Source organism: Pyrococcus sp. ST04 (genome assembly GCF_000263735.1).
GTDB lineage: Archaea > Methanobacteriota_B > Thermococci > Thermococcales > Thermococcaceae > Pyrococcus.
On the sequence record NC_017946.1, the window covers coordinates 399151 to 456446 of the forward strand.

The following is a 57296-nucleotide window of genomic DNA, read 5'->3' on the forward strand; positions in this document are numbered from 1 at the left end:
AATTCATCAACGGCATTGCTTACCCTTTCAATGGCTCCTTCTGCAAAAACTCCGTGTGTTGCAGCGACGAATATCCTCTTAGCCCCTAGTTCCCTGAGAAGATTTGCAGCTTTAATCATTGTTCCGCCCGTGCTTATTATGTCATCAACAATTAGGACGTTCCTCCCCTTTACATCAACATCTACTGGAGTCATCTGAACCTCTGTGGGTGATATTCTTTTCTTCTCAAAGTGGCTGTATTCGAGGTCTAATATTTCAGCAACGCTCTTTGCTCTCTCGAGCGCTCCCTTGTCGGGTGCCATTACTACTCCATCTCCTAACTTTTCCCTGAAGTATTCCGCTATGACTTTGGCAGGGGAGACATTTTCTGCTTTCCCTGGGAAGAATTCCAATGTTTTTGGATTGTGAATGTCGAACACGTAGAGTTCATCATAATATAAGCCGAGCATCCTCATTATGGCTCTCACGCTTATTGGTTCTCCCTCTTTGGTCACCCTGTCCTGTCTGGAGTAGGCGAGATATGGGACAACTATCCTTACCCTTTTATATCCCCTTTCCCGGAGGGCATCTCCTATGAGGATTGCCTCTATTATGTGTTCATCCTGGGGTCTGTACATTGACTGGATTACGGTTGCTTCTTCTCCCTCTTCGAGTATTCTTACGTACTTTTCTCCATCTGGAAATTTCTTTATCTCGACGTTAATTATTTTTGCACTCCCCTCAATTTCCTTTTTTAAGTGTTGGGCGCCACTACCAATAACAAACACTTTACCACCTCCAATTCTTTAAATTTACCCAGATTTGAGCCCCGTTTGGGATATCAACCTCTATAGGCGGATCAAACTTTATTGGATTTGCGAGAACCCACGCGTAAAGCTTTTTTCCATTGGAGTATTTTTTAAGAAAGTCATAGCTGGCAAGATGTTTGTTCTCATGATTTGCTAGCTCCTCTGGAGTAAATGGTCCAAGAACATCAACGAGCTCAACAACTCCGAGAGCTTTTTTCTCAGAAATTATCACTATTTTCCCTCTTATTTTAGTTGGAGTTTTCCTTATTTCCCAAGTCTTTTTCCCTTCTACTATCCATTTTGCGTAGGGCTGCCTTACTATTAGCCCTTTCATTAGGTCTCCCAAGGGAGAAAAAGGAGTTTAACCTATATAAATTCAACTTTTAAAGTTAAGAAAAGAAGAGGGCAATATTCACTTTATCTGCTCCAGGGCTCCAAGAACTTCCCAAATTATTGTTCTCGTATGAAGGGGCATGTTTGGATCCTCACTAATTTCTTCAAGTATTGCAATTGCATCAGCAGCCCTTACGGCAGGTTCTTTTTCCTTGTTCATAAGGGCCTCAATAGCTTGCTCGGCGGCCCTCCTAATATTTCTTGGAACAACTGTATCTTGGACAACCTGTTCCCTAAGTACTTGGATGATTTGGTTGATCCTCTCCTCAACATCTGTCATAAATATCACCCCCAATCATTTACTCAAGGTTACTAAACCCCCAGTAGTGATTATTTGGAATAAGCTAAAAAGTTTTTCTATAATTTCCAAATTCGCAAAATAACTGAGAAGTAATCTAAGCTCACCAGAACCTTAAAGGGGATGAAACTCTAAAGAAAAGAAAATAGGAAGGAACAGTTTAGCTTTAATTGGGTTACTTTTTCAATGGTTCTGGAATTGCCTTGTTCCACTGCTCTTGAGCTAGTTTTCCTGTGTATTTGAACTTCTCTACTAGCTTTTCTGCTTTCTTTCTCTTCTTTTGGTGCTCTTTCAAAAACTCTTGAACCTTCTGGATCAGGTATCTTTTACACTCCCCACAAGTTAACTCTCCATTTTTACAAGCATAATATCTCTCCATTAACTTCTTATCATCGGGTTCAAAGAATATTTCAAGCCATTTGAATACAACACATTTTTCTGGGTTACCACCCTTTTCTCTTTGCTCTTTAAGAGTTGGTTGACCTCCTGTGAGGGCAAACTTCCATATTTTCTTTCCAGCTTCTTCTGGATCATCTGTCAGGTAAATTGCTGTCTCTGGTTTTGAGGCACTCATTTTTCCTTCCAGACCTGTTAAGGGTGGAACGAATTTTGAGTGAAGTGCGGCTGTTTTATAATAGCCAAGGCTCTCGGCAAAGTCCCTTTGGAGTCTCCAGTATGGGTCTTGGTCAATCGCGGCTGGGATTAAACATCTCTTTTTCTCAAAAAATGTTGGGGCTGCTTGTATTGCAGGGAAGAATATCATTCCGATTTTGCTCTGCTCTGTAAATCCAAAAACGGCTCTAGCCATAGAGAAGTTTATCTTCTTCGCTATTGGAATTGCCATCTCATATATTTTTGTGAACTCACTATTCTGGAAGATGAACGTTTTGTCTGGATCAAAGCCAACCGCAATTATATCAAGTATGTTCTGATATGCCCAGTACTTCGTATCCTCGAAGCTGAGCTTCTCTTTAAACAAGAATTTTTCATCATCTGTTATTTGAATATACAGGTTTACATCAAATTTCTCTTGTAGCCACTTGGTTGCGAAAAATGGGATTATATGTCCTATGTGCATTGGTCCGCTTGGCCCTCTACCCGTATATAAGAAAAAGCCTCTTCCACTTTCATAGTCATCCAAGACTTTGTCGTAGTCTCTGTGGGAGAAGAAGAACCTTCTTCTGAAGTAGATTGGCAATTCACTCCTTGTCAGCTTTGCTGTTCTTTCAAGCAAGTCATCAGTTAAGGGGCTCGTTCCGAACTGCTCTATCAGTTTGTCATAATCTACAATACCCTCTACGTCCCAGGGTGTAACTTTGAACTCATCTGCCATTAGAACACCTCCTAATAGCTTTAGCTAGCTTAAGGATTGCAGAAGAGAGGAATTTAGTGAGTCCAAAAACCACCACCGAGCATGGGAGTTTAAAGGTTTAACAAAAATTTAAACCTTTTGGTTTGCGATAGGTATTTAACCTCCAAGAATAAAATAAATATGGAGGTGGTTCTAGATGAATTCTGAAGTAGTCAAGGAGTTCTTAGAGGACATTGGCGCAGATTATATTGAGCTCGAGGGTGAGATACACCTCGAGCCTGAGGTTTTCTATGAGGTTTGGAAATATGTTGGAGAACCTGAATTAAAGACCTATGTAATTGAAGATGAAGTTGTTGAACCGGGTGAGTACGATCCGCCTGAAATGAAGTATACGGAGGCGAAGAAGATTAAGATAAAGAAGGTGTACTTTGAAACGCTCGATGGAGTTAAGGTCGTAACTGATTACTCTGAGTTCAACAAGATACTCAAAGAAAAAAGATCATCTTAGCTCTAGAATTCCAATATTGATTTGTATCCCTTTCCATCTTTTCTAACCATTCTGGAGAATCTCGTTTTCATGTGCTCATTGTTTAATTCCGCGAACATGTCCAAGTAGCCTATTGCGAGTTTCTCAACATATGGGCTAAATTCGAGGACTTTTCTTCCCAGATCTTCTTTTGAAGAGAAGAACCATTCTATGTAATACCCTTTTGGCTTTAATATTCCCAACTTTATCTCGATATCTTTAAATCTTTCCAATAGTTCTTCTATATTCGCATTGGAGGCTATTCCAATGAATGACCTGTCGTAAATTGGTTCAATGTTTTCAATGTATGCATAAAAGCCAAGAATGACGCCATCTCTAATGAGTTTGTCTATCATAAACTTTATTGTTGGTCGACTTTTTCCTAGTTTTGTCTCAAGATCTTTCATCGGTGTTCTGGCATCGACTTTCAGTATGTCAAGAAGTACTGCATATTCATAGGGATACTCCCATTTCCCAAACTCAACGTTTTCTCTTTTTCTTCCCCAAACCTCATAAAATTCGAAGTTGTCCGAGTACTTTGAGAGCATTTCAGGAATGTACTTTTCTTGATCAACTGGAATGTGCATTATAGCCTGTATTCCATTTATGAATCCAAATATCGGTGTTATATGAGCAATGAAAGGATTTTTTAGCATTTCTTTAGCTTTTGTAGTTAGTTCTACTTTTGGAACATTGAGAAATGCGACGTAACTTTTCAGTCCTAACTTGACTATATTATATACTGCACTAACAAAAACATACTTTCCGTAATACTTGTCATATATTCTCTTTATTTTATGGTAATCAATACCCTCGGAAGTCGCTATCTTTCTTAAGCTCTCCCTTGGATACTTGTTAAGAATTTCAGCCAACCACTCGACCTCATTTTTATCTATTGAGGGCATATAACATCAGTAAAAATTGGTTACCACGACTAAAAACTCTTATGGTTGGGTTTCTTTAGAACCGATAATTCTACTAGGGGAAGGAAAAAGAAATAAAAGAAGGATCCTTGCTAAAGATCAAATGGTGGTGTGGCATGGTGAGGATTGAAGTTATTGATATAGAAAAGCCAGAAGGCGTTGAGGTAATAATAGGACAAGGGAACTTCTCGATATTTACTGTCGACGACTTAGCGAGGGCACTTTTAACGGCCGTCCCTGGGATAAAGTTTGGGATAGCAATGAACGAAGCCAAGCCTCAGCTAACGAGGTACACGGGGAATGATCCAGAGTTGGAAAAACTAGCGGCTAAGAATGCCGTGAAAATTGGAGCTGGGCATGTATTTGTGATATTAATGAAGAATGCTTATCCAATTAACGTCTTGAACACCATCAAGAACCACCCAGCAGTTGCAATGGTGTATGGGGCAAGTGAAAATCCATTCCAAGTAATAGTGGCGGAAACTGAACTCGGAAGGGCTGTCATTGGGGTAGTGGATGGAAAGGCTGCGAACAAGATAGAAACTGAAGAGCAAAAGAAGGAAAGAAGGGAGCTAGTCGAGAAAATAGGATACAAAATAGACTGAGGGCTCTTCTATGAAAATATTTTTTATCACATCAAACGATGGAAAAGTCAGAGAAGCTAAGGCCCTCCTAGAACCTTTAGGCGTTGAAGTAATCAAAAAGACTATTGAGTATCCGGAGATACAGGCTGGGTCTTTGGAAGAGGTAGTTGAGTTTGGGGCAAAGTGGCTTGCTGAAATATTAGATGGGCCTTTTATGATAGAGGATTCTGGTCTGTTTATAGAAGCTCTTAATGGTTTTCCAGGGGTGTATTCGGCTTACGTTTATAAGACAATAGGCCTCGACGGGATATTGAAGCTTCTTTCTGATGTGGAAAATAGGAGAGCTTACTTTAAGAGTGTAATTGGCTATTACGATGGGAAACTCCATATATTTAAGGGAATCGTCTGGGGCAGAATAAGCACTGAGAAGAGGGGAATACATGGGTTTGGTTATGACCCAATATTCGTTCCAGATGGTTACGAGAAGACCTTCGCCGAAATGACAACTGAAGAGAAAAACGCTATCTCTCACAGGGGAAAAGCTTTAAAAGAATTTCATAGATGGTTAAAAGAAAACCTTAAATACTGAACATTCGCCAAATAACTAGAAAGGTGGTGATTATGGCTGAAATCTTAGACAGGGTAGATAGGAGATTGCTTGAAGAACTAAAGAATAATGCGAGGGAAAATATAGCCGCGTTAAGTAAAAAGCTTGGGATACCCAGGACAACTGTCCATTACAGAATCAAAAGGCTAGTTGAAGAGGGGATAATAGAGAAGTTCACTATAAAGCCGAACTACAAGAAGCTTAACCTTGGAACCACAGCATTCATCTTGATAAGATATGATCCAGATTCTGGGTTGACTCAAAGGGAAGTAGCTGAGCAGATAGCTAAAATCCCGGGAGTTTATGAAGTACACATCATCGCTGGAGAGTGGGATCTTCTATTAAAGGTTAGAGCCTCTAATGCGGAGGAAATTGGTAAGATAGTAATAGATAGGCTCAGAGAGATTAAAGGGGTTGGCCAGACTGTGACAATGGTTTCCTTTGTTACAGTGAAGGAAGAAATTTAGAGGCGATGATCGACGTTCTCCTTGCTGAGCTATGATGATGCGAGGTTAGGTGAGCCTTTTTAAATCCCCCTTTCTATTCTGCATTGGGGGTTGAGATGGCGAGGGTAGTTGTTGATGCCCAAGCTGCGAGAGCCATAGGAAAAGGTGCAATGATAGTCTTCAAGAAGGGTGTCGTTAGGGTTGAAGGTGAGGTAAAGCCAGGTGACATTGTAGAAGTTTACACACGTGGCGGAAAGTTTTTAGGAAAGGGCTTTGCGAATCCAAACTCTAACATAATGGTGAGGATAGTTACCAAGGATAAGGACGTTGAAATAAACAAGGATCTTTTTAGGGAAAGGATAAAAAAGGCAAACGACTACAGAAAGAAAGTTCTTAGGTATACAAACGTCTATAGAATGGTATACGGTGAAGCTGACTACCTTCCAGGATTGATAGTGGACAGATTTAACGACATAGCTTCTCTACAGATATCCAGTGCGGGCATGGAGAGATTTAAGATGGATGTCGCGGAGGCTATAATGGAAGTTGAGCCGGAGATTGAAACTGTATTCGAGAAGAATACTGGAAGGAGCAGAAGAAGAGAAGGATTGCCAGAAATAGAGAGGGTTCTTCTAGGGAAGGAAAAATATAGGACAATAATACAAGAAGGAAGGGCCAAGTTCATTGTAGATATGAGAGGTCAGAAGACGGGGTTCTTCTTAGATCAGAGAGAAAACAGACTTGCCCTAGAAAAATGGGTAAAACCAGGGGACAGAGTTTTGGATGTTTTCACATATACAGGTGGATTTGCAATTCATGCAGCAATTGCTGGGGCTGAAGAAGTTATAGCAATTGATAAATCTCCAAGGGCTATAGAGACCGCGAAAGAAAATGCCAAATTGAATGGCGTTGAGGACAAGGTTAAGTTTATTGTGGGGAGTGCATTTGAGGAAATGGAAAAGTTACAAAAGAGGGGAGAGAAGTTTGACATAGTCATTCTCGATCCTCCAGCATTCGTTCAGCATGAAAAAGACCTTAAAGCTGGATTGAGGGCATATTTTAACGTAAACTTCGCTGGTCTTAACTTAGTAAAGGATGGTGGGATTCTAGTTACGTGCTCATGCTCTCAGCACGTGGATCTCCAGATGTTTAAAGATATGATAATAGCAGCAGGAGCCAAGGCTGGAAAGTTCCTCAAGATGCTAGAACCTTACAGAACCCAAGCTCCAGACCACCCCATACTTATGGCGTCCAAGGATACTGAATACCTCAAATGCCTGTTCCTTTATGTTGAGAATATGCGCTAGCGGACTATCATGACCGGGACGACTATTCTTCCTACAACGTCCTCCAGTAAGGATCCTATTCTTGTCTTTCCACTCTTACCATATGCTCCCATGACAACCATATCGTAGTTTCCAGAATTTGCCTCTTCAAGCACTTTATCCTTAGCGTGGCCCTCAACTATTTTAAACGAGCAGTTTATTCCCTCCCTGTGTCCCAGCTCAAGTAAGGTTGTTATGACCTCCTTAACGCTCTTCTTCATGTCCTTCCATATTGTTTCTTCGAACTCCTGTATTTTCTCGAGACTCTCACTTCTCATGCTCAGGTGAAATGCTAGGGCCTTTGCTTCTCTTCTATCTAGAACTGAAAATAATGTTACCTTTGCGTTTTTCCTTTTAGCAACTGAAAACGCATAAAGAGCTGCTTTTTGGCTCCATTTGCTTCCATCTACAAGTACTAGTATTCTCATAGCTCCTCACCCATATCTTAGGATCAAAATTAATGAACCTACACCAACTGTTAGCATCATAACTATAAACCCGACTTTTAGGAAGTCCTTAAATGTTATTCTTATTCCCTCCCTGTATGCAATTCCAAGGACAACTATGTTGGCACTTGCACCTATCGCGGTTCCATTGCCCCCTAGGCATGCTCCCAAGCTTAATGCCCACCACAAGGGGTAGGTGTTTAATGTCGACCCCATGCTTTTTATCAGGGGGATCATGGTCGCTGTGAATGGAATGTTGTCTATTACTGCACTCAATAGTGCTGATAACCAGGAAATCAAGAGGATTGCCTCGGTTTCATTGTGTATTTGCCTAACTATCCACTCTCCAACTTGAGCAATAAAGCCCGTCTCTTCCAAGGAACCGACTATTATGAACAGGCCCCCAAAGAAGAATAGGGTCGCCCACTCGACTTTTTCTAAAGCCTTTTCTGGGGAGTATCCGCTCCATAGGAGGAGAAGTGATGCTCCTGCTAGTGCAATTACCGCAGGTTCGACACCCAGGGTATCGTGGAGGAAGAAGGAGAGCATGACGAGGGATATGACGATTATTGATCTCCTAAACAGCTTCTTATCCCTTATTGCATCTTCTTCTCTAAGGTTCATTATTGCCAGACTTACGGTTTCCCTTGCTTTTTTCAGTTGTTTTCTATATAAAACGTAGACTAGACCTATCATGAGAATTAGATCAACGAAGGCTATGGGGGTCATATTTTTTATGAACTCATTGAAGCTCAACTTTGCTGCTGATCCTATCATTATGTTTGGTGGATCACCTATTAGGGTCGCCGTTCCACCGATGTTCGAGGCAAAGATTTCTGCTAGGAGATAGGGAACGGGATTAACTTTCATCTGCCTGGTTATGTAGAGTAGCATTGGAGTTAGAAGAAGAACCGTTGTGACGTTGTCAAGAAATGCACTTACGAGGGCTGTGACAATGGAAAAGAAGAGAAGAACTTTCATGGGATCTCCTTTAGATAGCTTCGCTGTTTTTATTGCTATATACTCAAAAAGTCCGCTCTCTCTGCTAACGTTTACAACAACCATCATCCCAGCGAGGAGCAAGATCGTGTTAAGGTCTAGGTAATGAGAAACCTTTTCCCACGGAACTATTCCGAGGAGTAGGACTATCGAAGCCCCAAACATGGCTGCTACTGTTCTGTGAATTTTTTCGCTTATTATTGCTGCATATACAGCTATGAATACGCTGAGTGCAATGATTTCTGAGATTTCCATAAGTTGGACCCCCTAGTATAGCAAGACTGGAATTTTAACATTCTGGAGCACTCTAAGTACTATTGGACTAACAGGATGCGTCTTTGTTGTTTCAGCACCATAATGTTTTGATATTATTATTAAATCAAAATTATCTGCAATATTCTCAACTATTTCAGCTTTATTTCCAGTTTTCAGCTTTAGCTCGATGGAAAATTCCATATTGAGAGAAGATATAAGATTCTTAGCTTCAGCTAGAGCTTTTTCTCCTTTTTCGAGTTCTTTTTTTCTGAACAGTTCTGCTTCTTCTTCTCCAATCGTCTCTCTAATAAGCCTGCATACTTCGCCATCTATTACATACAAGATTAGTATATGGGAACCTGGATATGCGGAGACATAATCAAGAACAGTTTCGGTAGGTTTTTCTGAATATCTATCAAGGGGGAGTATTATTTCTTCAATTTTGGGTATCGTAAACTCTTCTTCCGTAAGAAGGAATTCCTTATATGCCCTAACAATTTCTTCATATCTCGGGGCTATGTTTCGGAACTTTCTCAGAATAATGTTTGAAAAGAGGCCCAATGGGGCCACCTTCACTTCTTCCACTCTGTATAGCCACACTTACCACAAGCCCACCTATCTCCATGGTCGGCCATGAATACTCCCGGCCCGCATCTTGGACAGAACTTGTTCTTTCTTATAACCTTGCCATCCTTAACGATGTAGAGCTTCCACTTCTGACCCATTTCACTCACCCTCCTCCTTCTTTTCTATTATTCCATCTCTAATCAAGATGTACTCTGGCTCGATGTAGAGCATTCTCTCTTTATCATAATAGTACTTTGCGTATCCCTTTGAAATGTAGCTTCCGAAGTAGCTCCTTATATACTGAATAACTGTAGTTTCTGGGTTTAAGTCGAGCATTGCAACGAGCTTGCCCTTGACGTCCTTTCTACTTGGCGTTGGTTCTCCTGGGTGGTATATCTCAAAGTATATCTCCTTCCTTCCTATTAGCTTGTTCTCCTTAACCTCCGTTATTCTAATCTCCATTCCTCACCACCTCCATCTTTCTCATTATCTCAGCGCACCTGCGTTTGCATTCATGAGTTACCTTTATAAGCACTATGCCTTCCCGGGGCTGGCCATAAATAACATATGAATTGTAGGGGGCATAGAGGACAGCTGGAATTGTTGCCAAATCTTCCTCTCCATTTATAATTATGTGAACATTTTTACCTCGATTAACTAATAGATAGGCCTTTTTTATTGCCTTAAGGAGGGAGAGTGTTATCATTCCAGGGGGATTTTTAACGGTTAACATTATTGCATTTGTCTTAATATCTGGGCGGTACTCCCTTCTCTCAGTTTTGTGATCGTAAATTGCTAAATTTGGAGTTAAACCAACTTTCAAAATATTTTCAGTAACAACATCACCAACAGTTATTAGGGGATTTGAAACTTTGTCCCTAATTTCTAAATACGGTCTTGGTATCTCTCCCCTTATCAGTTTACCCATTGGCTTCTTCAGCTCATGCCTTAAGGAGAGTGGAAGTTTGAAAATGACTCTCATCAGCGCACCCTTATCGCATATTTTCCTGGAACTTTTGCTCCAATCCTCTTTGCTATCTCGCTGTTCTCAACGTCAATAATTATAACTAAATCAAACCACTCCTCACTTAGATCTCTACTTCCACAAACCGGGCACACGTCTTCTGTCGTTATATAATGACAGTTCCTACAGGCTTTTTCACTCACTTCTTACCCTCCTTCTCCTTTCTCTTTTCTTTCTCTATCCATTCAAACTTTCCAAGGCCAGGTTGTCTCATTGTTAATCCTATCCTATTCTCCCTAATAATCCTGCTTTTCGGACTAATTGCGATGATTCTGGCCCTTACTGGATCACCAAGTTTGAGAAGGTACTTCTTCTCTTTGCCGACAAACTGTTTGTTCCTTTCGTCATAAACTACGTAGTCATCCATAAGCTGGCTGATGTGTACTAGGCCATCCATTGGGCCTATCCTGATGAAAGCTCCAAAGGGAACAACGTCAACGACAGTTCCTTCAACGACTTCGTGGAGCTTTGGTTCCCATACCAAAACATCAAATACTACTTCATGGTACGTTGCCCCATCTCCTGGGACTATTATTCCGTCTCCGACTTCCTTAACTTCGACTATTGATAATATTACACCTTCATCTCTATCATAAGTTCCTTCATAAGCCTCCCTGAGCACTATCATCGCGGCCTCTTTAGGATCCATTGTGAACATTCTAGGAGGAATCCTAACAACGTCCTTTACCGTGACTATTTTATACATAACTTCCTCCTCCTCGAGAAAAAAGTTTTAGATAAAGAAACTCACTCCTTCTTTCCGAATTTCTCCTTATACATCTCAATGGCCCTAAGAATTTCTCTCTTTGCTGCCTCTGCTCCTTCCCATCCCTCAACGATGATCTCCTTACCTTGAAGCTCCTTGTATCTCTTGAAGAAGTGTGCTATCTCATCTAGGAAGGCCTTTGGAACATCGTCTATGTCTTTCCAATCCTTGAAGTATGGATCCTCTACTGGGACTGCAAGAACTTTGTAATCCTTGTCTCCGCTGTCAATCATCTTGAAGAGGCCTATAGGTCTTGCCTCTATTATGGTTAGTGGATAAGTTGGTTCTCTCATTATTACCATTATGTCAAATGGGTCGTCATCGTCATACCATGTTCTTGGGATTATTCCGTAGTCTACTGGGTAGAAGAAGGGGCTGTAGAGAACTCTATCGAGCTTTAGGAGCCCGGTCTTCTTATCGAGCTCATATTTGTTTCTGCTGCCTTTTGGTATCTCTATTAGGGCATAAACTACCTCTGGAACGTTGGGTCCGGGTTCAAGGTCATGGAATGGGTTCATTCACACTCCCCCCTGCTTGGATTTTCTCCAACAGAAATATCGTGGGGTGGTGGATAGTTAATGCTTTTAAATTTTTAGCTCTTCCCACTTTTTCTTCATTAAAATTGCATCTCCCTCTATGTTTGGGCTTTCACTTATAACAACCCCTTTAACTCCAAATTCTTTTAAGATTTTCAATAAATCCTCCCATTTAAGATCGCTCTCTTGAAGGTTAAGATGTCTTTTCTCACCTTTGTCTGAATACTCTATCCCGCTTATGTGAATGTGCATATTCTTAAGTGCTTCCTTACCTAGCTCGTTCTCTATTAAGGTCAGCATTTCCCTCCATTCTTCTTCTGAATTGCATTTCCCCTTATTCCTAGCATGCGCATGTGCAAAGTCTATTGCTGGAAGAACCATGTCGAGTTCCTGGCTTAATGAGATGAGCTCCCTCAGATCCCCAAACTGAGTAGGTTTTCCGGTAAGTTCTGGCCTGATCCAGACTTTTATTCCCCTACTCTTTAGTTCCTCAACTATATCTTCCAAGGCGGATTTTATAGTTTGATATACTTTCTCGGGAGGTTGTTTTAGGTAGTAACCAGCGTGAAAAACTAGACTCCATCCTCCGGCCTCGTAAAGTCTTTCTGCACTCTGAATTATCCTCCTTTTGCTTGCCTCAATCTTTTCTCTCTCCCTGGCATTTAGATTTATATAATAAGGGGCATGAGCTGTTAGTACCACGTCATTCTTTTTTGCAACGTGCTTTATTTTCTTCGCAAGTTCGGGCTTCACGTTAATTCCTCTCACGAATTCTAGCTCCATAGCATCCAATCCTAACTCTCTCACTCTCTCAATACCGTTTATCGTGGAGGGTTTTGGGGTTGAAAGAGGAATCCCAGCCGTGCCGAATCTCAGCCTGTCAATTTTGAACATTTCACCACCTCTGTCGAAATTAGGGCTGTCTAAAATTTAAAGATGTTGGAGCACAATTTTTAAATCAACTCGTGGTAAAGTCTTTTGGGATGAAAAAATGGGTGTAATAATAGAGTTTTCCCTGATTCCCTTGGGAGAAGTGAGCGTTAGTAAGTACATAGCTAGGGCAATAAAGTTACTAGAAGAAAAAGGCGTCAAATATCAGTTAACTCCGATGGGAACAATAATCGAGGTTGATAATCTAAAAGAGGGACTAGAAGTAATTAGAGAGGCCCATGAATTAATGTTCGAGCTGGGAATTAAGAGGGTTGTCACGTATATAAAGATCGACGAAAGGAGGGACAAAGAGAGGCACATGGAAGACAAAGTTAAATCTGTGATGGAGAAGCTTTCCTCACAATAAGGTGTGAGAGATGAAAGTTCTTGTGCTGGCAATTGATAGAGACGATGACTTTGGTGTCAAGGCTGGGGTTAAAGGGCCTGTTATTGGGAGAGATAAATGTTTGGATGCCGCTATAAAGCTTAGTTTGGCTGATCCAGAAGATAGCGACGCAAATACGCTCTATGCGGCGATAAAACTTTACGATGAACTAAAGGAAAGTGGTGAGTTTGAGGACGTTGAGGTTGCCCTGATAACAGGGCATCATAACGTTGGAGTAAAGAGTGATATGGAACTCAGCAGACAGCTTGAAGAAGTCCTTAAACAGTTCCCCGCTGATGGTGTAATCCCCGTAACTGATGGTGCTGAGGACGAGCAGATATTTCCAATAATAACCTCAAAAGTTCCGATAATCAGCACTCGGAGAGTAGTTGTTAAGCAAAGCCCAGGGATAGAAACTACGTGGTACATCATTGTGAGGTACATGAAGGAGCTTCTAAACGATCCTGAAGTGTCTAAAGTTGTTTTAGGTATACCGGGATTGATAGTTCTCCTGTATGGCATCGCTAAGCTGGTCTCCATCAAGTATCCTCCAAGTGCTCAGATAGTTTCCTCAACGGTAAGTGGGATTGTTATGCTGATAGTTGGCGGTTACTTCTTCATAAAGGGGGTTAAGATAAGACCGTTAGAGCTGATAAGCAGGGGATTCATCACCTTTATTGGCCTTATCACGGGACTAATAGTTATCCTTGGAGGTGCAATTAACGTCTACTTAACTCTTGAAAGTATCTCTCAGGAGATGATAGGTGGCATTCCAAGCAGTGACCTCATAGCGGTGTTGATATACCTGAATGCTGTTAATCCTTATGCCATCTTAGGAATTGCAATAATACTTCTCAGCAAGACGATTCAGGAATACCTGCGTCGTAATACGCATATCTGGTATTATATTACCGGAATTATAATGCTCCCAGCGTTCTGGAAAGTTATAGACATGATAACAAAGTACTCAAATCCATTAATAAAAAAGACTCCAGGAGATATATTTCTGGGGATTTTCATAGTGGCTATAGATCTCGCAATTAGCGTTCTGGTCGGTATAAAGTTAAGGGAAAAAGTAAAAAGCTGGGAAGAAAAAGACTAGCTTCTCCTCCTAAAGTATATTAGTAGGGTTATTAATATCGCTAAAACTCCAGCTCCAATAGCCATCTTCTTCAGCTTCTCTTTTTCTTCAACGTTTTCATACACTGGGATCTTTATTGTATGCTCAAAGATATACACGTTATCATCTCCTTTATCCCTGTCCCCGACTGCCCTGATCCTTATCAGGATGTTGTAGGTCTTCGGAATGGCGTCTTTGTCTACTGTTAGTGTTATAACACCTTGGCCAGTTTGGTTCGGCTCAAGTGTTCCAACATAGTCAGTCCTCTTAACGACTGTGAAGGGTTGGGACGATCTAACAACTCCTTCAACCACAGCACTCTCGGCTTTTTCTCCACCAATGTTTTTGAGCGTTATATAAATGTCGACGTCTTTTCCTTGAAGGGGCTTGGGCTTGTATGTAACATTGACAACAATTATATTTGGTTTTTCTGCAATTATTATAGGAATGTCGAGTTTTATTTTCTTGAATCTTCCACTTGGATCCTTATATGTTACCTCTATTGGGATATTGTATCTTCCTGGTTTTGCATTCTTATCTACATCAACCTTAAATGAGGCCTGGGCAGAGTCTCCCTGTCTCAGAGTTCCAATATTTATTATTTGATCACTAGTTTCACTCAACTTTAGTGGGTAGCTCGGGAGTGGTTTGAGCAAGATGTATCTTGCTTCACCACTCCCAACATTTTCAACGGAAAACGATACCTCGACGTTTGATGTGCCTGGGAGAATTCTTGAGGGGGATGTAGAAACTTTGCTTATAACAAGCATCTCCGTTCCAGTAACCTCTATTCCGACTATTCTCTCATCTGAAAATGCTTCATCATTGGGGGAGGACAGGTAAGTGAGCTGTATCTTAAGAGGGTAAACATTATTTTCCAGCCTGTTGTTTGCCTTAAGTTGGAATGTTATCTTGATTGTTTGATTTGGAAGTATTATCCCATCGTACCTAACGTTGTCCTCCCCTATTGGTAGGAAAGAAAGTGCTCTTTCTACGGCCAGCCCCTGCATGAGCTGATTTATTGCTAGTTGCAAGTTCTCAGATAATTTCTCGCTTTGAGGAAGTGGGAGTGTAGCGAGCTGTGACAGGTCGACTTTTTTAATTTCTCTCTGGATTAGAACTTCCGTTGGAATTATTTTTACTTGAAGGCCCTTTGCATATCCTTCACCAACATTCTTCAGGACTAGGGTCATGTTGAATGAACTTCCGGGTTCTATTTTCTCTGGCTTTAGAGTTACGTTCTCTATTTCTATGAATGCTGCCCTTCTCCTAATCACAGTTGTTGAAAATGTAAACTCTTGCGTTACCTGTTGGAGACTATTTCCAGAGTAATAAGTTAACCTAAGCTTAAACACATAAGTTCCGGTTTTTGCACTCTCATCCACGTGAAGGAGGAAGGTTCTCGTTATGTTCATACCCGGTTCAACAAACTTAACGTAAAAGGAACTTGGGGACTTAGGGGAAAACGGTCTCCCCTTTATATCTTCAAGTATGATCTGTCCTCTTATGTCCTTAGCCGTGTCTATACCGCTATTAACGAGGGTAACTGTGACGGTGAAATCTTCTCCAGGATGAACTATTTTTGGAATTTCCTGTTTTGAGATAGTGAATGTTGCTTCGTAATCCCTGGATATTGTCACTACACTAGAATCGTAGAGGACTCTTTGATTGAGATTTTCTCCAGTAGTGTATGCAAAGTATATTACTGTCAAGTACAGCGGATAATCTCCTGGCCTAGCGTTCTCGTTGGCCTTATAAAGGAATGTTATAACTTTATCTTCTCCCGGCTCTATAAAGTCAACGTACTTCATTGTCGTTGAGACAGGGTATAGGCTACTTTGGGCGATTCCAGTTTGAGAGAGTGTCTGAGGTATTATCGAGGCGGCACTTTCTTCTTTGCTTGTGGTTTCTGGAATTACCGGGGTTGGGGAGAGTATCACCGTGACGAATCTAACTTTTCTCGACCCTATATTCTTCAAGTGAACCTTCACCTCAAAAATTTGGCCGGGCCTTACAGGGCCGTCAACATCAATTTTTGAAAGTAGTAAACCCTGAACCATTGAGACTCTCCATGTAATTGGTCCACTTATGCTGATCTTCGCTCCATTGGGATAGACAAATAAAGGAGTTATGTACAATGTTTCCCCTTTATACTTAATTTTTACAGTTTCATTTACGCCTACTGGCTGTGCATTTGGTACATAGTAGGGTTTTGCTATGTCTTCAAGCTTAATTCCAAGTTCTGGATGCTCTTCTATTGTCTTTACAATAGCATTCCAAACCTCCATTTGGGATGCAGTTGAAAGCCACCTGAGGAACTCAGCGTATTGGGCTGGATCATCCGGATTATATCCGAGAGTTTCTGCCATCGCCCTTAGGAATGTTTGATTTGAGAGTAGCTCTCTAACTTTTTCCTCGTCTGGAACATAGATTAACGTGAGGTTTGGGCCTATGGGATTTAGCTTTTCATCTAAGACGATAAATAGAACCTTCCACTCCCCGTCGTTTATGTCGTAAACGACATCCTTAATAATCAGAGTTAGTGGGCCTATTAGGAGATAGTCCCCTTTGTTAAGGTATCCCTCGTATAGTAACTCCGGTCCTTCTCCCTGACCTTGAGCGGTCACGAATGAAGCTAGAGGAGCTAGGATAACTGTCAAGATAATAAATGTGATAATTAGCCTTTTCATTTCCTCACCCCCTTAATCTTTCTTCCAAATTCAAGCTGGAGGATTGCAGGGGTTACGAGATAAGCGGAAAACATTGAGGCGAATATTCCGACAGCAAGAACTCTTCCAAAGTCATGAATTGCTGTAAGCTGGGCTGTTAAAAGAGCTAAAAATCCTCCCGCTGTCGTTAGTGCTCCGACAAGTATTCCTGGTCCTACACTTCCCATCGCTGCAATTATTGGCGTTTTGTTTCCCTCTCTTAGCTCTTCTAAGAATCTGTGTGTTATGTGCATCCCATAGTCAACACCTAGACCCACTATCATGGAAACTACTCCGGCTAGCGTTTGGGAAAATGGAATTCCAGCTAAGCCCATGTAGCCGATTGTCCACAGAGCACCGAGAAACATAGGCATTATCATTGCAATTGATACAGTTGGCCTTCTGAATATGAGGAATACAACGAGAACTACTATCATCGTTCCTATTGTTGATATTTTTCCCAGTTCCTCATTAACGAGATTGTTTAGAACGTAATTAAGGTAGGCATCTCCAGCTAGTTCTACCTTAGTGCCAGGGGGAAAACTAGCCATTTTTATCTCTTCTTCAAAATATTCCATGATTTTGTTGAACTCGCTCTGTGTTACCCCCATAAAATTACCTTTGAACTTTATTATCGTCATTGAGTAATCACTAGAAATAAGAGAAGAATCCTTGAGCGCCTCTGCTATCTTCTCTTTATCCTGGGGTATGTAGCCGTATTTCTTTAGAACTTCATCGGCAATGCTTTCGGCTTCAAAGACATTGTTTATATAAGAATCAGCCTTTACTTCCCGTTCAAACCTAAGAATTGACCTAACAAGCGTGGGATCCCTTACGTCCTCGGCCTTTATAAGAACGTACACCTCATCCTGCCCTCCAAATTCTGATCTTATATCCATGAGTGCCTTTATTTCGGGAAGATCCATAGGTATCATTTTCTCAAGCCTGACTTCTGTTGTAACCTTTGTAAGTCCATAAAAAGAGATTCCTGAGATTATTAGGGCTATTAGAAGTGCTATCCAGGGTAACTTTTTAATCCAGGCTCCCCATATTCTAAACAGCCCTGATATCTTACTTTCACCTCCACCAATTGAAATTATTTCACTTTTCTTCAAGACAATTCTCCTGAAGTCTTCTTCGAGTATCGCAAGTGCGGGGGTTACTATCACAGCATTCAGTGCCGTTAGTCCGAGCCCCATAACTAGGGTTACACTTAGCCTCTTTAGGGATGGTAGTATCGAGATTGACAACGCTAGGAATCCTGCAATAGTTGTTAGTGCTGCTCCCAAGAGGGCTTTTCCTGTCTCTGCGATAGCCTCTTCTGCTGCTATCTCCGGTGGCCTGCCCTTGGACCTCTCTTCATAGTATCTATTCGTGACGTGAACTCCATAGTCTATTCCCATTCCTATGATCATTGCTCCAATAGTGCTCGTGGCTATATCTAATGGAATTCCGAGTAGTCCCATAAACCCTAAAGTCATGACTACGCCAAATATGAGCGGGATTAGAGGAACTAGCATCCTAATTGGAGACTTGTAGAAGTAAAGGAGAATCAAAATTACTATCACTCCGGCGACCATCATCGTTCTGTTCATATCGTTTTGTAACATTTCTAGAATCCTGTACGTTATTCCCAGGTCTCCAGTCAAGACTGCTTCAACGCCCTCGGGAAAGTCAGCTCTTTTTATGTCACTCTCTATATCTCTGTATACTCTGACGAGAGCTTTCTGGTTTCTTTCCCTGTTTAGATTGACTATTATTATCGTCGATGAATAGTCTCTGCTTATGAGACCATTCCTTGCCTCTGGAGGAAGGAAATTTAGGACAAATTCAACTTCTTCTTTGTTCTTTGGTGGCCTTCCGAGAATTTGAACACACAGGTCTGCAATGCTAAAAGTACTCGTCACGTATTCTCTTTGCTTCAGTCTCTGTTCAAGGTTGTACATTGCCTGTATTACCCTAGGATCCCTTATGTCGGAAACCTCTTCGGTTGATTTTATCTTTACGTATATGAGAGCTGAACCTCCTGCTCCAAATTCGTTCTGCAGTGTGAAATAGCTTTTAACAGCTTCTAAATCGCTTGGTAGCTGCTTTGATAGATCACTTTCAAATCTAAGCTGAGTTAACCCATAAGCTGAGAGTATCAGGAGGAATAGGGTGATTACAGCCAGTGAGTGCCTATACACTACTATTACCTTAGCCACTTTCCTTAGCATTGGTACTCACCGAACTTTCGGAAATTTCCGAAAGTTTTATAATTTCCAAAATTTAAAAACATTATGGTGGTCATTTATGGGCATTGAAGAGGCAAAGAAGATAATAATGGAGACATTTGCAAACACGGCGAGGAGATTGGGTCAGAGCGAGCTCATAGGTTACATTTATGGTGCCTTGTTTTTAGCTAAAGAACCCTTAAGCTTGAGTGAAATCTCTTCAATAACGGGTTATTCTCTCTCACACGTTAGTTCTGCCATGAAAGTTCTGGAGGGAGTTGGGCTTGTTCAGAGGATTAAGAAGCCGGGTGATAGGAAAGCCTACTTCATTGCAACGAAAAACTTCGGAGAGTGGAGAAGCTCTGCGTTCTATGAAAATATACTGAGAGATATAGAGGAGACTAGAGAAAACCTTCTCAAAGCTCTGAAAGAAGTTGAGAACGATGATAGTGAGGAAGCAAAAGAAATCAGGGAAAAGATACAGATGGCGTTGAAGAGGAATGAAATAGCAAAAAAGCTATTGTCAATAGTGATGAAGTTCAAATCAGAAGAAGAGCTCCTTGAAACTCTCGAAAAGTGTTTAGAAAAAAATTAAGGTCAGCCAGGAATCCGGTCATCCCCTTTCAGTATCGGATGGCGCTCATCATTCCATTAAAAATATGGTGTTAGGACTTTAAAAGGTTTTTAATTTCCTCACTCACTTTCTCTAAGCTGATTTCCTTTTGTTCACCGCTTTCCATGTCTCTGACCGTGACAACGCCCTTCTCGAGATCCTTTTTTCCAACTATTATTGTAAGTCTTACCCCAATTCTGTTTGCATAGTCCAATGCTTTTCTCAACTTTCTTCCCATTAGCTCTACTTCTGTCTTTATGCCACTCTTTCTGAGGGAAGCTGCTATCATTATTGCCTCTTTGTTTACTCCCCCTACGGGAACAACGTAAACATCTGGACTCAGTCTAGGTTGCGGTATTAACCCCTTCCACTCGAGAATTGGGATTAGCCTTTCAATTCCAATTGCAAAACCTGTGGCGGGGGTTGGTTTTCCTCCAAAGACCTCTATAAGATTGTCATACCTTCCTCCTCCCCCTATGGAGCCTATCCCCAGTTCATTGGGAGCAATTGCTTCAAAGACTATACTGGTGTAGTAGTCAAAGCCCCTCGCTATACCAAGATCTATTCTGATCCATTTAGACACTCCATAGGCATCAAGCAGGTCTATAAGGGAATATAGTTTTTTGATTTCTTTCTTAGCTTCTTCACTTGTAAATAGCTCTTCAGCTTTTGGTAGAACTTCACTGGCCTTGCCCTTTATTTCTATAAGGCTTAGAACTTTCTCGATTTTTGCTTCATCAAGGCCAAACTTTTTGAGCTCTTCTACGAACTCTTCCCTCGTCAGCTTGTCTTTCTTATCTATTATTCTCATTAATCCTATATCGTCTTTAACTCCAAGCATCTTGGCGAATTCGTCTAAAAGTATCCTATCTCCTATGTTGACTGTGAAATCTCTAAGCCCAGTAGAGAGATAGCTTTCAACGAATAAGCTTATCACCTCTGCATCTGCCTCTATTTTTTCACTCCCTATCAGTTCTACTCCCGCCTGCCAGAACTCTCTGTACCTTCCGCTCTGGGGCTCTTCATATCGGAACATGTTTGCTATGTAGTACCATTTTATTGGCTTTGGGGCGTTCTGAAATGAGTTAACATATAATCTCGCAACGCTTGAGGTCATGTCCGGTCTTAGAGAAACGTCTCTTCCTCCTTTATCCTTAAATGCGTAAAGTTGCTTAACTACTTCCTCACCACTTCTAAGCTCGAAAAGCTTTGTGTATTCCATCACTGGAGTTAGAATTTCTTTAAAATTGTACCTCTCAAAAACCTGCCTTATTCTCTCAAATACCCATCTTCTCTTTACCATATCTTCGGGTAGGAAGTCTCGAGTTCCCTTAACCCTCTCTATCATCTTAATCTCCCGTTGCCCTTACCCAAATCTAAATAAAAATCTTCTGAATATTGTAATATGTCCGAAAACTTTTATATGCATGAAATATAAAATATTGGCTGGTGGTTCTTATGGGAAAGCTTGACTGGATAAAAGAGGAACTTGAAGAACTTAAGAAGAAAGGCCTTTATGTGACTATTAGAGTCGTACAGAGCGCTCAGGGGCCATGGATAATTGTCAACGGGAAGAAAGTTTTGAACATGTGTTCAAACAATTATCTCGGCTTAGCCGCACATCCAAAGATTAAGGAGGCAGCAATAAGGGCCATTCTGGATTATGGAGTAGGTGCTGGGGCTGTTAGAACGATAGCTGGAACAATGGATCTCCACGTTGAACTCGAGGAGAAGCTTGCGAAGTTCAAGAAGAGAGAAGCCGCGATACTCTTCCAAAGCGGTTACAATGCTAATCTTGGAGCAATAAGTGCCCTCCTAAGGAAAGGTGAGGATGGTGTATTCCTTAGTGAGGAGTTGAATCACGCAAGCATAATTGATGGAATGAGGCTTAGTGGAGCACCAAAGGTAATCTACAAGCACCTTGACATGGATGATCTGAAGAAGAAGTTAGAAGAAAACAAGGACAAAAAGAAGAAGATAATAGTTACCGATGGTGTCTTTTCAATGGATGGTGACCTTGCTCCACTCCCAGAAATAGTTGAGCTTGCCGAGCAGTATGATGCAATAGTTTATGTTGATGACGCACATGGGGAAGGAGTACTGGGGGATCATGGAAGGGGAATAGTTGACCACTTCAACCTCCACGACAAAGTTGACTTCGAAATGGGAACCCTCAGTAAGGCCTTTGGAGTAATAGGAGGGTATGTTGCCGGCCCCGAAGAAGCCATTGAGTACTTAAAGCAGAGGGCTAGGCCGTTCCTGTTCTCAAGTGCAATGAACCCACCAGACGTTGCTGCCGCGATAGCCGCTGTTGAAATCCTCCAGAAAAGTGATGATCTCGTTAAGAAGCTTTGGGACAACACTCACTACTTACAGAAAGGATTACGTGATCTTGGCTATGATCTTGGAAACACCAAGCATCCAATAACTCCTGTTATGCTTTATGATGAGAAGCTTGCCCAGGAGTTCTCAAGGAGACTGTTTGAAGAGTACAACATATTCGCACAGGCAATTGTGTATCCAACGGTTCCACTTGGCACGGCAAGAATAAGGCTCGAACCCTCTGCCGCACACACAAAGGAAGATCTTAAGCTTGTTATAGATGCCTTTGAGGATCTTGGAAAGAAGACCGGATTTTTGAAGTGACTATCCTTCTTTCTTACAAATTATTCTTTTAAACATCATCTCAGGTATTGAAAGTGCATATTCCTTTCCATTAACCTCAAGAACTACCTTAGGCTTAAACACCAATCCAGATACCTCCTTTTCTATTAGGACATATATTACAAGTATCCTCTTGCTTTTTGGAGGCATTGTTTTTGGAAGATCTCTTGGTTCTGCAGGAACACTAAAAATACTTTCATTCCAAAATCCAAAAGCAAGTATCTTTACGCCTTTTATTGGAAAAACAACATCTTTAATTTTGATTGTTTTGTTGGTTGGATTGATAATTTCGGCTGTGTATGGAATTAGGTATGGTTCATCAACATAGAGGGTTATTGATGTTGTTACGTTGTTTGTGAAAATAACTGGATAGCTACTTCCAAATTCAACTTTAATGTCGACTTTTGTTGAAGCTTTCGATGCATTTGAGACTGCAAGGATATTCCCTTGTACCTCTCCGGTGGGCTTTATTATTATACTCTTCTCCAATTCGCCAGCTTTTATATCCATGTCTGTAGGCTTTGCTATTTCTTTGATGTTTTGAAATTTTATTTCAACACTCTCTTCATTCTCTAAGCACCAGTGAACTTCTAGCCTTAGGAACTCCTCCGTGGTCAAGTACGCATACCCGATTATCTGATGTGGTTGAAGTCGATGGTTCTCCTCTTCAGTTAAGTAGGGTTGGAGGGTATGAATGAAGATAAGACCCAGGATAATAAGGAGTGATACCATGAACACCTTTAACTTCAAGGATCTTCCCTCCTTTGCGGGGTGGAAGCCTTGCCCTTTAGGGCGGGGAGGAGGTCAGCCTTTAGGAGAGATTAAAACTTCGTCCATTCAATTTTGTAATATACTATATCATTGTCCTCATCAACGATTGCCATTATCATGCTCTTCCTAACTCCGTGAGCAACTCTTGCCCTTGCCGTAATGTCGTTTGGTGAAAGTTTTTGGTTTTCCCTGAGAACCCAAATTAACCAGTCTGAATGCTCAGCTCCTTTTCTATAAACCCTAAAATGCGATCCAAACTTAAGGCCAGATTTGACAATATATCCCCTATCCCTAAGATCCTTGTAGACGAGAAACTTGATATCAAAGTCTTCATCCCTTTTCTTTCCTAGGGAAAACACTTCATCAAAGGTGAGTTCTCTTCCATTGTCTAAAACTTTAATCCATCCCCTTTCTATAAGGTATGCTGCCTCAATTAGGGATAGAAATAGCCTTTTTCCTTTTACCTCTCCATAACCTCTGTTGTTATGAAGCTGATTTATGGCCTTCTCTCTCTCGCTGTAAACTCTGTCTCCACTTAAGTAGAATTCTATGACCTTCTTCATGCAAGTTTCACCCTCTCCCAATCCTCTGGCCTTAATATCATATAATATGCATCTTCTCCGTCGGAATAGTAGCTTATTATCCTTTTGACTATTTTAAAGCCAAGCTTTTTGTAGAGGTTTATTGCTCTCTCATTACTTACTCTAACTTCAAGCCCTATCCACCTTGCTCCCTTCTTGAACAGCTTATTTATAACGGCAACCATTAGGGCCTTTCCTATTCCATTCCCTCTATAATCTGGATGAACTGCTATGCTCATTATATGACCTTCCATATCCGGCTTTAAATAGCCCATAACGTAACCTATAACCTGGCCGTTATACTCAGCTACAAGAAAAGTTTCAGGGTTTGATTCGAGGAATGTGAGGAACAGTCCTCTTGGGTATTTCTCCCTGAATGATAGATGTTCTATTCTCATGATGTATGCTATGTCAAATAACTTAGCTGGTCGTATAGTAACAAGAGCTATTGGGATTTTTCTTTTGGGTCTTGATTCTGGGGAGGCAACGTCTTCCATGTTTAAAGTTTAGTTTGGGAGACTTTTAAGTTCATCTCTTATACATCTTCTGATCCTTAATACTCACAAATATTAAAATATGAGAGCAAAAGCATAAATTTTGGCGGTGGTTGGGAATGCATGAGTTGTATACAGTCCTCGCCAGATATTATGATTCAATATATCGGAGAAGGATTGAGGAGATAAGGTTGGAGATTGACTTTCTGGAGGAGATATTTAAGAACGATGCCGAACGAGAAGTTAGGAGAGTTCTTGATCTGGCATGTGGGACAGGTATTCCGAGTCTAGAGCTAGCGAGGAGGGGATATGAGGTTGTTGGGGTTGATCTGCATGAGGAAATGCTTAAGATAGCTAGGGAAAAAGCAAAGTCATTGGGACTCAACATAAGGTTTATCAGGGAAGATGCTCTTAAGATTAGCTTTTCAGAAGAGTTTGATGCCGTGACAATGCTATTTTCAAGCATAGCATACTTCGATGAGGACAGTCTTGTTGAGTTGCTCCGCAGGGTTTACAAGGCCCTAAGAGAGGGAGGTGTATTTGTGGCAGATTTTGGTATGTGGTTCTCTGTTAAATCTAACCATCCTGTAATCTGGAGTGAGTTTCATGGAGAAGAAAAACTTATACTCATTGATTGGAGGGAAGTTTTCCCTGGAATCCAAAAGATGAGGTTTAGGAGAGTTGTTCAGATTATAAAACCTGATGGAACAACTAAATCATTTCTTGTGGATGATGAGCTTAATCTTTACACTCCTAGGGAGATGAGCCTTATAGGGAAGACGATTTTTAAAAAGGTTAGTATATATTCGGATTATCAAAGAAAGCTGTCCGAGAGACCCAGGAGGATATGGGCAGTTTTCATTAAATGATTTGTTGAACTTTACTTAAACGAAATACTTTTCAGAGCTAACTTTCTTTAAATCTCTTAGGTGGGAAGGATGATAAAAACAAGAATGTTTGAGGAGGAAGGCTGGATTAGGAAGACTTGCAAAGTTTGCGGTAAACCCTTCTGGACGCTGGATCCAGACAGGGAGACGTGTGGCGATCCTCCATGTGACGAGTACCAGTTCATAGGGAAGCCAGGAATTCCAAAGAAGTATACATTGGATGAAATGAGAGAGAAGTTCCTGAGCTTCTTTGAAAAGAAGGGGCATGGAAGAGTGAAAAGATATCCAGTACTTCCAAGGTGGAGGGATGATGTCCTTCTTGTTGGAGCTTCAATAATGGATTTTCAGCCTTGGGTCATAAGTGGGGAAGCTGACCCACCCGCTAACCCATTGACAATAAGTCAGCCTTCAATAAGATTTACCGACATAGATAACGTTGGAATAACAGGGAGGCACTTTACGATATTTGAAATGATGGCTCACCATGCATTCAACTATCCTGGGAAGCCAATATACTGGATAGATGAAACTGTGGAGCTAGCATTTGAATTCTTCACCAAGGAACTGAAGATGAAACCTGAGGACATCACGTTTAAAGAGAATCCATGGGCGGGTGGAGGAAACGCTGGACCAGCTTTTGAAGTTCTTTACAGGGGGCTTGAGGTTGCTACCCTAGTGTTTATGCAGTACAAAAAAGCTCCAGAAAACGCTCCCGAGGATCAGGTGGTTATAATAAAGGGAGAGAAGTACGTTCCAATGGAAACCAAAGTTGTCGATACTGGATATGGACTAGAAAGGCTCGTTTGGATGAGCCAGGGAACTCCAACAGCTTACGATGCCGTTCTTGGCTATGTTGTAGAACCTCTGAAGAAGATGGCAGGAGTTGAAAAAATAGATGAGCGCATTTTGATGGAGAACTCTAGACTTGCAGGAATGTTTGACATTGAAGACATGGGAGATCTAAGGTATCTCAGAGAACAAGTAGCCAAGAGGGTCGGAATAAGCGTTGACGAGCTGGAGAGACTTATAAGGCCGTATGAGCTAATATACGCCATAGCTGATCACACAAAGGCCCTAACATTCATGTTGGCCGATGGCGTCATCCCCTCCAATGTTAAGGCTGGGTATCTTGCCAGGCTACTCATAAGAAAGAGCATAAGGCATCTGAGAGAGCTTGGGCTTGAAGTTCCATTGTCGGAGATCGTTGCAATGCACATAAAGGAGCTACACAAGACCTTCCCAGAGTTCAAGGAGATGGAGGATATAATCCTTGAAATAATAGACATTGAGGAGAAAAAGTATGCTGAAACACTCAGGAGAGGTTCGGATCTTGTTAGAAGAGAGGTTGCAAAGCTGAAGAAGAGAGGGATTAATGAAATTCCTCTTGAGAAGCTGATAACGTTCTACGAAAGCCATGGCCTGACTCCGGAAATAGTCAAAGAAATAGCTGAGAAAGAAGGGGTGAATGTGAAGATTCCAGACAACTTCTACAGTCTGGTGGCAAAAGAAGCTGAAAAGCAAATAAAGGAGGAAGAGAAAGAAATCATAGACTTTGAGCTTGTAAAAGACCTTCCAGATACGAGAACACTGTATTATGAGGATCCCTTCATGAAGGAGTTTGAGGCTAAGGTTCTTAGGGTAGTAGATGACTGGGTAATCTTAGATGCGACTGCGTTCTATCCAGAGGGCGGTGGACAGCCGTATGATACTGGGGTTCTTGAGGTTAATGGAGAAGCAGTTAAGGTCGTTAATGTTCAGAAAGTCGGAAAGGTAATTCTTCACAAAGTCGAGAGGCCAGAGAAGTTCAAGGAGGGAATTAAAGTCAGGGGTAAAATTGACTGGGCCAGGAGAATACAACACATGAGGCATCACACTGGAACGCACGTTCTAATGGGAGCGTTGGTCAGGGTTCTTGGAAAGCACGTGTGGCAGGCAGGTTCACAGCTGAGCACTGACTGGGCGAGGCTGGATATAAGCCACTACAAGAGAATAACGGAAGAAGAGCTGAAGAAGATTGAGGAGCTTGCAAACAGGATCGTCATGGAGAACAGGAAGGTTACTTGGGAATGGCTTCCAAGAACCCAAGCTGAGCAGAAGTATGGATTCAGGCTTTATCAGGGTGGCGTCGTTCCTGGAAGGGAGATAAGGGTTGTGAAGATAGAGGACTGGGACGTTCAGGCCTGTGGTGGAACTCACCTGCCATATACTGGCCTTGTAGGTCCAATAAAGATCCTAAGAACTGAGAGAATTCAAGATGGCGTGGAGAGAATAATATTCGCTTGTGGAGAAGCTGCCGTAAAGGAATGGCAGAGGGAGAGAGATCTCCTTAAGAAGACCAGTCAGATACTTAGAGTTCCACCAGAAAAAGTGCCGGAAACTGCGGAGAGATTCTTCAATGAGTGGAAAGAGGCAAGAAAAGAAGTAGAAAAGCTCAGAAAGGAGCTAGCTAAATTACTAGTCTATGAGCTTGAGGGGAAGGTTGAAAGAGTTGGAGATGTTGAGTTCATAGGGGCTATTGTCGATGGAACAATGGATGATCTGAGAGAAGCTGCCAACAAGCTCAGAAAAGAGAACAGAGTTGTTGTCCTCATAGGTAACCAAGGTCACTTTGTGGTAGCTGTGGGAGATGGTGTCAATCTGAACGCTGGAGAACTTGCAAAGGTTATTACAAGTGTCGCTGGAGGGGGAGGAGGAGGTAAAAAGGAACTAGCCCAGGGAAGGGTAAAAGACATCGGAAAAGCAGAGAATGCTATAAAAGAGATAAGAAAAAGGCTTCTTTAGCTTTCTTCTTTTCTTGGTATTAGCTTTACTTTATACTCTGCATGCCATATTGGCAATTTTGTTGTTTTTATAGTTATGAAATAATCTCCTTCTCCCCTGTAGAGCTTTTCTACATCATCTCTGGGGAGAGTGAATTTCACTATCACTTCAGTATCTTTGGTTATCTCTGTTTTGAATTTCGTCGTTCCCTTGAACTCCTCTCCGTTAATTTTTATCAAGTATTCTGTACCCTCAGGGAATATTATCTCAAATGTAAATCCTGATATTTTCGGTTTTATTGTTAAGGTAAACAATCCCCAGCCGTCATTTTCCACGAAAGTTACTGTCTGATTATTCAGATAGAAGACCTCAGCTGAAGCTTCAACATTTGCTGGAGGTATTTGGGCGGTTTTTAGTGCGTACACTAAAAAAACTAGGAATATCACTAGTATTGCTACGAGCTTCTTGTCCATCTTACACCCCAAATAGACTTTATGCACTTCGCTTTTAAAAGGATAGTCATATTTTGTGGGCAACAAATAGTTTATAAAGGTTCACCACTCATAGTGACTATAGGTGGTAGGGATGGTGAACTTCATATTTGGGATTCACAATCATCAACCTCTTGGAAACTTTGGATGGGTGTTTGAGGAGGCTTATGAAAAGGCATATTGGCCTTTCCTCGAAACACTTGAGAACTATCCAAACATGAAAGTTGCGATTCATATAAGTGGCCCTCTAATAGAGTGGATACAAGAAAACAGGCCGGAATATTTTGATCTACTAAAGAGTCTTGTAAGGAAGGGACAGGTAGAACTTGTTGTCGCCGGTTTTTATGAGCCTGTTCTCGCAGCTATACCGAAGGAAGACCGACTTGAACAGATAAAGCTCATGAAGGAATGGGCAAGGGGGCTAGGATTTGAGGCTAGGGGAGTCTGGCTCACTGAAAGGGTTTGGCAACCAGAGCTAGTCAAAACCCTAAAAGAAAGCGGAATAGAGTACGTGGTGGTTGATGATTACCACTTCATGAGTGCTGGGTTAAGTAAGGAAGACCTATTCTGGCCATACTATACTGAGGATGGAGGAGAAACTATCGTTGTTTTTCCAATCGATGAAAAGCTCAGATATCTAATCCCCTTTAGGCCCGTTGAACAGGTTTTGGATTACCTTCACTCTCTCGATGACGGAGATGAGAGTAAAGTTGCGGTTTTTCATGACGATGGAGAAAAATTTGGAATATGGCCCGGTACTTACGAATGGGTTTACGAGAAGGGTTGGCTCAAGGAATTCTTTGACAAAATCTCAAGTGATGAAAAGATAAATCTCCTTTTGTACACCGAATATTTGGAAAGATTTCGACCTAGGGGCTTAGTTTACCTCCCAATAGCCTCTTATTTTGAGATGAGCGAATGGTCACTCCCAGCTAAACAAGCCCAACTGTTCGTTGAATTCGTGAATGACCTTAGGGTTAGGGGAGTTTTTGAAAAGTACAGGGTTTTCGTTAGAGGAGGAATATGGAAGAACTTCTTTTACAAGTATCCGGAAAGCAACTATATGCACAAGAGAATGTTGATGGTAAGCAAGCTTATCAGGCATCTCCCAGAGGCTAGAAAGTATCTCTTTAGGGCACAATGCAACGATGCATATTGGCATGGTCTATTCGGTGGAATATATCTCCCCCACCTTAGAAGGGCCGTTTGGAGTAATCTCATAAAGGCCAATACATATGCCAAAGTTGGAACCCTGATAAGAGATGTAGACTTTGATGGGCATGAGGAGGTATTCTTGGAAAGTGAAGGCTTTTACGCTGTGTTTAAACCGAGCTATGGAGGATCTCTGGTTGAGTTCTCTTCCAAGAGAAGGTTTGTGAATTACGTTGATGTCCTCCCCAGAAGGTGGGAGCACTACCATGGTTCGCTTGACTCAGCTTATGATGGAGGGGGTGTGGCTAGTATACATGAGCTTGAAAAGAAGCTTCCAGAACATCTCAGAGGAGAGGTCGCGTACGATAAGTTCAGGAGGTTTATGCTTCAAGATCATGTTCTTCCATTGGATATAAATTTTGACGACTTTAGAATGGCAAGATTTACTGAACTTGAGAACTTTCTTGAGGGTAAGTATGACTTTGAGATCTTTGAGAATGGCATAAACCTTTGGAAGGAAGGAGAAAATGTCAAAGTGGAGAAGAGCTTTAGGTTCCTTGAGAACGGTTTCGTCGTTGATTACTCGGTAGAGGGAAGAGAAGTCGTATTTGGCATTGAGCTTAATGTTGCTGTTCAGAGCCTCATGGAGAAACCTGAGGTCATGAAGACAAGGGAACTTCTCGTAGATGACAAGTATGCCATTGGGAAGTTCAAGCTTGAATTTGATAGAGAGGTTGAGCTGTGGAAGTTTCCAGTAAAAACACTGAGTCAAAGTGAGAGCGGTTGGGATCTAATTCAGCAAGGGGTAAGCTATACAATAATTTTAAGGCCAAGTGAGGAAGAAAAAATAAGGATAAAGTTTTTAGAGGTTTGATCCTCGGATAGGGAGGCCCTCATCACCGTTCAGTGCCCGAAAGACACCCTCATCGGATTTAAGATAAACCTTTACTTTCTTCCTTCTAGTAGTCGTGAGGTATAATATTCCCATAACCCAAGCCACCAGGGAGTAGTACCTAAGCTTTATAAATGGATCTTTGAATACCGCAGAGAACATATGCGTTCCCGCAGGCATTTCAACAACAATTAGCCCGGTTCTGTTGTCTCTGAACTTTGGGATCTCTTTTCCATCAATGTAGATGTGCCAATAGGGGTAGTAGGCTACTGAAACTAGGAGAGGAGTTCTTTTGGAGCAGTTTATCTCTGCCTTAACTATCAAATCTGTCATTGAAAAATTACTGTACGTGCATTTCGCTATATCCTCTTCTGCTTTTGAGGACAGTATCATCTCCAACTCTTCTGAAGAGTTCCAATAAAGTGCATGGAAGAGCAGATTACCGCCGAAAAAGTACAGAGTTCCGTTTCCTATCTTCCTCTCTCCTATTAGTATACCTTTTGAAGTATTAATTATTGGGGTCAGGTTGCCCTCGGCAAGGGGGCCGTACCATGCTTTTCCATAATAGTTAAACGGCATTAGTCCTGGAACCTGGGGAATTTTCCTCATCTTCAGCGTTATATTGAACGCTTTACCTCCTGTATCGGGCACCCACACAACTCTCACACCCTTTTTTAAAAGCTCTATGAGGACACTCTCCTCTTCCTTAGTGGGAATTGATGTGTACACAACAACATCCGGGTGAATATCAGCCGGAATCCTTTTGAAATACACGTACGCTTTTGTTGGGATATCATAGAATTTCCCCGCCATAACCATATTTATAGGACTAAAAAACGATGAATTGAGGATAAATATTTCAAAATCTCCAATTTTCATGTCGGGTTTTCTGTTTGGCCTATATACTTTTTCAGTAGAGACGGCTATATAGAATTTTACTGCATATGCCTTTAAATAAACTGTTGGGTCTCCTTTAAGTCCCAGGTATAACATCCTATTGTAACCGTCTTCGGCGGGATTTCCTTCATGATACCAGCCATTTAGGGAGTTCTTCTTTGCTAATATCGCTATAAATGGGAACTGAGAGGCTCCAGACTTGCCGTTAATGAAGAACCTCCAGTCCTCACCCGGTTGTCCATGGAGGTATGTTGCAAGTTCCATGTAGTCCTTATTGAGGGGAGGTACTGCTGGATAGTGGGGCACTGTAACCAGGAGCACCGCTATGAATGTGGTGATGGCTAGTGCCTCTCTAACTTCAAGAATTGCGAGTGGTAGTAGAATTATTAAAAGATCAAGCCATCTATAGGGGGGAATTAATGAAAAAGGCTTATGTGCATAGAGAAAGGAGGTTGGAGAGTAGTACCCGAGGGACAGGTAGAGGGACAGTAGTCCTACTGTTGCGAATCTAACCATCTTCCCTCTCTTCATGAACGACAGGAGTACAAAAAATCCCACAATTAATAAGGAAAATGGAAAATTCAGCATCATGCTCGGATGTATGGAATTTAACTTGAAGAGAAATGTTTTTGAGATCTCCCAGAAATGTGAATACTCTCTGTCAGCAAGGAATGGGATATAAAAGAATGCAGTTAAAGGAAAAACTGTCCCAAGAGTTCTAATCCAGCTACTGGGTTTTATAATATCCGGGAAATATAGTATGAACAGTAAAATGGTCAGGGGTATTAGGATGGAGTGGTGGGAGAGTAAAACTAAGCTAATCAGAATTGAACCTTCAATTATGTTTCTCCATGAACCATTTGCAATCTTTAGTGCTCCTATTATTGTTAGCGGGGATAGAGCTAATGCAAATGTTCTTGGAAAATTTCCTTCCACAATGTTTGAGATTGAAAACGCTACGAGTGTTATGAAAGTTAGGGAAGATAGAAGAGCCCGTGTAGTCTTTTTTCCTAGTGAATAAATCCCCATCCCACCGAGAAAGCTCGCAAATATCAGGGCAGCTCCGTATCCTTTAATGGGCGATCCAAAAAGCCTTCCAAAGAATGCTCCAACCAAATAGGAGAGTGGCGGATAAAATCTCAAGAACGGATAACCTTCGTACCATTCCTTTATCCATGGGGGCCATCCGCTTTCCATAAGTTTTGCTATCTTGAACAGGTGCCCATTTCCATCCGTGGGTAGGGCTGGCGGATAGGGTGCTCTGAGGTAGTATGCATAAACCATTATTGAATATGCAAGAATCACTACCGTTGCGATAGCATTTCTGTAAGTTCCTTTATTCCATTTATTGTGCCTGAAAAGTAGCAGCCATCCTCTCCTTTTCCTATCCACAGTTCTTCACCAGCCTCTATAAACCTTATTCGAAGTTCTGGCCGTTTTCTGAGCTCTAAACCGCTCTCAGTTTTTGTTTCTAGCTCATGTGAAAATCCAACTATTATTGCATTTTTTAGATATCTTTCGAGTCCACATAATTTTTTTAATGTTTCTAAAAACTTTTCATCATTTGCAAATATAACTATCTCTCCCGTAGAAAATTCGTAGATTATTTTGAAGAAATCGCTAACAACGACATATCTCTCCCTTCCGAGATTCTCCTTAACCTCATATTCATTTGTGAGTTCTCTTATCAAGACCATATGATGGGAGGCTCCGGTTATCTTTATTATTGCCATACATACCTTTTATATTCCAGCAAGTTTCAATAATCTATCGATAGTTTATGAGGCACTCGGTTAAAATACAGGCGGTGGTTTATCTGTACCTTTTAGTCATCATAGTCGTACTGGAAATCGTCCCCTTACCCTGGATACTCGAGGGTACGCTCCTGTTCCTCTTTTTCATGGTTTTCTCGGGTACAATATTTTACTCCCTCCTAATATTGGCAACGAGGAGAGATTATCCATTTAATGCCCATGAACTAAAACGTGAAAGGCCATCAATTTTTGACCCGTTAGTTTATGTTCTGATACCCGCTCACAATGAGGAGAGGGTGATAGGAAGAACTGTGAAATCTGTTCTTAACCAGGATTACCTTAACATGAAAATATTCCTTATCAACGACAACTCGACTGACAACACCCTTGAAGTCATGATGAAGTATGCTGAGCTAGATAAAAGAATAGTCGTGATAAACGTCCCACCCGGAAGGGGAAGGAAAAAGCCAAAGGCCCTTAATTACGCCCTCGAGATAATAAGCATAGCATTTCCGGAGCCAGAGTTCATCTTTATCCTTGATGCCGACTACATCTTGCCACCAGATGCTATTAGGACTTTAGCTAGAATCCTAGAAAATGCTCCAAATTACGTGATAGGAATTCAGGGCAATGTTAGGCCAAGGAATTGGAATAGGAACTTTATAACGAGGTTTATAACTTTGGAGAGGCTTGTTGGCTTTAATGTTGCAATTGAAGGAGACATGAAGCTCAATGAAAATGGGAAATACGGTGGAACAGTCGCGCTCCTTAGATATAGGCATCTTGCGAGTCTCGGATTTTTTAATGAAGACGTTGTCACTGAGGACACTGAGTTGTGGGCCAGGGCCCTTCTTTCTGGATACAGGTTCTGGTACTACCATGGTGTTATTGGATGGGAGGAGGCTGTAGAGGATATGAAGAGTTACATAAGACAGAGGAGCAGATGGGCCCAGGGGCACCTTCAGGTAATGCTGGACTACTACTGGTCCGTTGTTAGAGGGGCAACGAGCATTAAGGAGATGTTCATTGAGCACTTCTACTTAATGAGCTATCTAGTGCCTGTATTCTGGTTTTTATCTGTCGTTCTAAACTCGTATCTTCTGATTTCAGGAATACCTAGGGTGGGCATTTTGCCTCCAAAGGTTTCTATTATTAATGCATTGATCGCATTTCTTGTTTTCTGGTTTTCAATAGCTTATGCAAACTACGTTGAAAGTCAAAGAATAGGCTTCCATGTGGAGTGGTACTACGTTGCTCTATATCCGATGTATTTTATAATATTCGTTGGGGCCTCGGTAATCTACACATTAAGGGCACTGTTTAGACTCTTGGTTGGCAAGTTGCACTGGGAAAAGACAAGAAGGTTCACTTAGAATGTGGAAACCTTTCAATTATATCCCTAATCAGTGAATATCCACTCAACTCCCCTTGCGGACTGAAACCTTGCCCTTGAAATTTAGACTCTGTGAAAAGAGGAATCAAGGATAACTAGTCTATCCAAATTACCTCCAGTAAGCTCGAAATGCAGGTATGAAAGGGCCATTATGCTTCTAATCTCCTTTGAGAGGGCAACCTCAAATAATCCCTTTATGCCTAGAAAAACTGCGAGGGCAAAGTATCCGCCCCTCAAGAAATCTCCGATCAACAGAATTAGGCTGACTAGGATGTACATGCTACCGTATGCCCCAAAGGGGGGAGAATACTGCCTGAACATGTTCCAATAGTAGTTAAACCTGCTTTTTCTAATAGTGTCTAGAAAGTCCTTGTACATTAAATACGAGGCAAGAAAGAAGAACCCTCCAACTAGGTAGGCTAGAGATTTAATCATGACATCCTTATAGAAGAAGTAAATTACGAAATAAAAGCAGAGCCCCGAGGATATTATTAAAAACATAAGTTGTAGTTTCAAAAGCTTAAACAGTCTCTGTCTTCTCCCTGGAACGGTGGATATTACTCTCATTATCTCCTCACCTTAAAATCCAGCGGCTCTTTTAGCCCCCAGAACTTACAAAATGCACAGATTTCTCCACTTGATGGCATTCCGCATATCTTACATTCCCTCAGCTCTTGCCTTTTAATCTCAACTTCAAAAAGGTTCTTCTTCCTTAGGTAGCCCCTTACAAAGTTGAACTTTGTGCCAGGTCTCTTCTCCTCCAGCTCGTTTAAAACTGCCTTCATGTCGAGGGTCGTTGCACCTCTAGCGTGGGGACACTCATCAACTATGTATTCCAGTCCCACTGCCAGGGCATAAGCAACAACTTCCCTCTCCGTCAGCTCGTATAGGGGCTTAACTTTCTTAACGAACTTTCCTTCTCCCGGAAGTATGGGGCCGCCTTTAGCTAGGTATTCGGTGTTCCAGTGGAGTAAATTGTTCAGAAGAAAGCTGGCTTCATCATCAAGGTTGTGGCCAGTAGCAATTGCATCAAAGCCGTTGTCATATGCGAACTTATTCATTATATACCTCTTAGTGAGGCCACAGTATGAACATGTAGGTCTTCTTGTTTTGACTTCCCCTATCCCGTAGCCGAGGAGCTCCTTTATCCTCACAATATGGAGGGGTGCATCTATGAGCTCGCACTGCTTTTTGGCGTATTCCTCACTTTTCTTAGAGTATTCTCCTATGCCAAGGTTTATGTGAAGGCACTCTATATCATAGCCGAGCTTCTTAAGCACGTAAGCGGTTACTGCAGAATCCTTTCCTCCACTTATTGCAACAAGTACCTTTTCATTTCTCTTGAGCATGTTGTACCTTTCGATTGTTCTCTGAACTTTTCTCTCGAAGTATTCTTTGAAGTGATCAATACATAGATACATCTTTGGATAGTGGAGCTTTATGTAAGCTTCCTTCGAGCAGAACTTACACCTCACTCCTCTCCCCTTTCCGAGTTCGTGAAAACCCTTAAAATTTTATACTATACAAATATGTTCCGATGGATGTATTCCTTGAGCTAGCCCTAATCCTGATAGTTGCAAAAATTTTCGGATATGCCTCACTTAGGCTGGGCTTTCCTGCAGCCCTTGGTCAGCTCATAGGTGGAATAATAATAGGCCCCTCGATTTTGGATGTAGTTGCATATGGCCCGGAGGTTAGGCTTTTAGCAGAGCTTGGGGTTGTTATACTCCTATTCTTGGCTGGTCTTGAGACTGATGTTGAGGAGTTCAAGCACGTTGGCTTTTCGGCATTTATAATCGCTGTTATGGGCGTTTTCTTCCCCCTTCTCCTTGGGTATGTTCTTGGTCTGGCGTTTGGCTACAGTGACATTCAGGCTTTGTTCCTTGGTGGAGTTCTAACGGCAACTAGCGTCGGACTAACGACGAGCATTCTAATGGAGATGAAAAAGCTGAGGACAAAAGTTGGAACCGCGATACTTGCGTCAGCGGTTGTGGATGACATCCTTGGAATAATGATTCTCACTGTTCTTGTGGCGATGAACGTTAGGGGGAGTGTTAGGGTACTGGACGTTGCAATAATATTAGTAGAAGTTGTTCTATTCTTCCTCGCGGGAATTTTCGTTGGGCATCCGGCTGTTAGGGAAGCTTTGAGGATCTCCGAAAGGATAACTCTTCCTGAGACGGTTACTGCGTTTGCAATAGCTATAATGCTGTTCTTTGCTTATTTGGCCGAGAAGTTTCAGATAGCTGGAATAACAGGGGCATATCTGGCCGGGATATTAGTTGCAACTACTGAAGAAGCAAAGAAAATAACAGATAGGATGATAACCATAGGATATTCGCTTTTCATTCCGATATTTTTAGTTAGCATAGGGATTGAGAGCGACATAACGGTTCTTCTACATGCTGGAATGTTTGCAATCTTATACTCTCTCGTTGCTGTTGTCAGCAAGGTTGTTGGGTGTGGACTTGGGGCATTGCTAATGAGGTTCAAGCCCATTGAAGCCCTTCAGGTTGGAGTTGGCATGGTGCCTAGGATGGAAGTTGCCCTAATTATGGCTAACATAGCCCTCAGGGAAGGTGTCTTTGACAGAGGGCTGTTTGCCATTCCCGTGACGATGGTGGTAGTCACAACCCTTATAACTCCATTTCTCCTTAAGTGGGCCTTCTCAAGAGGTTGACTATTCTTCGGCCTCCAGAGATTCGATAACTTGTTTCCAGTTTCCGGGCTTCTTGAAATCCTTGAGATTATACAGACCTTCCTTGACGAGGATCCCACGTGCCGCCATTATGCCCGTTGCAGCAGCATTAACTATATCCCTGCTCAATCCTGCTCCATCGCCCGCAGCAAAAACGTTCTCTATGCTAGTTTCAAGGAGCTCATTTACCTCAACTTTCATAGCATAATATTTGATCTCCGGAGCGTATAGAAGTGTGTGGTCACTTGCTACTCCTGGTATCACCTTATCAAGCTTCTCTAACCCTTCGATTATGTTTGTAACGACCCTATGAGGGAGAGCCATAGCAATGTCTCCAGGGGTTACATGCTTAAGCGTTGGCTCGATGTTGCTCTTCCTAATCCTCGCCCATGTACTTCTTCTCCCCCTTCTAAGGTCGCCGAGCCTCTGAATTATGGGTTTTCCACCGCCGATTGTTGTTGCTAGTTGGGCTATGCTCCTTCCATATGCAGTAGTGTCCTCTACTGGCTCGGTTAGCTCTATCCTTGTTAGAAAGGCAAAGTTTGTGTTGTTGCTCTTTTTCTCTCTCATAGAATGCCCATTTACACCGACATAACCATCATATCTCTCCTCGACGACGAAACCGTAGGGGTTAGTACAGAACGTCCTGACGAAGTCGTCGTAAGTATCTGTGTATATGTGGAACTTTGGATCATGGTTTATGCTTGTAATTGGTTCCATTATTATCGCGGGAACTTCAACCCTTACTCCAACATCTATTGGGCCATGCCTTGCCTTGAGTCCTATCTTCTTCGCAACATCATGGAACCATTCAGCCCCTCCTCTTCCTGGAGCCACTATTATGTATTTCGCTTCAATTGTGAATACGTCCTTTCCTCTCCTAACCTTAACCCAGCCCCTGTTGAATTCTAAGGCTTTAGTCCAAAGAAGGAACTTTACCCCCTTGCTCTCAAGGTGTTGTTTTATGCTCTTTATGACACGGGGAGTGTGGTCGCTTCCAATATGCCTCTGAATTATTGGAATGAACTTAACTCCAGCTTGGGCTGCTTTTCTCTCCCAGTACCTTATCTGATCTGGATCTCCCTTGTAAAGATTCCTTGGAGCTCCATGCCTTAAGAGAATCTGATCAACCTCCCAAACAAGTTGCCAAGAATAGTTCTCATCGTTTGTTAGTTCCGTTAGATCTCCCCCAATGTCGGGCCTTAAGTTTACTGTTCCATCACTTAGACCCCCAGCACCACCAACACCACTCATTATATGGCATGGCTTACAACCGATACAGTAGCCGAGCTCATACATTGGACAAACTCTCTGGTCTACATCTCCGCCTTCATCTATTATCAGAACGCTTAAATTGCTTTTCTCGGCAAGTTCATAGGCTGCAAAAAGACCCGCGGGACCAGCACCGATTATAACAACGTCATACTTCATTATTTCCCTTACCAACGTGTGATCCAAAGATACTTATAAATCTTTTGGCATGATTAAGTACAACAACTGGTGTTTATCTGAAGTATTTTTACATAAAAATGTTAATCGATTCTCTCAAGAGTTCTTCTCAACCTTGCAATGACCTTAGGGGGTGCTGGGCCATCCAGGCTAACAATCCTAACATCTTCACCATTTTTGATCCTTTCAAGGACACTTATTGCCCATTCACAGGCCTCTGTATAGTTGTTAACTTCCGGAGTCTCATCTACTCTATACCATTCGTCCTCCCTTTTATCGTAGATTGCCAACGCAGGAGGAATTGGCTCACAGGGGCAGTCAACGTAAATAAGCTCTATCAGGAAATCCCCGAAGTCGAGGAATCCCTCACTTCTCAGTACCTCTCTCCAATCCATGTCCTCCCCCAAATTCATGAAGAAAGTTTCACCTTTTAAAGCTAAGGCTTATATTAAGGAAAGCGTAGAAATCTAGGGTGGTAAAATGAAAATTCTAGCTATAACAGATATACACGGGAATTACAAGGCAGTTAAAAGGCTGGTTGGGGAGATTTCCGAAGTTGATGCAGTTTTAATAGCGGGAGACATAACTCACTTTGGAAATGGAAGGGATGCTGAAGAAATATTGAAGCCCTTATTTGGGCTTGGGGTACCGATTTTAGCTGTCATGGGAAACTGCGATGGGAGAGATGTTTTGGATGTCCTTGAGAAACTGGGAATAAGCGTTCACAAAAGAAGGAGAGAAATAGAAGGCCTTGGAGTCGTGGGCTTCGGTGGGTCAAACATAACTCCGTTCTCGACAATATGGGAGTTCTCGGATGATGAGATATACCACTCCCTCAAGGATAACTACAGGGAAGGGGACATTGTGCTAACTCACGCTCCTCCTTACGGAACATCTCTCGACAGAACGTACTCTGGCGTTCACGCTGGGAGCAAGGGGCTTAGGAGATTTATAGAAGAATACCAGCCCCCATTCTGCATTTGCGGGCACATACACGAGGCTAGGGGCATTGAAACGCTTGGAACCACTATAGCGGTAAATCCTGGCCCTCTCTCGAGGGGGTTTTATGCTGTGATAGATACGGAGGATCGAGAGGTATTTAAGCTTAAGCTCAAATCATAAAGGCGGGAGGAGGCATGGCAATAGTTAGGGCTCACTTAAGAATATACGGAAGGGTTCAGGGGGTTGGCTTTAGATGGAGCATGCAGAGGGAGGCTAGGAAGCTTGGGGTAAACGGCTGGGTGCGAAACCTTCCAGATGGTAGTGTTGAGGCAGTCTTAGAGGGAGAAGAGGAGAGGGTTGAGGCCTTAATAGGCTGGGCCCACCAGGGACCACCGCTCGCCAGGGTAACGAGGGTTGAAATTCAGTGGGAAGAGCCTAAAGGTGAGAAAGGATTTAGGATCCTGGGCTGAACATTATCTTTCTCGGACAGTACTTTACTTCACACTTTGGACAGATCATTCTCTCCTTATTCCTCTCTGGCGTGTGTATGACTATCTTTTCAAGCGCCCCTTCACTCCTCATTGAAGCAATTACCTCAAAGGGTAGGACACCCTCAATTACTAGGTACGCCTTGCTTTTATCCTGGTAGGGGTTATTTCCAAATATCTCAACTACCCTTATCCTCCTCTCGGCGAGTATCCCAAGAACCTTTGCTAAAACTTTCTCATATGATCCTTTTTGAATCGTCAGCTCGAGCACTTCCCAGCCCATTAGCGGGGCTATGGATATTAGTGATGACCTTGGAGAGAGGTTCTCGAAGAGGATCTTTAGGGCAGGCTTTGACTCTATGTATTCAATTGTGTGATACACTATCTTCCTGTTGACCCCAGTAGCTTGGGCTATCCCAGTAATGGGAACTTCTACATCCTTCACGTAAACCCTCCCGTTCCTAACTGAAAGCCCGGCATTCCAAAGGAACTCAACGACCTTCCTTCTCGCGGGATAGTTCCTAAAGTACTCCTCAAGTATGTGAATCATTTCTGTCACCTCTTACTCATTATTGGGTAGAAATGTATATTTAAATGTTGCCCTAAAGGTTTTTATATCCATAAATTACCTCCTCAAAAAGGGTGAGGGGGTTAGAGAAGTGGGAAAGTTCACAGATAAGCTGGAAAATGCAATTAAAGGATACACTTTTGATGACGTTCTCCTGATTCCCCAAGCAACCGAAGTTGAACCAAAGGATGTCGACGTTTCTACTCAAATTACACCCAACGTGAGACTTAACATTCCTATTCTAAGTGCCGCAATGGACACAGTTACCGAGTGGGAGATGGCCGTTGCAATGGCCAGAGAAGGAGGACTTGGAGTAATACACAGAAATATGAGCATAGAGGAGCAAGTTGAGCAAGTAAAGAGAGTAAAGAAGGCGGAGAGATTTATAGTTGAAGATGTGATAACGATAAGCCCAGAAGAAACTGTTGAGTTTGCCCTCTTCTTAATGGAGAAGCATGACATTGATGGCCTACCTGTGGTTGAGGATGGCAAAGTTGTTGGAATAATAAGCAAGAAGGATATAGCCGCCAGGGAAGGAAAGCTAGTCAAAGATCTGATGACAAAAGAAGTAATTACAGTTCCAGAATGCGTAGACGTTGAAGAAGCCCTCAAAATAATGATAGAGAATAGGATAGACAGATTACCAGTCGTTAACAAAGAAGGTAAGCTTGTAGGGTTAATAACAATGAGCGACCTTGTTGCTAGAAAGAAGTACAAGAACGCCGTTAGAGATGAAAACGGAGAACTCCTAGTAGCGGCTGCAGTGAGCCCCTTCGACATAAAGAGGGCTATAGCACTAGATAAGGCGGGAGTTGACGTTATAGTAGTAGATACCGCTCACGCTCATAATCTCAAGGCCATAAAGGCTATGAAAGAAATGAGAAGTAAAGTCGATGCTGACTTCATAGTTGGAAACATAGCCAATCCAAAAGCCGTAGATGACCTAACATTTGCCGATGCAGTAAAGGTCGGAATAGGGCCAGGGAGCATCTGCACAACAAGAGTAGTTGCTGGGGTAGGAGTCCCCCAGATAACGGCGATAGCAATGGTTGCAGACAGAGCTCAGGAGTACGGCCTCTACGTGATAGCTGACGGGGGAATTAAGTATTCGGGGGACATAGTGAAGGCAATAGCTGCCGGTGCTGATGCAGTAATGCTGGGTAATCTCTTAGCCGGTACCAAAGAGGCTCCAGGAAAAGAAGTTATAATAAACGGGAGGAAATACAAGCAATATCGCGGAATGGGATCACTGGGGGCAATGATGAAAGGCGGAGCGGAGAGGTATTACCAGGGTGGTTACATGAAGACCAGAAAGTTTGTGCCGGAGGGAGTTGAAGGAGTAGTGCCATATAGGGGAACAGTAAGTGAGGTCCTTTATCAACTGGTTGGAGGTCTTAGAGCCGGAATGGGTTATGTGGGAGCTAAAAACATAAGGGAGCTTAAAGAAAAGGGAGAGTTCGTAATAATAACACATGCAGGGTTGAGAGAAAGCCATCCGCATGATATAATAATAACAAACGAGGCCCCAAATTATCCACTTGAGAAGTAGTTATTTTTTCAATTATTTTTAACGATCTAGTTAATATATTCAGACTTTGACTATTTATAATTTTAACTATTGACGTGTATTCACAATAAAAATGAAAAATTATTTAAAATTAAGATGTAGTACTAAGTTTCATGAGAAAGATTAAAGACCTCTCTAGTGATGAAATTGAAGAAATCATTAAGTATATTTCAGAACTTAGAGATGAGGGAATTAGCTACTCGGAAATCGTGAAAAAGATCAAGGAAGCATTCAATGTTAACATTTCAAAAGCCACTGTGATTAGATGGCATAAAGGAGTGCATAATCCTCTAAAAAGGATTAAGAAAGTTAGATTGGAACCCTCCCCAGAGTTATCTTATGTCATTGGCGTTTATTTTGGGGATGGGAGTGTGAGTGTTAGTGATGGGTATAAGTATAGAATCAGGTTGAAAGTTATCGATAAGGAGTTTGCAGAAGAATTTTATAGGCGCTTAAAATTATCGGGTCTCTCTCCTTCCCTATACTACGAAAACGATAGAACTAGGGCTGCTAGATGGGTAGCTGAAGCGTATAGTAAGGAATTATATAGCTTCCTGAGAGGATCTAGGGATATTCTTTTTAATATTGCATTGAGATATCCAGAAGAATTCCTTAGGGGCTTTTTTGATAGTGAGGGATATGTTTTTGTAGATCCTAAGAATCCAAGGTCTGCCTATATATCTGCAACAAACTATGATTTGGGGCTTTTAATGTTCTGTAAGAATCTTTTAGAAATTCTTGGGATCTATTCAAGAGTATGGCTGAAACGGGAGAGAGGTTCTCCTGTGAAAATCAGGGGAGTCCAATACAGCTACAAATCTAACTTATATGAACTTAGGATTTACAGAAGAGATAGTGTCAGGGCCTTTGCTGTTACTATTGGATTTACTATAAAGAGAAAGCAAGAAAAGCTAATGAACTTCTTGCAATCTTACTGAAGAATTTTCAAAATCTACAAAAAATTTCCGAAAATTCTATGGTAGCGGGGGGAGGATTTGAACCTCCGACCTCCGGGTTATGAGCCCGGCGGGCACTCCTAGCTGCCCCACCCCGCTGCGCGACCCGATATTATCTCTTTAAGGTCGGTTTATAAACTTTACTTTTCAAATTCCTTATTAATGTGGAATTTTTCAAATCATTCCAAGTCTTCTCTTGGCCTCTTCACTCATCCTATCTGGGGTCCATGGGGGATCGAATGTTAGCTCAACCTCAACATCCTTTACTCCTGGAATCTCGAGAACCTTCTCTTCAACGGCCCTCAATATCCATAGGGTTAGGGGGCATCCTGGAGTTGTCATTGTCATCTTTATATAAACGGTGTTATCGGGGTTTATCTTGAGCTCGTATATTAGGCCGAGGTTTACAACGTCTATCCCTATCTCAGGATCAATAACCTCTTTGAGCCTCTCTAGTATCATCTCTTCTGTTACCTTCACGTTTTCTCCCTCTTTAACCTCTCTTGCAAAGCTTATTTCCACCTGCTTGACACCCTCGATCTCCTTTATCCTATTGTACACCTTGAGTAGCGTTGCGTCATCAACTTTTTCTTTGAACTTAATTCTCACGGTTCCGTCTTCAACCTCAAGACTTTCTACTATGTCCTCCCTACCCGTTACCTCTTTAACGGTCTTCCAGATCTCCTCTTTTTCCACCACTTTTAACTCCCCAGCTTGAGTTTCAATAAACAAATTTAAACCTTTTGGGCCATATGTGTGTATTAAGCTTTTGACATATTTTCCCCTTATTTAAGATCTTTATGAAGAATTGACAATTATCTTGGTAATAATATGTATTTTAAGTCAATAAAATTTAATAACGTCAAAATGCACACATTTAAGCAAGGGTGAAGAAAATGAGCGATGCGCTCGAAAGGCTTAAGGATCTCCTTGAAGAGGAGCAGTTTGAAAAGCTTAAGGCAATTAATAACCCTTATCTTCACGAATTTCTTGCATACTGGATAGAATGGCTTCAGCCGAGCAAGATTTTCGTCTGTACGGACAGTGAGGAGGATGAGGAGTACGTTAGGTGGAAGGCCCTCTACTATGGGGAAGAGAGAATGCTGGAAACTCCCAGGCACACCGTTCACTATGACAACTACTATGATCAGGCAAGAGATAAGGCAAACACCAAGCTTCTGGTCCCAAAGGGAGTCTCACTTCCTTTTCTGAATACCATGGAGAGAGAGGAGGGGCTTAGAGAAATTAAGGAGATAATGAAGGGAATAATGAGAGGAAAAGAGCTGTTTATATGTTTCTTCGTTCTAGGGCTCAAAAACTCTGTTTTCACGATTCCAGCTGTGCAGCTGACTGATTCTGCCTACGTTGCACACTCAGAGTTTTTACTTTACAGGAAGGGATACGAGGAGTTTAAGAGGTTGGGTCCAACTAAGAACTTCCTAAAGTTCGTTCACTCCGCTGGAGAGCTTGATGAAAGGAAGACCAGTAAGAACCTTGACAAGAGGAGGATTTACATAGATCTAGTAGATGAGACCGTCTACTCTGCCAACACCCAGTACGGTGGGAACACCATCGGGCTGAAGAAGCTTGCATTCAGGCTGACCATTCAGAGGGCGGTTAGGGAGGGCTGGCTTAGTGAGCACATGTTCTTAATGCGCGTTAACGGTCCCAACGGCAGGAAGACTTATTTCACGGGAGCATATCCGAGCATGTGTGGTAAAACATCAACGGCAATGATTCCGTGGGAGAACATAGTAGGAGATGACCTTGTGTTCATAAAGAACCTAGATGGAACTGCAAGGGCTGTCAACGTTGAGATAGGCGTTTTTGGAATTATTGAGGGAATAAACGAGAAGGATGATCCAATAATATGGAAGGTCCTCCACTCTCCAGTAGAGATAATTTTCTCTAATGTTCTCGTCAAGGATGGTAAGCCTTACTGGAATGGCATGGGGATTCCGATACCGGACGAGGGAGAGAATCACAGTGGTAAATGGTGGAGGGGTAAGAAGGACGCTGAGGGCAGGGAAATTCCACCCAGCCACAAGAATGCCAGATTCACGGTTAGGCTGGAGGCTTTTCCAAATCTGGACAAAGAGGCCCTTGAGAACCCATGCGGTGTTGAGGTTGGCGGAATGATCTTCGGTGGCAGGGATCCCGATACGTGGCCTCCGGTGAGGGAGGCTTTCAGCTGGGAGCATGGGGTTATAACAATGGGAGCCGCGCTTGAGAGCGAGACAACGGCGGCAACGCTTGGCAAGGAGGGGGTTAGGGCTTTCAATCCAATGTCAATTCTTGACTTCTTGAGTGTTCACATTGGCGACTATCTAAGGAATTACCTTGAGTTTGGAAGGATGCTTAAGAAGAAGCCAAAGATATTTGCGGTCAACTATTTCCTCAGGGAGAATGGGCAGTGGCTTAATGAGAAGCTTGACAAGGCTGTGTGGCTGAAGTGGATGGAGCTGAGGGTTCATGGAGATGTCGAGGGGATTGAGACTCCTATAGGCTACATTCCTAAGTATGAGGACTTGAAGGTGCTGTTTAAGAAGGTTCTGAATAAGGATTATTCGAAGGAGGATTATGAGAGGCAGTTCAAGATAAGGGTTCCAGAGTTGCTTGCGAAGATAGACAGGATCTGGAAGATATATGAACCGATAGATAACATTCCTGAAGAACTGTTCAAGCAGCTTGAAGAGGAAAGAGAAAGATTAATTGAGGCTAGGAAAAAGTTTGGGGATTATATAAGCCCTTTCAGGCTTGAGAAGCCTTAGCTTTCTTTAATTCTTCTATAAGTTCTTTTAGACTTTTCTCGGCCTCTATCCTCGAATAGAACTCATACTCATCTTTCAAGAAGTTATAGTGGTCTCTTTCATCCTCGGCCAGCTTTAAGAAGAGCCTCTTATAGTCTGGTTCTTCTAGGATATCTGCTAGCATTAAGTAAACTCCTTCCGCAAGTTGCTCTGCATCCATTCCTATCTCAAGGACATCCAAGTAGTCTTTAACTTTCTCGAGCCTAAAGTCCCTCTCTTCAAAAATTTTCGGCCAGGTTTTTAGCTCTACTTTTAAGGGTTCTTCTCTGGGAAATAGGGCTTTAAATATTCTCATTACTTTCTCATCATGATCTTGTTCAATTCTCATGAACTCGAGAAACTTCATTTTCGGATATCCGTCGGGCAACTTTTTGTAGAGGAACTTGTAAAGTTTCGTGGAATCCACCTCTCCGGTTAGTGCGTAGCTCAGGATCTCTTTTAATGACTTCCCTCTAAGTTCATTGATGACTTCCTTCACTTCATCCTTGATCCCTGCCCTCTTCATGAAAAGCTCGAGTGGAGATGGCACGATCCCACCCGTTGGAAAATATGCATTTATCTTCATAACTTTTTGGACTTTGGCCTATCTAATTAGAAGAGAGTTATGTAACTTCTAATTCATAAAAACAAAATTAAGAGGAATCAGGCGAAGAAGAGGATTGTTGCATCCCTGACTATTGCGGTTTCGACTTCTTCTCCCTCGCTGAAGACGGCCCTCTTTATCATTAAGTCGTCTTTAGTAAGTTCTATCCTTGTTCCTTCAATCTCAAACTCAGCCTTTCCAGATTCTCTGATTGCTCTGGCAACTTCTTCAGCATTTTCTTGGAGGTATTTGACTATCTTTGGAACCAGCTTACCGTACCTTGGGCCTATTCTCTTGAAGTTTGGCTTTATCTCAACAACTTTCTCCTCAAGCTGGGGCTCTCCTTTCACTATCTCTAGCTTCTCTATGTTCATCGTTCCGGCTATGTCTCTCTCTATGGTCTTTAGCATTTCATAGCTGTCAGTTGCATAGATTGCCACGTGCTTGAGCTTTGCATTCAAAGGCATTCCGTGGGAGTTCTTGTATTTTCTCATTGCGCTTATTACTTCTCTTGCCAGCTCTCCTATTTTTTCTGCCTCTTCGTTGATTCTGTCTTCTCTGGCCTCTGGCCAGTTGAGAAGGTGAACGCTTTCAGCCCCAATTTTTTCCTTGAATATGTGGTGGTAGAGTTCCTCGGTTATGTGTGGGACAAAGGGTGCTAGTAGGAGGATTATGTTGTAGAGTAGCTCGTACAGGGTGACTTTGGCCTTAAGTTTTGATTCTTCATCTTCTCCATAGAGCCTGTACTTTATCATCTCTATGTAGTCGTCGGCAACTTCGTGCCAGATGAACGTCATTAGTTCTCTCGTTATGAGGTTGAACCTGTACTTCTCAAGTTCCTCAGTTGCAAACTTTATTATCCTGTGTAATCTTGAGAGTATCCATTTGTCGAGGGGCTCTAGCTCGATGTCTTTGTGCTTTTCATAGTCGAAGTCCTTTATGTGTCTCTCGGCAAAGCGGTAGATGTTCCAGAGTTTCTGGAGGAAGCGGAAGTTGTAGTCTACGGTTTCCCACTTGAATGGGTGATCCTCTCCGGGCGGTGCGAGGGCTGTCCATAGTCTGAGTGCATCTGCACCGTACTTAGGAATAACTTCGTCAGGTGCTACAACGTTTCCATAGCTCTTACTCATCTTCCTCCCGTCTGGTCCAGCTACCATTCCGTTGATCACTATGTCGTTCCAAGGTTTCTTGCCGGTGAGCATATAGGTTCTGAATATCGTGTAGAAGGCCCACGTCCTTATTATGTCTGTTCCTTGGGGTCTTAGTGCTGTTGGGAAATTATGCTCGAACCACTTCTTCGCTTCCTCGTCTCCTTTCATTGCCTCGTACCATCTCGTTATTATGAGGGGTGTTATGCTTGAATCTACCCAGCAGTCGAGGACGTCTGTCACTGGCTCGAGCTCGGCCCCGCACACGGGACACTTCTCTACGGGTGGCTTGTCGAATCTTGGGTCTACTGGCAGGTCTTCCTCTCTGGCCGGCACTATGTGGCCGTTCTTACACACCCAGAATGGGAAGGGAGTTCCAAAGACTCTCTGCCTACTTATAACCCAGTCCCAGTCCATTGACTCTGCCCAGTCCTTTAGCCTTAGGAACATGTCCTCTGGGTACCAGTTTATTTCCTTTGCAACTTTCACGATTTCGTCCGTGAAGTCCTTCACCTTTATGAACCACTGCTTCTTTGGTAGCAGTTCGATTGGGGCCATACAGGAGCTTCTCTCAGTATGCCTTAGGACTCTGTGCTTTATCTTCTCCTTCTTATAGAGCAGCCCCATCTTCTCTAGGTCTTCGGCTATTTTCTCCCTGGCTTCTTCGATTTTTAACCCGGCATAGGGTCCTGCTTTTTCATTTAAGGTTCCGTCTTCATTTATCACAATGATTACTGGGAGGTTGTACCTCTTCTGCCACACTATATCCTGCTCGTCACCGTATGTACAGTTATAAACAGCTCCAGTTCCAAAGCTTGGATCGACATCCTCATCGGCTAGGATTGGAACTTCCCTCTCGTATATTGGAAGCTTTACTTTTTTCCCGACTAAGTGTTTGTATCTTTCATCATCTGGGTGAACGAACACAGCAACGCATGCTGGCATTAGTTCTGGTCTCGTGGTTGCTATGGGTATGTAACCTGAACCATCCGCTAAGGGGAGCTTTATGTAGTAGAGGTAGCCTTCCTCTTCGACGTAACCGACTTCTGCCTTGGCGAGGCTCGTCCTACATCTGGGGCACCAGTAGACTGGGTGCTCCTCTCTGTAAAGGAGGCCCTTCTTGTAGAAGTCTAGGAGAGTCTTTTGGACTGTGGCCTTGTACTCATCGTCCATGGTGTGATATTCTAAATCCCAATCAGCTGAGTATCCTATCCTTATAAACTGGTTTCTCATAGCCTCTATAGCCTGCCATGTCCACTCTATACATTTCTGGAGGAACTTTTCAGGCTCATCTTTGCTTATTCCGAATTCCTTCTCTACCTTAAGCTCGGTTGGGAGTCCGTGGTTGTCAAAACCTTGGGGGAATAGGACGTTGTATCCCCTCATTCTCTTGTATCTAGCTATTATATCTATCCACGTGTGGCTAAGAACGTGGCCGAGGTGGAGAGTTCCGCTCGTAAATGGTGGTGGGGTGTCTATTGCGTAGCTTGGCTTCTTTTCGTCTAGTCTATACTTGTATATCTTTTTCTCGAGCCAATACTTCTGCCATTTAGGTTCTATCTCATTTGGATCGTAGTTCTTCGGTAGCATAGTTTACCACCATCCTGCCTTTTCCTAAAATAGTTTCTTTTAAAATGTTAAACTCCAAGCTAACCCAGAAAAGAACGGTCCTTATGTAGGTTTTAAGTTCGAGAGCGATGGACGATATGCACCACCAAATAGCTTAAGTCTCCTAGAGCCTTAAAAAGTTTTCTTGAAGTCGCTTTCAGATCCTTATCTTTTCTCTTGAAAACCCTACCCTTTAAGCTGGGATGCCACAATTTTAGGTCAGCCTAAAGAAAGTGTAATAAACCTCAATGATAAAAAATATTAATTTAAATGTTTGGAGGTGCAGATAGTTGGGGCGCCCCTTTTGTCTTTGTATTAGTTTTAATGTCTTTGTTAGATTGTGATTTTGAATTTTTTAGTGTTGAGAGCTCCGATGACAGTAGAGGGGGAAGTGTTTCTCTGGTTATTGAACATAAGCTCTTTAGTGGGGTGGTAAGATGGGATTTTTCAAATCCTTAAAGAAGGTAGCGACGGACTTATCGAAGCAGTTAAGGGAAAAAGAAGTTGAGATATCTGCCAGAGATCTTGCAGAGAAGTGGGATAAGATAAAGTCTTACAAGCCAAAAATAGGAATTAAAAGAGGAGGAGAGACCTACTGGTATCCTCTAGAGAGAGTGTGGACAGAAAACGTTGAGGTAGGCCTATTTAGGAAGTCTCAGAAGGAGATAGTTTTCGTTGAATATTGGGAACCGAATACTTATTATGACGAGGAAGAAGAGGAAGATAGAGGTTGGTTTGAGGAAGAAGAGTACATAAAAACTGAGCGTTTCTCCCTGGATGATAAGGTTCGTCTTCGTTTCACCCTCGCAAACTATGAGAAGCTTGTTGAGAGGGAGGGCGAAATTTTATGAGAAAGAGGTTCTCTGCTTTTCTTATTATTTTACTCACAACAATTGTCATAATTGGGGGATGTGTAGGAAATTATGGACCTCTTACGAAGACTAAAGAGGGGCAGGAAAAAACTGTGCCTAAAACATCTGAAGTTGAGGAAAATAACACTCCCTCATCCACTAAACCTGAGGAGATATCGGTTAGAAAGAAAGGAGTAATTAGGACAAACATTATGAATACTACTATTGCGGTAAATGCCTCTCTACTTCCACAAGCTACCTTTGAATGTCTGGACAGGGCTCCGGATGTTGTTCTCTCATACTATCAGAGGGTTGAAGAAGAGGGAGATGTTAGAGAGTTCTTTGATCTTGATGTTGTAGATGAGCTTTCCCTAGTAGAGCTTCATAATGCCTTATATCGGGCGATTGACTTTAAACAGCTCAATGTGAGGAATGTAACATGTGCCATCGTTAGCATTAACATGGTTGCATGTGAGTATGAGTATTCCGCTAGCATAGTCAGAAATGGGGAGGAGAAGTTAATTCAGAGGAAGTATGTAACTTTCTTGAACACGGACTCGTGTAAGATAGTGTGGACGGAGGAAGAAGGATGAAGAAGTGCATTTTCTTGTTCGTACTCCTTCTTCTCATTGCAATGTCCTTGAACTTTCCTGTCATAAGTCAGGGCAAGCCTGACATTGATACAGATGGGGATGGACTAAAAGATTATGAGGAGCGGAATATCTATGGTACTTCCCCTGTATCCTTTGACAGTGACGATGACGGTGTTGGAGATGGCTACGAGGTGATGATAGGGAGTGACCCACTTGATAGTGATACTGATTCTGACAGGTTGAGCGATGGTGAGGAGCTTGCACTTGGAACGAGCCCTCTCCTAAAGGATACGGATGGTGATGGGTTGAGTGATTACTTTGAGGTTGTTACGTTGCCAGAGGTCTATAAATTGCCTCCTTCAAATCCAACGAATCCAGACACAGATGGTGATGGGCTTAGCGACGGCTTTGAATGGGAGCATCATGGTTCAAACATGAAAAGGTATCTCAACCCAGATGAAGATGGTGATGGTATTAAGGATGGAGATGAACACTATTTTGTAAGTAGTGGATATGGGGGAGTTCACCACTACTCATGCGATTTTACGCCTGACTGCGACGGTGATTTCATTCCAGACAACGAAGAGCTCAGGCTTGGAACACTCCCCTATAACCCCGATACCGACGGAGATGGATTACCAGACAACCTTGAGCTTAAATTTGGATCCAGTCCCTTCGATGTTGACACGGATGGAGATGGCATAAGTGATTTCAATGAAGTTCTACCCGAACTGATTTATGAATTCAAAAAGACTGAAAACCTTAGTGCGTTTCTTGGGCGTTCAGTCCCGAATAGGTTGGAATATGAATGGTGGGGAGCATTTGTCTCAAACTTCCTTAACACTACAGATACCTGTGTCCCGAGTATGAGGGAATTAAGATATTACCTAGAGCTAAACTTAAAGTTGCTTAGCGTTCCTCAAAGATATATTCGTACTGGAATGCACAGCTATCTAAATCCATTATTTACAGCAGATTATGCGGAGAGATACGAGAAAGGGGAAATACATAGTGATAATGCGGTATGCTACTTTGGCATCCCAACTGATCCGACTAAGTACGATAGCGATGGCGATGGATTGAGTGATTACGAGGAGATGCACTACACCGTTATCACTAGGACAAAGCCAGGAGGAAAAATAAGGTGGATAATGAGAGTCCATGAGTCTGATGGAAGACTTGACATGACGGAAATGGATCAGTTAAGACCATTAATTCTCGATCCAAACGATCCGGACAGCGACGGTGATGGAATAATAGATTCAGAGGATCCAGTTCCAGTTAAGGATGACATAGATGGAGATCTTTTAAATGAGCAGGATGTCTGTGCCTACTACATTGATTGCGATGGAGATGAAATATCCGACTATTATGAACATATACTTGGAACTGATCCAAAGAATCCTGATACAGACGGGGATGGTTTAACAGATTATGAGGAGATGGGCCAGTTTGGAGTCATTTCGTTGTGGCAGGATTATCCTTATAATATTCCCTTGGATAACCTTACTGTTCCCACTAAAACGAAATATTGGAGGTATAGCGATCCTCTCAACCCAGACACGGATGGAGATGGGTTTACGGATTTCCAAGAGAAGGAAGCCGGAACCGACCCAACAAATCCGAAAAGCCATCCTAAGGAACTCTCTACAGTTCAAAAGCCCAAGTATGAAAAAACTCCAGAATTAAAGAAAGCTCCAAAGTACGAGGAGAGGTACAAAGTTGAGTTCATGATAAACGGAAAGAAGATAAAACCTGGAACTTCGACTATGATACTTGACACTGACAGCATTACACTCGAAATTAAAGCTCATCCAATGAAAATTATTAAAGATAATGAAACAGAGGAAATCGTCGCAAGGAAAATTGGACTTTATTCCAGGCTGACAGAGTACACAGAGGTTTCGGAGGACACCTTCACGAAAACGTTAACCCTTGAAAACTTCACCGATGTGGGACTGGCTTTTGTAGAGTTCCGGGTATCGGTTTATTATGGTGAACACAGGAGAGACTTGGAATATGATGTAATGTTCAAGTACAAAACCCTTCCTCAAGTTGAGCTTGTAAATGCTACTTGGAGCAACTATCTGGACGTTGGAAGGCTAACTCTTGAGTGCAGATTCTGCAAAAATATCACGATAATAGTTCCAGGAGCCCTCGTTAATGGTAGGAAAAAGAGAATTATTGAGTTTGGAGAGACCAAACCACTCAAATATGTTTATGCCAGAATAATTCCCCACCGCTACATCGTTGCCAGTCAGTCGGATGTGGGAACAATCTACACTAAGTACGAGGACACCGTTGAGGTACTGAAGACTGGCAAAGATATCGGCTTGCTAGCGGCCAAGGCTGTTGAAGCCAAGAGCCTGGGATCAAAGATAATTTACGGGATGGTGGCGACGGCAAAGGGCATAAAAACTATAGTTGGTGGGGTTGAAGTTTTCATACCTGAAGAGGAGGTGGAAAAGCCTGAGGGTATAGACACACCAGAATCTGCAAAGTTCGATAAAGAGGCATTCAAGGAAGGAATCCTTGATTGGGTGAAGGAGAAGATCGTCGATGCAACCTTCGACTACGTCACCGAAAAGGCAGTTGAATATGCAGATGCCAAGGAGCTCGAGGCAAGGAGGCACGAGACTACCTACAGGGTTACGGTCAAAGCGTGCAATGAATTCGGATGTAAAGCGTTTGCATTCAGCGTTAATGGATATGCTTACGACTTTGAGTAATCTTTCTTTTTTTCTCTTTCGTCATGAAAGGGGGGTTTTAAGATGAGGAAACTCCTTGTTTTGGCTTTAGCGTTTATGTTAGTTGTGGTAGTCAGCGGATGTGTGGGGAAGACCTCTCCAACAGGAAGTCCCCAGCAAGAGACATATTCAGAACAGATAGAAACATCGACTCCCACTCCCACTAGCCAGGAACAACCCAAGGAAGAGTCATTGACGCTTGAGGAAATCTTTTCACTGGTACATTTTGAAGGCATCGATAACGGGATAAAAGGGCTGAAAATATGGGTTGAGGGTGCTACCTGGGTTAGTGATAGCAACTCTTTCAAGGCTCAGTTCCCACCAGACAACTTATTTTACTCTAGAGGAGTTCTTTACGTTATCAATAACACCCCTGAGTATGGTGGGGGGTACATTGAAAGTGGAAAAGTAGGTAGGGTCTATTATATTGCCCTAAGGGTGCCCTTTGAGCTTAAGGAAGCCAGTTATTCTGGACTGCCAATGGCTATAGTGGCACTCGATGAGCGCGGTACTCTCCATTTAGTCAAGTACTCCTCAAACTACGAGTACTGGCCTAGTGAGGATAATCCACAGGTTCAGTATCTTCGTGACGTTGAGGGTGACATAACGTGGGATTTAGGAGCCAATAGACTTATCTCTGGGCCGGATTATTCAATGGAATATGCCTACTATGTTGCATGGAACAATAAAAAGTTGTACACCCTAACATTTACTGGAGAGAGTCTAAATGACCTACTTGAAGGGATTGGAGAAAAGCCGTCGCCTAAGGAGTTCCATTTTTCCGACATCAAGGACGTTGTAATAGGGTGGAATGGTATATACGTCCTTAGCGGAGAAGGATTGACTGTCATAAAGCTGGGAGACGAGCCGGAAATTAGCGAGAATTATAGAGTAACAGGCTACATGATGTCGGTTCAGCTTTCAAGAAGTGATATAGTGGCGGTCTATGACGGAAGCAAACTAACGCTAATTTGGGTTAGGGATGGAGAAGTAGAATCCTCCAAGGAATTCAGCCTTCCTGGGTATGAGAAGGTTTTCATCCATCTTCCTCAACGGGATGACTTAGAAACGGTTGAGATAAGTGGAATTAATGGAAAATTAATTGACTTCTACACAATATCAGGAAACAGAATAGAGAAAGTTTTTTCGGGAGAATTACCCGAAAGGCCTACATGGTTGGTGGCAACAAAGGAAGAGGAGAATGGGGGAATAATGGTATCTTTCTGGGGTGAAGATAAAGCCTTCTACTATCTGTGGATTAGAGAAGGAGGAGAAAAGGTGGAAGAATTTACAAAAACTGAGGCCCCAAGTGAATCAACCAAAACTAAAACAACAACGGAAACCCCGGAGGAAAATCTCTTTAGTTACTTTGAAATAAAAACTGTTCATCTGGACAATCTTGAGGGAGTTGCAATAGAGGTAAAAGATGCTCCAACTTTCAGAAATGTGAAGCCATGGTTCGTAGGAAAAGGGGGCTATGAAGTTTCAGATTTGTCCGAGGCATACTTTGCAGTTGGGAATAAGCTGTACGTATTCTCAGGGGTGGGTCTGAAAAATAAATATGTTGATGGGGAGGATGTAACGTCTTCCTTTAGCGGTGAGGTCTATATTCTGCCGGCTGGTGTCAAGGATTTGGCTTATGGAAGTAAAATATTCTTTGTATCGACGGACGGGAAATTATACCTAGCCTATGACTTTGAAAGTGACGAAGTGAACAGAGAAGATGCGACATTATACATAAGGAAATACACCAAGTGGGTGAGCTGGAGCCTAAACGTCGAGGGCGTTACGGCAATGTCCAGTGGAGATTACCACAACTATGTGGCATGGACTGGAACCAAAATCTACATCTTTGTATATTCTAACGACGATCTCTTCTACGCTGATGAAGAGGGGTTAGAAGCAGTGAAACCTAAGACATTCACATTGCCAGAAAACATAGAGGCAGTGTTTGTTGATAGGTATGGATATGGCCTTATAATAAGAACCGAGAATGCCCTCTACTTCCTGGACACAAGCGGGAGATATGGTTACGGTAAATGGCACCTCTATAAACTAGGGGAGGATCTAGAGGGAAGAATCAGTTACAACTTGGAAACGGGAATCATAACATTGTTCCATAAAGGAAAGTTCTACTGGTTGGAAGTGTACTCCGTGTATGACGAAAATGACGAGATGGTGCCCAAGCTGGAAGTTAGGGGAGAGGTGGAGTTCAAGGATGAGGTTGATGCATTCTCGCTAATGTACAATACGTACGCTTACCAGCTCATCGTTGCTACGCCTGGTGAACTAAGGATATACAATGTGACAATTGACTATGAAGAATCTAGCATTGTCCTTGATCAGAGTTTTAGCGTTCCATTCACTCCAGATGCAGTTTACGGTGAAGACTTCTGCTACTGCCACGTGAATAATTACGAGAATTACTTCTACTTATGGGCTGGAAAGACTTATTACTCCCTCATAGGGCCAAATAATGGGAGATCTGAGTAGCTCTTCTCTTTACCTAATTTTTTGTAGTAGTTATATCTCTTTCACTTAAAAGTTCCTTCAATGTCTCTATTAACACTGTGTTTTCTTCCCTCCTCCTAATGGAGAATCTAATGTACTCAGGTAGTCCAAATCCGCTACAATCCCTAACTAGAATCCCTCTTTTCTTGAGCTTTTCCATGAAGGTCTTTCCATCTCCAACTTTGAGCATGAAAAAGTTCGCATCACTCTTAACGTTCAGCTCCTTCTCGACTCTCTCTTTCTCCCTCCATATCAGTGGCATCGTCTTCCTTAAATGCTCGAAATTGTCCTTAATCACGAATTCGAGGAAGGCCAAACCAGAAGAACCTATACTCCATGGCATCCTGATGCTCTTGAAATACTCAGGAAAGCCGAGAACATAACCGACTCTTATCCCGGGAAGGCCATAGCTTTTAGTAAACGTTCTCAGCTTCACGATGTTTTCACCTTCTGAACTTTTGGCGTCTTTCACGAAATCTATGAAGGCCTCATCGAGGACTAGAAGTGCCCTTTTATCCTCGACGGCATCAAGTAGAGGTTTGAGCTCCTTTGGTTGGTAGAACCGTCCATCGGGGTTATTAGGGTTACAGAAGAAGACAATGCTTTCTTTTTCTACAAGCGTGGCCAGCTTTTTGGGCTCGTTGGGGCCTTTCACAATCCTCGCGCCAAAAATTCTGGCAACGCGCTCATACTCCTCATATGTATGCTTTGGAATTATGACCCTTCTATCCCTCAGAGCGGGTCCCAGGAGATATAGGGCCTCAGTTATACCTGCTGTTATCGTCGTTGGCTCACCTATCAAGGACGAAAACTCATCCTCCAAGCGTTCCCAGTAGGGGTAGCGTCCACTCAAACTTTTAGCCCTCTCAAACATCTCGTCGAGCCATTCAGGAGGATAGGGATTCACAGAGGCTGAGAAATCTAGGAACCCCTCTTCTCTAGCACCACCGTGGCTGGTTTTAAAGGTTATCGGCCTTAGCATATCCACACCTCCAGTGTTAGCAGTAGTACACAAATTAGGACCCATTCCCCAATCACAATCCAGTAAACATTCAGTGCTCTCCTTATGTCTTCTAGCCTTGGTTCTCTTCCTTCAAATCGATATACTCCCTCCTTTTCAAGCCAGACACCAAGAACAGCACTCATAGCTGCTATGGGTTTGTCTGAGTTTATCTTAAACTTGGCCTTCCGCCAGTAAGAGGGTACCTTTTTGGGATTGAGGGGGAGGAAGAGTAGGACTGTAATTCGGGCAGGTATGAAGTTTAGGATATCATCAA

At 42.4% G+C, this 57296-nt stretch carries 57 protein-coding genes and 1 tRNA gene (2 of these 58 only partly in view); 23 read left to right on the forward strand and 35 right to left on the reverse strand.

Features of this window, described 5'->3' with window-relative positions; all coding sequences use genetic code 11:
• The 4 genes from PY04_RS02040 to PY04_RS02055 form a co-directional block, all read right to left on the reverse strand.
• Positions 1–767, reverse strand: partial view of a ribose-phosphate diphosphokinase gene (locus PY04_RS02040; RefSeq protein WP_014733518.1) — the 5' portion only. It extends 70 nt beyond the left edge of the window; 767 of the gene's 837 nt are visible here — the first part of the coding sequence; its start codon is at positions 765–767; its stop codon lies off the left edge, out of view.
• 1 nt (position 768) lies between these two features.
• The gene (locus PY04_RS02045) at positions 769–1122 is read right to left on the reverse strand and encodes an ASCH domain-containing protein (protein WP_014733519.1); all 354 of its coding nucleotides are present in this window, start codon (positions 1120–1122) and stop codon (positions 769–771) included.
• A gap of 78 nt (positions 1123–1200) precedes the next feature.
• Positions 1201–1461, reverse strand: a complete 261-nt coding sequence (locus PY04_RS02050) for a UPF0147 family protein (RefSeq protein WP_014733520.1) — start codon at positions 1459–1461, stop codon at positions 1201–1203.
• Positions 1462–1654: 193 nt separating this feature from the next.
• Positions 1655–2812, reverse strand: coding sequence for a tryptophan--tRNA ligase (locus PY04_RS02055; RefSeq protein ID WP_014733521.1), 1158 nt, complete (start codon positions 2810–2812; stop codon positions 1655–1657).
• Positions 2813–2987: 175 nt separating this feature from the next.
• On the opposite strand from PY04_RS02055, the gene PY04_RS02060 reads away from it, so the two are divergent.
• Entirely contained in the window at positions 2988–3299 is a 312-nt protein-coding gene (locus PY04_RS02060) for a DUF5748 family protein (protein ID WP_014733522.1), read from the forward strand.
• 2 nt (positions 3300–3301) lie between these two features.
• Here the strand turns inward: PY04_RS02060 and PY04_RS02065 are convergent, their stop codons facing one another.
• Positions 3302–4222: an Lrp/AsnC family transcriptional regulator gene (locus PY04_RS02065; RefSeq protein ID WP_014733523.1), complete on the reverse strand. Its 921-nt coding sequence runs from the start codon at positions 4220–4222 to the stop codon at positions 3302–3304.
• A 134-nt stretch (positions 4223–4356) separates the two neighbouring features.
• Here PY04_RS02065 and PY04_RS02070 point away from each other — a divergent pair, with 134 nt between their 5' ends.
• From PY04_RS02070 to PY04_RS02085, 4 genes are all read left to right on the forward strand, one after another.
• Positions 4357–4845: an adenosine-specific kinase gene (locus PY04_RS02070; protein WP_014733524.1), complete on the forward strand. Its 489-nt coding sequence runs from the start codon at positions 4357–4359 to the stop codon at positions 4843–4845.
• A 10-nt stretch (positions 4846–4855) separates the two neighbouring features.
• Positions 4856–5413 (forward strand): XTP/dITP diphosphatase, encoded by a 558-nt coding sequence (locus PY04_RS02075; protein ID WP_014733525.1) that lies wholly within the window; start codon positions 4856–4858, stop codon positions 5411–5413.
• Between the two features lie 32 nt (positions 5414–5445).
• Entirely contained in the window at positions 5446–5898 is a 453-nt protein-coding gene (locus PY04_RS02080) for an Lrp/AsnC family transcriptional regulator (protein WP_014733526.1), read from the forward strand.
• A 95-nt stretch (positions 5899–5993) separates the two neighbouring features.
• Positions 5994–7184, forward strand: coding sequence for a class I SAM-dependent rRNA methyltransferase (locus tag PY04_RS02085; protein WP_014733527.1), 1191 nt, complete (start codon positions 5994–5996; stop codon positions 7182–7184).
• Here PY04_RS02085 and PY04_RS02090 read toward each other — a convergent pair.
• The 10 genes from PY04_RS02090 to PY04_RS02135 all read right to left on the reverse strand — a co-directional run bounded on the left by PY04_RS02090 (position 7181) and on the right by PY04_RS02135 (position 12689).
• Complete coding sequence (locus PY04_RS02090; RefSeq protein WP_014733528.1) at positions 7181–7630, reverse strand: universal stress protein; 450 nt, start codon at positions 7628–7630, stop codon at positions 7181–7183. The two genes, PY04_RS02085 and PY04_RS02090, sit on opposite strands and share 4 nt — an antisense overlap.
• Before the next feature lie 6 nt (positions 7631–7636).
• Positions 7637–8902 carry an SLC13 family permease gene (locus PY04_RS02095; protein ID WP_048055904.1) on the reverse strand — a complete coding sequence of 422 codons (1266 nt, stop codon included), beginning with the start codon at positions 8900–8902 and terminating at the stop codon, positions 7637–7639.
• Between the two features lie 12 nt (positions 8903–8914).
• Entirely contained in the window at positions 8915–9478 is a 564-nt protein-coding gene (locus PY04_RS02100; RefSeq protein ID WP_237710132.1) for a universal stress protein, read from the reverse strand.
• Positions 9475–9627, reverse strand: coding sequence for a 30S ribosomal protein S27ae (locus PY04_RS02105; protein WP_014733531.1), 153 nt, complete (start codon positions 9625–9627; stop codon positions 9475–9477). The genes PY04_RS02100 and PY04_RS02105 overlap by 4 nt, the downstream gene beginning before the upstream one ends.
• 1 nt (position 9628) lies before the next feature.
• Positions 9629–9931, reverse strand: a complete 303-nt coding sequence (locus PY04_RS02110; RefSeq protein ID WP_014733532.1) for a 30S ribosomal protein S24e — start codon at positions 9929–9931, stop codon at positions 9629–9631.
• Positions 9921–10451 (reverse strand): GTP-dependent dephospho-CoA kinase, encoded by a 531-nt coding sequence (locus tag PY04_RS02115; protein WP_014733533.1) that lies wholly within the window; start codon positions 10449–10451, stop codon positions 9921–9923. Before PY04_RS02115 ends, PY04_RS02110 begins: the two co-directional genes overlap by 11 nt.
• On the reverse strand, positions 10451–10636 hold the full coding sequence (spt4, locus tag PY04_RS02120) for a transcription elongation factor subunit Spt4 (protein WP_014733534.1): 186 nt from the start codon (positions 10634–10636) through the stop codon (positions 10451–10453). Before spt4 ends, PY04_RS02115 begins: the two co-directional genes overlap by 1 nt.
• Positions 10633–11199 carry a DNA-directed RNA polymerase gene (locus PY04_RS02125; protein ID WP_014733535.1) on the reverse strand — a complete coding sequence of 189 codons (567 nt, stop codon included), beginning with the start codon at positions 11197–11199 and terminating at the stop codon, positions 10633–10635. The genes spt4 and PY04_RS02125 overlap by 4 nt, the downstream gene beginning before the upstream one ends.
• Before the next feature lie 41 nt (positions 11200–11240).
• Positions 11241–11777, reverse strand: a complete 537-nt coding sequence (locus tag PY04_RS02130) for an inorganic diphosphatase (protein WP_014733536.1) — start codon at positions 11775–11777, stop codon at positions 11241–11243.
• 66 nt (positions 11778–11843) lie between these two features.
• A complete protein-coding gene (locus PY04_RS02135) occupies positions 11844–12689 on the reverse strand; it encodes a deoxyribonuclease IV (protein ID WP_014733537.1) in 846 nt (281 codons plus the stop codon).
• Positions 12690–12786: 97 nt separating this feature from the next.
• On the opposite strand from PY04_RS02135, the gene PY04_RS02140 reads away from it, so the two are divergent.
• A complete protein-coding gene (locus PY04_RS02140; protein WP_014733538.1) occupies positions 12787–13092 on the forward strand; it encodes an MTH1187 family thiamine-binding protein in 306 nt (101 codons plus the stop codon).
• 10 nt (positions 13093–13102) lie between these two features.
• On the forward strand, positions 13103–14212 hold the full coding sequence (locus tag PY04_RS02145; protein ID WP_014733539.1) for a DUF373 family protein: 1110 nt from the start codon (positions 13103–13105) through the stop codon (positions 14210–14212).
• On the opposite strand, the gene PY04_RS02150 is transcribed toward PY04_RS02145, so the two are convergent.
• Together PY04_RS02150 and PY04_RS02155 are read right to left on the reverse strand one after the other, a co-directional pair.
• Positions 14209–16920 carry a COG1361 S-layer family protein gene (locus PY04_RS02150; protein WP_014733540.1) on the reverse strand — a complete coding sequence of 904 codons (2712 nt, stop codon included), beginning with the start codon at positions 16918–16920 and terminating at the stop codon, positions 14209–14211. The two genes, PY04_RS02145 and PY04_RS02150, sit on opposite strands and share 4 nt — an antisense overlap.
• Entirely contained in the window at positions 16917–19154 is a 2238-nt protein-coding gene (locus PY04_RS02155) for a hydrophobe/amphiphile efflux-3 (HAE3) family transporter (protein WP_014733541.1), read from the reverse strand. Before PY04_RS02155 ends, PY04_RS02150 begins: the two co-directional genes overlap by 4 nt.
• 76 nt (positions 19155–19230) lie before the next feature.
• On the opposite strand from PY04_RS02155, the gene PY04_RS02160 reads away from it, so the two are divergent.
• Positions 19231–19746, forward strand: coding sequence for a GbsR/MarR family transcriptional regulator (locus PY04_RS02160; protein WP_014733542.1), 516 nt, complete (start codon positions 19231–19233; stop codon positions 19744–19746).
• 70 nt (positions 19747–19816) lie between these two features.
• Here the strand turns inward: PY04_RS02160 and hisS are convergent, their stop codons facing one another.
• On the reverse strand, positions 19817–21112 hold the full coding sequence (hisS, locus tag PY04_RS02165; protein WP_014733543.1) for a histidine--tRNA ligase: 1296 nt from the start codon (positions 21110–21112) through the stop codon (positions 19817–19819).
• 110 nt (positions 21113–21222) lie between these two features.
• Between hisS and PY04_RS02170 the strand changes: the two genes are divergently transcribed.
• Positions 21223–22410 carry a glycine C-acetyltransferase gene (locus PY04_RS02170; RefSeq protein ID WP_014733544.1) on the forward strand — a complete coding sequence of 396 codons (1188 nt, stop codon included), beginning with the start codon at positions 21223–21225 and terminating at the stop codon, positions 22408–22410.
• On the opposite strand, the gene PY04_RS02175 is transcribed toward PY04_RS02170, so the two are convergent.
• The 3 genes from PY04_RS02175 to rimI form a co-directional block, all read right to left on the reverse strand.
• Positions 22411–23178: a hypothetical protein gene (locus tag PY04_RS02175; RefSeq protein ID WP_048055905.1), complete on the reverse strand. Its 768-nt coding sequence runs from the start codon at positions 23176–23178 to the stop codon at positions 22411–22413.
• 71 nt (positions 23179–23249) lie between these two features.
• A complete protein-coding gene (gene endA / locus PY04_RS02180) occupies positions 23250–23762 on the reverse strand; it encodes a tRNA-intron lyase (RefSeq protein ID WP_014733546.1) in 513 nt (170 codons plus the stop codon).
• Complete coding sequence (rimI, locus tag PY04_RS02185) at positions 23759–24277, reverse strand: ribosomal protein S18-alanine N-acetyltransferase (RefSeq protein WP_014733547.1); 519 nt, start codon at positions 24275–24277, stop codon at positions 23759–23761. The genes endA and rimI overlap by 4 nt, the downstream gene beginning before the upstream one ends.
• Positions 24278–24393: 116 nt before the next feature.
• On the opposite strand from rimI, the gene PY04_RS02190 reads away from it, so the two are divergent.
• Positions 24394–25143, forward strand: a complete 750-nt coding sequence (locus PY04_RS02190) for a class I SAM-dependent methyltransferase (RefSeq protein WP_014733548.1) — start codon at positions 24394–24396, stop codon at positions 25141–25143.
• A gap of 69 nt (positions 25144–25212) precedes the next feature.
• On the forward strand, positions 25213–27942 hold the full coding sequence (gene alaS / locus PY04_RS02195) for an alanine--tRNA ligase (protein ID WP_014733549.1): 2730 nt from the start codon (positions 25213–25215) through the stop codon (positions 27940–27942).
• On the opposite strand, the gene PY04_RS02200 is transcribed toward alaS, so the two are convergent.
• Entirely contained in the window at positions 27939–28394 is a 456-nt protein-coding gene (locus tag PY04_RS02200; protein ID WP_014733550.1) for a hypothetical protein, read from the reverse strand. The genes alaS and PY04_RS02200 overlap by 4 nt on opposite strands.
• Before the next feature lie 112 nt (positions 28395–28506).
• Here PY04_RS02200 and PY04_RS02205 point away from each other — a divergent pair, with 112 nt between their 5' ends.
• Positions 28507–30438, forward strand: a complete 1932-nt coding sequence (locus PY04_RS02205; RefSeq protein WP_014733551.1) for an alpha-amylase/4-alpha-glucanotransferase domain-containing protein — start codon at positions 28507–28509, stop codon at positions 30436–30438.
• On the opposite strand, the gene PY04_RS02210 is transcribed toward PY04_RS02205, so the two are convergent.
• Positions 30427–32745: a 6-pyruvoyl-tetrahydropterin synthase-related protein gene (locus tag PY04_RS02210; RefSeq protein WP_148265997.1), complete on the reverse strand. Its 2319-nt coding sequence runs from the start codon at positions 32743–32745 to the stop codon at positions 30427–30429. The genes PY04_RS02205 and PY04_RS02210 overlap by 12 nt on opposite strands.
• A complete protein-coding gene (locus PY04_RS02215; protein WP_048055907.1) occupies positions 32658–33086 on the reverse strand; it encodes a hypothetical protein in 429 nt (142 codons plus the stop codon). Before PY04_RS02215 ends, PY04_RS02210 begins: the two co-directional genes overlap by 88 nt.
• Before the next feature lie 74 nt (positions 33087–33160).
• Between PY04_RS02215 and PY04_RS02220 the strand changes: the two genes are divergently transcribed.
• Positions 33161–34480 carry a glycosyltransferase gene (locus PY04_RS02220; protein WP_237710133.1) on the forward strand — a complete coding sequence of 440 codons (1320 nt, stop codon included), beginning with the start codon at positions 33161–33163 and terminating at the stop codon, positions 34478–34480.
• Between the two features lie 83 nt (positions 34481–34563).
• On the opposite strand, the gene PY04_RS02225 is transcribed toward PY04_RS02220, so the two are convergent.
• Together PY04_RS02225 and PY04_RS02230 are read right to left on the reverse strand one after the other, a co-directional pair.
• Positions 34564–35067: a hypothetical protein gene (locus PY04_RS02225; RefSeq protein WP_014733555.1), complete on the reverse strand. Its 504-nt coding sequence runs from the start codon at positions 35065–35067 to the stop codon at positions 34564–34566.
• Positions 35067–35975 (reverse strand): TIGR00269 family protein, encoded by a 909-nt coding sequence (locus PY04_RS02230; RefSeq protein ID WP_014733556.1) that lies wholly within the window; start codon positions 35973–35975, stop codon positions 35067–35069. Before PY04_RS02230 ends, PY04_RS02225 begins: the two co-directional genes overlap by 1 nt.
• 62 nt (positions 35976–36037) lie before the next feature.
• On the opposite strand from PY04_RS02230, the gene PY04_RS02235 reads away from it, so the two are divergent.
• On the forward strand, positions 36038–37180 hold the full coding sequence (locus PY04_RS02235) for a cation:proton antiporter (RefSeq protein ID WP_014733557.1): 1143 nt from the start codon (positions 36038–36040) through the stop codon (positions 37178–37180).
• Here PY04_RS02235 and PY04_RS02240 read toward each other — a convergent pair whose 3' ends face one another.
• Positions 37181–38629: an NAD(P)/FAD-dependent oxidoreductase gene (locus PY04_RS02240; RefSeq protein WP_014733558.1), complete on the reverse strand. Its 1449-nt coding sequence runs from the start codon at positions 38627–38629 to the stop codon at positions 37181–37183. It abuts the gene before it with no gap.
• A gap of 101 nt (positions 38630–38730) precedes the next feature.
• Positions 38731–39042: a hypothetical protein gene (locus tag PY04_RS02245; protein ID WP_014733559.1), complete on the reverse strand. Its 312-nt coding sequence runs from the start codon at positions 39040–39042 to the stop codon at positions 38731–38733.
• 85 nt (positions 39043–39127) lie between these two features.
• Here PY04_RS02245 and PY04_RS02250 point away from each other — a divergent pair, with 85 nt between their 5' ends.
• Both PY04_RS02250 and PY04_RS02255 read left to right on the forward strand, forming a co-directional pair.
• Positions 39128–39769: a metallophosphoesterase gene (locus tag PY04_RS02250; RefSeq protein WP_014733560.1), complete on the forward strand. Its 642-nt coding sequence runs from the start codon at positions 39128–39130 to the stop codon at positions 39767–39769.
• A 14-nt stretch (positions 39770–39783) separates the two neighbouring features.
• Positions 39784–40059: an acylphosphatase gene (locus PY04_RS02255; protein ID WP_014733561.1), complete on the forward strand. Its 276-nt coding sequence runs from the start codon at positions 39784–39786 to the stop codon at positions 40057–40059.
• Here the strand turns inward: PY04_RS02255 and PY04_RS02260 are convergent.
• A complete protein-coding gene (locus PY04_RS02260) occupies positions 40043–40627 on the reverse strand; it encodes a hypothetical protein (protein WP_014733562.1) in 585 nt (194 codons plus the stop codon). The genes PY04_RS02255 and PY04_RS02260 overlap by 17 nt on opposite strands.
• A gap of 109 nt (positions 40628–40736) precedes the next feature.
• Here PY04_RS02260 and guaB point away from each other — a divergent pair, with 109 nt between their 5' ends.
• A complete protein-coding gene (gene guaB / locus PY04_RS02265; RefSeq protein WP_014733563.1) occupies positions 40737–42194 on the forward strand; it encodes an IMP dehydrogenase in 1458 nt (485 codons plus the stop codon).
• A gap of 131 nt (positions 42195–42325) precedes the next feature.
• Positions 42326–43150, forward strand: coding sequence for an LAGLIDADG family homing endonuclease (locus PY04_RS02270; RefSeq protein ID WP_014733564.1), 825 nt, complete (start codon positions 42326–42328; stop codon positions 43148–43150).
• 39 nt (positions 43151–43189) lie between these two features.
• On the opposite strand, the gene PY04_RS02275 is transcribed toward PY04_RS02270, so the two are convergent.
• Both PY04_RS02275 and PY04_RS02280 read right to left on the reverse strand, forming a co-directional pair.
• Positions 43190–43267: transfer RNA gene (locus PY04_RS02275), tRNA-Met, on the reverse strand.
• 75 nt (positions 43268–43342) lie between these two features.
• Positions 43343–43867, reverse strand: coding sequence for a metal-sulfur cluster assembly factor (locus tag PY04_RS02280; RefSeq protein WP_014733565.1), 525 nt, complete (start codon positions 43865–43867; stop codon positions 43343–43345).
• A 197-nt stretch (positions 43868–44064) separates the two neighbouring features.
• Here PY04_RS02280 and PY04_RS02285 point away from each other — a divergent pair, with 197 nt between their 5' ends.
• Positions 44065–45939, forward strand: a complete 1875-nt coding sequence (locus tag PY04_RS02285) for a phosphoenolpyruvate carboxykinase (GTP) (protein ID WP_014733566.1) — start codon at positions 44065–44067, stop codon at positions 45937–45939.
• On the opposite strand, the gene PY04_RS02290 is transcribed toward PY04_RS02285, so the two are convergent.
• Together PY04_RS02290 and PY04_RS02295 are read right to left on the reverse strand one after the other, a co-directional pair.
• On the reverse strand, positions 45920–46507 hold the full coding sequence (locus PY04_RS02290; protein WP_148265998.1) for a ferritin family protein: 588 nt from the start codon (positions 46505–46507) through the stop codon (positions 45920–45922). The genes PY04_RS02285 and PY04_RS02290 overlap by 20 nt on opposite strands.
• A 113-nt stretch (positions 46508–46620) precedes the next feature.
• Positions 46621–49299, reverse strand: a complete 2679-nt coding sequence (locus PY04_RS02295; RefSeq protein ID WP_014733568.1) for a valine--tRNA ligase — start codon at positions 49297–49299, stop codon at positions 46621–46623.
• Positions 49300–49754: 455 nt separating this feature from the next.
• On the opposite strand from PY04_RS02295, the gene PY04_RS02300 reads away from it, so the two are divergent.
• The 4 genes from PY04_RS02300 to PY04_RS09360 are packed head-to-tail and all read left to right on the forward strand — an operon-like array spanning position 49755 to position 56001.
• Positions 49755–50168, forward strand: a complete 414-nt coding sequence (locus PY04_RS02300; protein ID WP_014733569.1) for a hypothetical protein — start codon at positions 49755–49757, stop codon at positions 50166–50168.
• Positions 50165–50761: a hypothetical protein gene (locus PY04_RS02305; RefSeq protein ID WP_014733570.1), complete on the forward strand. Its 597-nt coding sequence runs from the start codon at positions 50165–50167 to the stop codon at positions 50759–50761. Before PY04_RS02300 ends, PY04_RS02305 begins: the two co-directional genes overlap by 4 nt.
• Positions 50758–53490 carry a calcium-binding protein gene (locus PY04_RS02310; RefSeq protein ID WP_014733571.1) on the forward strand — a complete coding sequence of 911 codons (2733 nt, stop codon included), beginning with the start codon at positions 50758–50760 and terminating at the stop codon, positions 53488–53490. The genes PY04_RS02305 and PY04_RS02310 overlap by 4 nt, the downstream gene beginning before the upstream one ends.
• Before the next feature lie 42 nt (positions 53491–53532).
• Complete coding sequence (locus PY04_RS09360) at positions 53533–56001, forward strand: hypothetical protein (protein WP_014733572.1); 2469 nt, start codon at positions 53533–53535, stop codon at positions 55999–56001.
• A gap of 13 nt (positions 56002–56014) precedes the next feature.
• On the opposite strand, the gene PY04_RS02320 is transcribed toward PY04_RS09360, so the two are convergent.
• Both PY04_RS02320 and cbiB read right to left on the reverse strand, forming a co-directional pair.
• Positions 56015–57001 carry an aminotransferase class I/II-fold pyridoxal phosphate-dependent enzyme gene (locus PY04_RS02320; protein ID WP_014733573.1) on the reverse strand — a complete coding sequence of 329 codons (987 nt, stop codon included), beginning with the start codon at positions 56999–57001 and terminating at the stop codon, positions 56015–56017.
• On the reverse strand, positions 56995–57296 hold the 3' portion of the coding sequence (gene cbiB / locus PY04_RS02325; RefSeq protein WP_014733574.1) for an adenosylcobinamide-phosphate synthase CbiB. 574 nt of this gene lie beyond the right edge of the window; the window shows 302 of its 876 coding nt (coding positions 575–876); its start codon lies off the right edge, out of view; its stop codon occupies positions 56995–56997. The genes PY04_RS02320 and cbiB overlap by 7 nt, the downstream gene beginning before the upstream one ends.

Excerpts from the sequence above, each read along its gene's own strand:
- PY04_RS02320 (WP_014733573.1), bottom strand. The coding sequence starts at position 57,001 with ATGCTAAGGCCGATAACCTTTAAAACCAGCCACGGTGGTGCTAGAGAA.
- PY04_RS02215 (WP_048055907.1), bottom strand. The coding sequence starts at position 33,086 with ATGGCAATAATAAAGATAACCGGAGCCTCCCATCATATGGTCTTGATA.
- PY04_RS09360 (WP_014733572.1), top strand. The coding sequence starts at position 53,533 with ATGAGGAAACTCCTTGTTTTGGCTTTAGCGTTTATGTTAGTTGTGGTA.
- PY04_RS02225 (WP_014733555.1), bottom strand. The coding sequence starts at position 35,067 with ATGAGAGTAATATCCACCGTTCCAGGGAGAAGACAGAGACTGTTTAAG.
- PY04_RS02075 (WP_014733525.1), top strand. The coding sequence starts at position 4,856 with ATGAAAATATTTTTTATCACATCAAACGATGGAAAAGTCAGAGAAGCT.
- PY04_RS02095 (WP_048055904.1), bottom strand. The coding sequence starts at position 8,902 with ATGGAAATCTCAGAAATCATTGCACTCAGCGTATTCATAGCTGTATAT.
- PY04_RS02285 (WP_014733566.1), top strand. The coding sequence starts at position 44,065 with ATGAGCGATGCGCTCGAAAGGCTTAAGGATCTCCTTGAAGAGGAGCAG.
- PY04_RS02115 (WP_014733533.1), bottom strand. The coding sequence starts at position 10,451 with ATGAGAGTCATTTTCAAACTTCCACTCTCCTTAAGGCATGAGCTGAAG.
- PY04_RS02090 (WP_014733528.1), bottom strand. The coding sequence starts at position 7,630 with ATGAGAATACTAGTACTTGTAGATGGAAGCAAATGGAGCCAAAAAGCA.
- PY04_RS02235 (WP_014733557.1), top strand. The coding sequence starts at position 36,038 with ATGGATGTATTCCTTGAGCTAGCCCTAATCCTGATAGTTGCAAAAATT.
- PY04_RS02170 (WP_014733544.1), top strand. The coding sequence starts at position 21,223 with ATGGGAAAGCTTGACTGGATAAAAGAGGAACTTGAAGAACTTAAGAAG.
- PY04_RS02105 (WP_014733531.1), bottom strand. The coding sequence starts at position 9,627 with ATGGGTCAGAAGTGGAAGCTCTACATCGTTAAGGATGGCAAGGTTATA.
- PY04_RS02050 (WP_014733520.1), bottom strand. The coding sequence starts at position 1,461 with ATGACAGATGTTGAGGAGAGGATCAACCAAATCATCCAAGTACTTAGG.
- PY04_RS02270 (WP_014733564.1), top strand. The coding sequence starts at position 42,326 with ATGAGAAAGATTAAAGACCTCTCTAGTGATGAAATTGAAGAAATCATT.
- PY04_RS02070 (WP_014733524.1), top strand. The coding sequence starts at position 4,357 with ATGGTGAGGATTGAAGTTATTGATATAGAAAAGCCAGAAGGCGTTGAG.
- PY04_RS02145 (WP_014733539.1), top strand. The coding sequence starts at position 13,103 with ATGAAAGTTCTTGTGCTGGCAATTGATAGAGACGATGACTTTGGTGTC.
- PY04_RS02045 (WP_014733519.1), bottom strand. The coding sequence starts at position 1,122 with ATGAAAGGGCTAATAGTAAGGCAGCCCTACGCAAAATGGATAGTAGAA.
- PY04_RS02300 (WP_014733569.1), top strand. The coding sequence starts at position 49,755 with ATGGGATTTTTCAAATCCTTAAAGAAGGTAGCGACGGACTTATCGAAG.
- PY04_RS02240 (WP_014733558.1), bottom strand. The coding sequence starts at position 38,629 with ATGAAGTATGACGTTGTTATAATCGGTGCTGGTCCCGCGGGTCTTTTT.
- PY04_RS02160 (WP_014733542.1), top strand. The coding sequence starts at position 19,231 with ATGGGCATTGAAGAGGCAAAGAAGATAATAATGGAGACATTTGCAAAC.
- PY04_RS02085 (WP_014733527.1), top strand. The coding sequence starts at position 5,994 with ATGGCGAGGGTAGTTGTTGATGCCCAAGCTGCGAGAGCCATAGGAAAA.
- PY04_RS02080 (WP_014733526.1), top strand. The coding sequence starts at position 5,446 with ATGGCTGAAATCTTAGACAGGGTAGATAGGAGATTGCTTGAAGAACTA.
- PY04_RS02305 (WP_014733570.1), top strand. The coding sequence starts at position 50,165 with ATGAGAAAGAGGTTCTCTGCTTTTCTTATTATTTTACTCACAACAATT.
- PY04_RS02110 (WP_014733532.1), bottom strand. The coding sequence starts at position 9,931 with ATGGAGATTAGAATAACGGAGGTTAAGGAGAACAAGCTAATAGGAAGG.
- PY04_RS02255 (WP_014733561.1), top strand. The coding sequence starts at position 39,784 with ATGGCAATAGTTAGGGCTCACTTAAGAATATACGGAAGGGTTCAGGGG.
- hisS (WP_014733543.1), bottom strand. The coding sequence starts at position 21,112 with ATGATAGAGAGGGTTAAGGGAACTCGAGACTTCCTACCCGAAGATATG.
- PY04_RS02260 (WP_014733562.1), bottom strand. The coding sequence starts at position 40,627 with ATGATTCACATACTTGAGGAGTACTTTAGGAACTATCCCGCGAGAAGG.
- PY04_RS02310 (WP_014733571.1), top strand. The coding sequence starts at position 50,758 with ATGAAGAAGTGCATTTTCTTGTTCGTACTCCTTCTTCTCATTGCAATG.
- PY04_RS02140 (WP_014733538.1), top strand. The coding sequence starts at position 12,787 with ATGGGTGTAATAATAGAGTTTTCCCTGATTCCCTTGGGAGAAGTGAGC.
- PY04_RS02155 (WP_014733541.1), bottom strand. The coding sequence starts at position 19,154 with ATGCTAAGGAAAGTGGCTAAGGTAATAGTAGTGTATAGGCACTCACTG.
- PY04_RS02205 (WP_014733551.1), top strand. The coding sequence starts at position 28,507 with ATGGTGAACTTCATATTTGGGATTCACAATCATCAACCTCTTGGAAAC.
- rimI (WP_014733547.1), bottom strand. The coding sequence starts at position 24,277 with ATGGAAGACGTTGCCTCCCCAGAATCAAGACCCAAAAGAAAAATCCCA.
- PY04_RS02065 (WP_014733523.1), bottom strand. The coding sequence starts at position 4,222 with ATGCCCTCAATAGATAAAAATGAGGTCGAGTGGTTGGCTGAAATTCTT.
- PY04_RS02130 (WP_014733536.1), bottom strand. The coding sequence starts at position 11,777 with ATGAACCCATTCCATGACCTTGAACCCGGACCCAACGTTCCAGAGGTA.
- PY04_RS02135 (WP_014733537.1), bottom strand. The coding sequence starts at position 12,689 with ATGTTCAAAATTGACAGGCTGAGATTCGGCACGGCTGGGATTCCTCTT.
- PY04_RS02125 (WP_014733535.1), bottom strand. The coding sequence starts at position 11,199 with ATGTATAAAATAGTCACGGTAAAGGACGTTGTTAGGATTCCTCCTAGA.
- PY04_RS02245 (WP_014733559.1), bottom strand. The coding sequence starts at position 39,042 with ATGGATTGGAGAGAGGTACTGAGAAGTGAGGGATTCCTCGACTTCGGG.
- PY04_RS02200 (WP_014733550.1), bottom strand. The coding sequence starts at position 28,394 with ATGGACAAGAAGCTCGTAGCAATACTAGTGATATTCCTAGTTTTTTTA.
- PY04_RS02055 (WP_014733521.1), bottom strand. The coding sequence starts at position 2,812 with ATGGCAGATGAGTTCAAAGTTACACCCTGGGACGTAGAGGGTATTGTA.
- PY04_RS02190 (WP_014733548.1), top strand. The coding sequence starts at position 24,394 with ATGCATGAGTTGTATACAGTCCTCGCCAGATATTATGATTCAATATAT.
- PY04_RS02060 (WP_014733522.1), top strand. The coding sequence starts at position 2,988 with ATGAATTCTGAAGTAGTCAAGGAGTTCTTAGAGGACATTGGCGCAGAT.
- PY04_RS02150 (WP_014733540.1), bottom strand. The coding sequence starts at position 16,920 with ATGAAAAGGCTAATTATCACATTTATTATCTTGACAGTTATCCTAGCT.
- alaS (WP_014733549.1), top strand. The coding sequence starts at position 25,213 with ATGATAAAAACAAGAATGTTTGAGGAGGAAGGCTGGATTAGGAAGACT.
- PY04_RS02295 (WP_014733568.1), bottom strand. The coding sequence starts at position 49,299 with ATGCTACCGAAGAACTACGATCCAAATGAGATAGAACCTAAATGGCAG.
- PY04_RS02250 (WP_014733560.1), top strand. The coding sequence starts at position 39,128 with ATGAAAATTCTAGCTATAACAGATATACACGGGAATTACAAGGCAGTT.
- endA (WP_014733546.1), bottom strand. The coding sequence starts at position 23,762 with ATGAAGAAGGTCATAGAATTCTACTTAAGTGGAGACAGAGTTTACAGC.